This is a genomic window from Bacillus sp. X1(2014), from assembly GCF_007678255.1.
Genome location: NZ_VEED01000008.1, coordinates 57,672 through 115,342, shown reverse-complemented (window position 1 = coordinate 115,342; position 57,671 = coordinate 57,672). Strand labels below are relative to the sequence as shown.

The following is a 57,671-nucleotide window of genomic DNA, read 5'->3' as shown; positions in this document are numbered from 1 at the left end:
TAAATTGTTCACATTTGCCCAATTTGTATTATAATTACTTATAAAGATAATCAATATAAGGGCGGTGGAAACAATGGAATTATCCGAGTTCATGGCTCCAACATCATTATCAGGTATTATTACATTCTTAGTACTATTTTCCGCAGGTGTTTATTTTAATATAAAAGTATACGGCAGCAAGATGCAGTAAAGATGAAAATCTTTACTGTTTTTCATTTTTAGGCGTTCTCAAACTTAATTGGTAATAGTTTCTTTTTCTAATTAATAACGCTACAATATAGGAAGATTCAGAAAAAGGAGGCATACATATGAATGAATTTCAAACAACCCTTGAAAAATATGCTGAACTAGCTGTTAAGGTTGGTGTAAATGTTCAGAAAGGTCAAACCCTAGTCGTTAATGCTACTTTAGATGCGGCGAATTTTGTTCGTCTGATTGTTAAAAAAGCCTACGAAACTGGTGCTCAAAATGTCATCGTCAACTGGAACGACGATACTGTGACGAGAACAAAATATGACTTAGCTCCAGATGAGGCTTTCCTTGAGTATCCTTTTTGGCGTGCCAAAGAAATGGAAGACCTAGCAGCCAAGGGTGCAGCCTTTATGTCAGTTATTTCTACTAGCCCAGATTTATTAAAAGGTGTGAATCCAGAACGGATTTCTAACTTTAATAAAGCTGCCGGAACAGCATTGGCCAATTATCGGAAGGCCGTTCAATCAGATAAGGTGAGTTGGACGGTTATCGCCGCTGCGTCACCTGCATGGGCTGCAAAGGTATTCCCTGATGAGCCTGCTGAAAACCAAGTCAATAAGCTTTGGGATGCGATTTTTAAAGCCGTACGTGCAGACGTTGAAAATCCAGTAGAAGCTTGGAAGAAGCATGATGAAACCCTCCATGAAAAAGTTCATTATTTAAATGAAAAACGATACCAAAAGCTTCATTACACAGCGCCTGGTACAGACCTAACAATTGAACTTCCTGAAAAACATATCTGGGTAGGCGCAGGCAGTGTGAATGAGAATGGCTTTGAATTTATGGCAAACATGCCGACTGAAGAAGTATTCACTGTACCCTATCGAACAGGTGTGAATGGTACAGTTGCCAGTACAAAACCATTAAGCTATGGTGGAAATATTATTGACCGCTTTTCAATTACCTTTGAAAATGGAAAAATTGTTGGCGTGAAAGCAGAAGAAGGCGAAGAAATTCTTAAACGTCTTGTTGATACGGATGAAGGCTCCCATTATCTTGGTGAGGTTGCACTTGTACCATATAATTCACCAATTTCCCTATCAAATGTCCTATTCTTTAATACATTATTTGATGAGAATGCCTCAAACCATTTAGCAATTGGAAGTGCCTATGCTTTCTGTATTGAAGGCGGAAAGAAAATGTCTTCTGAAGAATTGAAAGAGAACGGTCTGAACGAAAGTATCACCCACGTCGACTTCATGATTGGTTCCACTGAAATGGACATCGATGGAATCACCGTTGATGGCAAAACAGAACCTGTGTTTAGAGGCGGGAATTGGGCTTTTTAAATGATTCAAGCACAAAAGAGCAGGGTCTCCTGCTCTTTTTCTATGTGAAAATAAGTTTGCTATTTTATTGAATTAAAGGATACAATGTACATTCAGAATATAGCTTGGAGGACGTTCTTATGTGGAGTGAATTTAAACAGTTTGCCATGAAAGGCAATGTTATTGATTTAGCTGTTGGTGTTATTATCGGTGGGGCGTTTGGAAAAATTGTCTCTTCTCTTGTCGCGGATATTATTATGCCATTAGTTGGGTTAATCATTGGAGTAGTTGATTTTTCTGATCTTGCCTATGGAAAGTTAGCGTATGGTAAATTTATTCAAACAGTGGTCGATTTTTTAATTATTTCTTTTTCAATCTTTTTATTTGTGAAGTTTATCAACCGCTTTAAAAAGAAGGAAGAACCAGCTGAAGTTGTTGTAAAAGCGGACCCAACAGTAGAATTATTAGCAGAGATTCGCGACCTTCTAAAAGAAGATAAAGATTTTTTCAGAAAAAATGAAACATCTTGACCCATTCATCGTATATCTTTAGTAACAAATAATTTTTGAGGTGAAAAAATTGTATACACAAACATCTACTGAATTCTTGCCCTCTGTTATTCGAACGTTTGCGCTTTCCCTTGCGATTGCTTTCTTGGGCACAATGGCAGGTGTATTTGTACCAGATAGTTTATTTATGCCGTTAGCAATTCTAGAATTTGTCATGCTCATGATCGCATTCTTTTTCAGACGTAAAAAGGCCATTTCTTATTCATTTCTATATCTCTTTACATTTATATCTGGAATAACGCTTTTCCCAATCGTAGCCTATTACACAGCTGCAGCAGGAGCAAACGTGGTTGTTATGGCATTTGCTAGTACCACCGTGGTTTTTACAGGCGTGGCTATCTATGCAACGAAATCAAAACAAAACTTTTCCTTTTTAGGTGGATTCCTGCTCGCTGCTTTGCTAGCCTTAGTGGTTATTTCCATTTATAATATTTTCTTTCCATTGGGCTCAACCGCAATGCTTGCTTTCTCCATAATTGGAGTAATCGTATTTAGCGGTTATGTTCTGTTTGATTTCAGCCGTATGAAGCATTACGGGGTTAGACCGGAAGAAGTACCATTGATGGCATTAAACTTATACTTGAATTTTATTAACCTATTTGTAAGCATCCTTCGCATTTTTGGAATTTTATCTAGTAAGGACTGATCAGAAAAGCGCTGGAGCTGGATAGCATAAGAAAGGAGCTTGGATTCCCCAAGCTCCTTTTCCTTTATCTATTATTAATTAAAGTGAATCCGCGTTGAATCACCTGATTAACTGATTTCCCCCAATTTTTGTTTCGTAATAGTTCGGAAATAATTTTCACATTGGGATGACTGTTATTTTGCAACTTATAGATTTCTAGAATTTCCAGTCTCAATAGCCACTCATTTGGATATTTCTGATCTAGGACCTCTGTTACTTTCTCCAATCTGGTCCAACTCTGTTCATTCCATGCCATTCCTTCCCGTAAGCTGCGGATTTCCGCATATAGGCTTTCAAGTTCATTGAGTTGCTGAACTTCTGCTTCCTCCATACTGTTTGTTTCATCTGTTGGCCAATCAAAAAAAGCGTCTGGATCTGCAGCGCCTGCAAAAACTGATGTAATTCTTGCACCAACAGCCATATCATACGTCCCCCATGATGGCTCAAATAGGACTTGCCCCTGATAGCTTACTTGGCAATCCTTAAAAGAGATTAAGATGGGCTTTCCTTCTGACATCAAAATTGACTTAACAATCCCCTTCACATTGACACCGCTTTCAAATTCCAACACGGTCTTGCTGCCCTCAATGATTCCTAAATCCTTTAATTGAGTGGGTGAGCATTTCTCTAATGCAATCTTTCCTTCCAGACCTCCTATTGGTGTTCCAAAGCCCTTGTGATGTGTATCTTTGCCATGACCATTTAATTGTTTCTGGTCAAAAGATAATGCGGTCTGCCCTTTGGTTCTGATATAAACAGCCTCTCCCTTATCATCCTTCCATATGGTTGCCAGTGTCCCTGTCACTTGCAAGCCAGACGAGAAAACAAATGTTGCAAGATTATCAGATTGTAAAGCTTTTTCAAGGCTTTCCGTGCCGCCTTTCTTAAATGCCATTGTCGAAGCAAATTGATCAATAGCACCTGCCAGTTCATTAAAATCTTTACAGACAAATAATTGCGGCTGTGGCTTGGTAACATCATAAGGTGTCTTAATACATTCCTCAACTGAAAATGGAATCTTCTTCACGTCATCGGCTAGACAGCTTTGACTTTCACCTACAGATGAAAGCAAACCAGCTCCATAGATCTTGGGATCACTAAGGTCACCAATCAAGCCATACTCAACCGTCCACCAGAAAAGCCTTGAAACCATATCGGCCTCAGATAGACCCTTCACCTTTTGTCTTGCTTCTGCCACAAGCCTTTCTGCCTCTTTCACCTGTTCAGGGGTTGAATTAGGATCTTCTGCAACAATGGTTAAATGGCGGACGGCTTTAAACACTTCTAATTTTTCTTTACTAGCGAGTGCTTTTGCCCCCATCTCACCAATTTTCCTTACAAATTCCCGATAAGATTGATCTAATAAAATCGGCGCATGTCCTGCTGCTTCATGAATCATATCCGGTGCAGGTGTATAGGCAATGTTTTGAATGTTTCTTATTTCTGTCGCAATCGGTAAAAGGCCATTTGCCAGAAAGCCATAAAATACGGAACCAGGAATAAGGCCATCAATCGTAACGGCCCCCCAGCCAACTTTTGCCAAGCTCTTATTCATATCGTCAACCTTTGGAATGGACTCAGTTTTAATACCCGAATCTCGTAAGCCATTTACATATGCGGGATGAGCGATATCCTTTAAAAAGTAATGGTTTTGCTTCATGACGAATCGCCACACCGCGTGATCGATAGGTGTATATTGATGGTAATACTGTTTTGAAATGTATGGCTGTAAGTGCGCCTGGCCTCTTTTTTCTCCTTTTCCAGTCATGGTGAACATTCTCCTTCACAAAGAATATTTTACTGGTATCATGCGAGTGACTGCATTTTTGGTCGGAGTCTTTCCTTTGCCCTTCTCATTCTTGTTTTGACTGTAGACATAGGAAGGTTACTTTTTTTCGCAATTTCGACGAGAGAAAAGTCTTGATAGTAATATAGATAAATAGGATATCTATAGATTTCCGGTAATAGGTTAATCTTTTCAGCCATTTGTGCCGCAGAAAATTTATGTAACACTTCCTCTTCTGGGATAACCGTTGGTTCGAAAGAGGCTGAATAGGAATAAACTTCTTCCCTCCAAAATTGCTTGGATTTATTTTCTTTCCGCCAATAGTCACGGCATTTATTGATGGCAATCGTATAAAACCATCCTTTATATTTCGATTGCTCCTTTATTGAAGGATATGCTAAATAAGCAGAGAGTAATACCTCCTGATAGATGTCCTCCGCAAGTTCTTTATGCCTGACCAATGATAAAATATATTTATAGATTGCTCTTCCGTATTCCATGACCACTTCTTCAAATGATGGGGTACGTTCATTTTTCATTTTCCTAAACCTCCATGTTGAAAAATACCTTTTCATATTAATAGACGGAGTGGAAAGTGTAACCCCTACAGTTTTGAAGTAATTTTCTCTAAATTTATCATTTAGTGGGATTTTGAATGAGCCGCTGCATAAATAAACTTATTCCGATTTTTTTGCAAATGGTTATATAATGCATAAGCGCCAACAAAACAGCACCTGTATTCATCCCAATAATAACCCCGTTCATTCTCCATTCTGGCATTGCTGCAAGCAGGAGAATGAGTGCAAAGGAGATGATGGTCGACCAAATGATATGAATAAATGTCTCTTTAAGTAAATTAAGTCCAAACAAAAAGGCCTGCATCGGCATGATAAAGAAGTGGAATAAGAAAAATGGCCAGAGTAATTGTAAAAATATAGCTGGTGTTTCTGATTTAAAGAAAAGCGATGTTAACTCCGGTGCAAAAAAGTAGAAAATTGCTACTGCTGCGACCCCATATACAAAGGTAAGCTTCATCACCTGTTGAAGCATTTTATGGAGCCTTTGATAATCACCCTGTGAGTAAGTCTTGGATACAGCTGGAATTAGAACGACCATAAGGGAATGGGCAATAAAGGCTGGGAAAAATCCTATTGACATGGCCACTCCCATCAGCAGCCCAAATTGCTCAGTCGCTACTGTTTCGCTCATTCCAGAACGAACCAACGCTGCCTTAATGATAAAGGGCTGTATGGCACCAGTGAATGCTGAAAACAACCGAAGACCCGTGGTTGGAATCGATACTGACATTAAATTCTTCTGGACTACCTTGCGTTTCATATTAGAAAATGGCTGTCGTTTCAATTGCTGAAACTGGATAATGAACATGTAGAATAAGTATAGGAACACAACAATCTCGCTTCCAATAAATGTACCAATTGCGATTAGCAATGACTCGGATGTGTCGAAGGCAAACAAACGAAAGAGGAGAAACAATCCAGCGAGTTGAATGGTTTTCCTTAAAAAATTAGAAACTGCTATTTTCCCCATTTGTTGCTTTCCCATAAAATATCCCCTCGCGACGGACGTAAAGGAAATGATTGGGATTAAGATTAAAACAAGCCATCTAACATATGGATGATATTTATCAAACACAGGAATAAACGGAATGATCACAGTAGCTGCTAAAAAAAGGACCGCCGAGAATACAATCGTAATCGTAATGGCATGATGAAGGATATTACGGTGATAACGGTCTTCCCTTTCTGCAATAAATTTTGAAATTGATACAGGCAGCTCAAAGCTTGCTAGCAAAACAATGAAGAATATTGATGGCAAAATGGACATATACAGTCCTAGCCCATGTGGTCCTAACTCTCGAGCAAGAATCATATTTACTAAAACTTCAATACCTTCCCCCAAAAAAGCAGCGGCAGCTAAAAAGAATATTCCCTTATAATATATCCTCAATTTTTTCTCCTCCATACTAATCTCACTTATATAAACTTATGAGACAAGTTCTTTGATTAGTAGGAGAAAATTTTAACAGAAACGAAAAAAGGACCTAAGGCCCTTTTAAATGTTAGTAATGACTGTTCTTTTTTTAATCATCCATGTCAACCCCAGAATGACGATAACTAATAATAACTGGGTAATCGTTGTTTCCAAAGTTGGATATAAACCAATCCAATCAATAAACGGAAGCTGATGCACGGTGCTTGTCGACAACACATCCGAAATCTGCAGCGCATGAATACTAATACCGAGAATTTTAAAGGCTAAAATATAAATAAGAATAGTTGCCGCTTTAAAGAAAAAGCGAATCGGTATTTTTACACTATAGTAAATAATAGCGAACCCAACAATGGCCAGGATTCCCACTGCCAGGATTACACCCAAAACCAATTGCTGCATACTAATGTATGGGGTGATTCCTGTATAGAATATGATGGTTTCTGCTCCTTCACGGAACACAGACAGAAAACTAATGAAAGCAAATGAAACTAAACTTCCTTTGGCAATGGCTTGTTCCATTTGTTGATTTATATATTTATTCCAGTTCCCAATACTGGATTTATTATGGAGCCATGCTCCAACTGTTAACATCATAATTACAGCAACAACTCCAGTAATTCCCTCTATATATTCTCGGCTGGAAGCTGCAACGATACGGGTAAATACAATATTAATAATAATGGCTAATACAGCACTTGCTAGAATACCTGCGCCAACACCCGCCCAGATCCATTTCTGTTTCGCACCCTGACCCATTTTCTTCAAAAAGGCAAGCAATGTAGCGACGATTAATAACCCTTCTAACCCTTCGCGCAGCAAAATTAATGCTGCATCCCATAAAGAATAATCAGTTTTACTAATTAGCGGTGCAAGACGTGAATTTATTTCTTTTACAATCTCCTCCGCCTTGGGACCATCGACTTTAGCAGAACTTAAGAGGCTAATAGCTGTAGGTATTTTGGTTTCAAGATCACTATACAGCTTACTATCCCTCGTCTGAACATCTCCTTCGACCATTGGCCAAACGTTTAAGACTTCATTTAACTGGTTTTCGGCACTATTATAGTTTTCTTGTGAAATCTGTGATTCTGCCTTACTCAATAATGCTGAAAGATCCGATAGTGAATAATCACCTTGAACCTGTTTAGAAACCTTCCCTGCTAAGAAATTTTCCACTTCACTTGATAGCTTCTCGATATTTGTTTTCGCCTTATCTAAATCGACCGGATTCTGGGTGATCGCGATTCGAATTAAAGCCATGTATTTTTCGACACTGCCGTAGGTGACAATGCTCTCGTCATGGACAATTTTTTCCGAAGCATTCCATTTATTTAGCAAGGATTGATATTGAGTTTTCAATACTGCCTGATTTTCGTCCTCAATCGATTTCTTGAATGTGGCAATGAGCGGCATCATCTGCTTTACTTGTTCTTTTCCCTTTTCTTTATCTTGTGGATTTTGTTCTTGGTCATAAAGAACCACCGCACTGGACAGAGACGAAAGACTTTCAGACAGAACATCTTTTTCTATTTTCCCTTTAGTTAGTAAACTTTGAACCTCTTGAAGCGCTTGTTCAACCTTTTTAGCCTGTTCACTATCCTTGTTCTTAATCGCTTTCCATTCTGTTGCAAACTGTTCCATATTAGTGGAAACGGTTGATTGGTCTCCATCCTTGGCTTTCATTAAACTATCACCAATTAGAACGAAAAGTTCATCATGATTCACTTCTGCTTTCGCTGGATGAACGGTTTGAAAAAAAACGAAAAACATCATTAGAATTAAAATAGATTTACTTTTTGTTTTAAATCGTAACATGTGTCTCTCTCCTCTATATTAGGAAAAACTCTAGTTAAAAAGGGTTTCTCCTATAAAACCGCCTGGTTTGGTTCCCGGTAAACAAGCAAAGATGGCACTTCCTCTATGGGAAATATATTCATTTAATTTATCCATTGTGGCCAATCTATTTTGTATCGGAATAAATTGTTTACTAGGAGCACGTTGGAAACATAAGAACAACAGGCCTGCATCAAAGCTGCCGGTCTTAAGGTCCATTCCATCTGAATAGGAATAGGCCCTGCGCAGAATTTGCTGTGAACCGTCCCCATGAGATAAACGAGTATGCGAGTCTGCAGGGATGCTATATTCGCCTTTTTCATTTTTTTGCTTCAAATCAAGTTTTTCAAATTCACTTTTTTGCCCAATTGGTGCACCGTTTTCACGATAGCGGCCAAAGGTATTTTCTTGATCTTTTAATGTGGTACGATCCCACACCTCAATAAACATTTGAATTCTTCGGACGACAAGATAACTTCCGTTCGCCAACCAATTTGGGCCATCACCAGGCTGAACCCAAACCTGTTTGTTCATCTGTTCTGCATTGTTTACATCAGGATTGGCTGTGCCATCTTTAAAGCCAAACAAGTTCCTAGGTGTTTCATTTTTTGGATCTGCTTGTTTCGTGCGTTGAAACCCTGTTTGCGCCCAACGTAAGATCGCCTTCCCTCTAGCAATTCGAATCAAATTCCTCACCGCGTGAAAAGCTACTTGCAAATCATCCGCACAGGCCTGAATACAAAGGTCCCCACCGGTCCATTCGTCTTCCAACGCATCCAGTGGAAATTTAGGCAAATCCACTAATTCTTTTGGCTGCTTATGTTTTAGACCGAATCTGTCGTGATTGTCTTTTACAAACAAACTAGGACCAACTCCGAATGTAACTGTTAAATTAGAAGCAGATAATCCAGCGGCCTCCCCAGTATCTTTTGGCGGGAGAAACTCATTACTCGAAAGATCTCCGACTGCTTTCCCTTCAGATAATAGCGCGGCTGCCTTTGTCCAATCCTTGAATAATTGAACCAGGTCTTCTTTTTTGGAGGTGGTTACATCCAAGGAAACAAAATACACATGGTTTTGTGTTTTTGTGGTGATCCCGCTTTGCTGTTTTCCATAGAAGGGAACAATATCATGGGCCTCTTTAGTAGTGGCTTTGCTTTCCGTAATCGAAAGCAACCCTCCTAATCCAGAAGCACCAAGAATCACTCCGACACCCCCAACACCGGCCGTTTTAAGAATATCTCTTCGCGAAATCTTTTTTCTGATTACCGAAGATTCATCGATGATGTTTGTATTCTTTTCCAATTAAGACGCCTCCGTAACAAGTCCTATTTGTGAGAGTGGTTCTGCTAGTGCATCAATCGCCTGACTTAGTTCTTTTACTTGGTCCTTTGTTAATTCAGTGTAGAGTTTGTAGCCATCTCCCTTTTTGTGCTGGTTCAATAAACGGTACACATCATCAAAACGGGCTTGAATTTCCTTTGAAACGGCCTCATCTTTTTTCGTTAATGCCGGATTAAGCAATTGATAAATCTTTTCTGCTCCCTCCACATTGGCAGCAAAATCATATAAATCAGTATGGGAATAACGGTCCTCTTCGCCTGTTACTTTTGAAGTGGACACCTCATTTAAAAGGTCAACAGCGCCAGTTATCAATAATTCTGGTGTCACTTCAACGGTATCTACCTTGGCACGTAGGAGATTAACATCTTTCATTAACTGCTCCGCGTACTGCTCATATCCTTTAGTGGTTTTTTCAATCCAAAGACCTTTTTCAATCCGATGGTACCCGCCCCATTCTGCTTCAGGAACATCGCCTTCTCGTGCATCAATCTTCGGATCTAGGTCACCGAACACTTCCGCAATTGGTTCGGCACGCTCATAGTGCATCCGCGCTGGTCCATAAAGGGCTTTGGCTTTTTCGATTTCTCCCTTTTTAACAGCAGCTGTAAAGGCGTCTGTTGCCTTAACAAATTCTTCAATTTCTCCTAAGGCATATGCCCTGTAATCATCTGTAACCCCAGTGAGCGAAGCCTGACTCGCAGCTGCTTTTTCTTTTACCTTTTCTTTTGTTGAAGTTTCCTCTGTATTATTTGAACATCCAAATAGTAGACTGCTAGATAAAATTAAGGTGCCTGACACTTTTAATAGTTTCATGTATGTAATCCTCCGGTATCTATATTAATGATAATCATTTTCAATAAAATCATCATACCAGTAAATGAGAACCTTTTTCAATTATATTTTTATAATTTTATAAAAAAGGCAAAAAAAAACTTTCCAGATTTGGAAAGCCTTCTAAATTTATTTTATTAATGAATGCTTAAATGCATAGATGACTGCTTGCGTTCGGTCTTGTACGTTGAGCTTACTCAAAATATTGCTGACATGGGTTTTGACGGTTTTGAGGGCAATAAATAACTCATCCGCAATGTCCTGATTGGTTTTTCCTTCAGCCATTAATAATAATATTTCAACTTCACGAGATGTAAGGTCTTCGTGTGGCAAGTGTGTATTTTTTTGACGCATTTTTACCATCATTTTACCGGTAACTTCCGGTTCAAGGACCGATTGCCCATGGTATGTAGCGCGGACCGCATTGGCTATTTCACCAGCTTTAGATGTCTTAAGCATATAGCTTGTAGCTCCAGCCTCAAGTGCAGGATATACTTTTTCATCATCCAAGAAACTGGTTACTATGATGATTTTTGCTTCAGGCCATTGTTCAATGATCCGTCTTGTGGCTTCAATTCCGTCCATTTCCTTCATAACTAAATCCATTAAAATAATATCAGGGCGAAGTTCGAGAGCAAGCTCCACACCTTTTTTTCCATCGTCTGCTTCCCCGACTACTTCAATATCTGGCTGTGCAGATAAATAAGAAGAAACCCCGATTCTTACCATTTCATGGTCATCAACAAATACTACTCTAATCATTGGCACCATCTCCATTAATCATCACCGGAACCTTTACTTCCAGCCTTGTTCCTTGATTTTTTACACTTACTACTTTTAACGTACCGCCTACTTCTACCGCACGCTCATGCATATTTTGCATTCCATAGGAACCCGCCTTCATCTCGGTTACATCAAAACCAATTCCATCATCAACAATCCTTAAGATGACCAAGTCGTCCCGTTTAACCATTAGAACTTCGAGCGAGCGTGCTTTCGAATGTCTTAAAGTATTTGAAATAGATTCCTGCAGAATTCGGAAAAGATGATCTTCCACACCTTTATCTAGGGGGAAGGCTTCCGTTTTCCATTTAATATCCATTTCAACCTTTTGAGATAATTCGATTAACAGCTCTTCAATTCCTTCTTGGAGTGTTTTATTTTTCAAGGCAACCGGCCGCAAATGTAAAAGGAGGGCACGCATTTCCAATTGGGATTGGTGAATCATTTCTTCGACAATTTTCAGTTGCTTCGCTTCGCGGTCATTTTCTACTGGTGATTGCTGCTTTGTTTCGTTAATGGCTGACATCATCATCGAAGCAGCAAATAATTGCTGACTGACAGAGTCGTGAAGCTCACGGGCCAGACGGTTCCGTTCTTGTTCAATTATTTCTTGAATTCTTCCTTCTAGGTCTTCTACCTTTTCGGTCGCTAAGCGTTGTGAGAGTTTAGCTTGCTCAGACATCTGCTTGCCGATTTTGTCAATTCGGTTGGCAATTAGTTGCATTTCCGAGATCACCGGTTTCTCCTTCACTTCTATCTGTTTCCCTTCCTCTAATAAATGCAAGGAATGTTCAACCGAGAGAAACTGTCTTCTCCAATACATCCCAGAGAACGCACCTAAAAGTATTCCGACAGCAATACTAAAGGCCGGGATAAAGATAACAAAGGGAATATTCATGAACTGTTTACTCCACAATTCGGCCCAACTGCCCAATGGGAAAACAAAGATAAAAATGGCACCGATAATGATCGCAATAAAAAAGGAAAAGCCGACACTCCAGAAAATTTGGCGCTGGGTTGTGCTCATATCCGGCTCACCTCTAAATTTCCGACTACGAGCGAAGTAAATATTTTGACTTTGTGCTCGGCTGCCTCATATCCAGGTGTCTTTACGTGTAATACCCGATTGAAAAGTTTCGAGTCATGATGCTCGAAAACACTTGTTGAACCTACTATGCAGGAGTGCTGAATACTTACTTCTATATCATAAGGAACAAGGATTTGAATATTCCCAACGAGATTTCGTATAAAGATAACGGTTTCCCCTTTTGGAAGCATCGTAAAACTAAGATCAATGATGGTATCGCCAATACCTGCCTGGATGTTTACATCATTCCATTTATAGGCACCAGCAGGAGTCTTCTGTTGACCAAGAACAATATTTTCAAATAATGGTTCTGTTTTAATCAGTGTTTCTTGTTCCACGGTTTCTTCTGCTAGGATGATCTCCGGTGATATCTTCTTTGGATGCTTTTTTGAATTAATAAACTGAATGAAAAAATGCAGTAAAATGGCGAGCAAAAAGAACCTAAACGTCATCATGTTGAGGACACTAATTACAAAGAAGATTATTCCGCCGATAAACAGTATCTTCCCTCTCTTTTTCCCCGTACGCTTGCGGCCGAGAAAAATCATGCCGCCAGATATGATAAGGGAAAAAATAAGCCCACTGTTGAAAAATAATATTTCCATGACTAGAATGATCGCACCAATAATGAACATCCAGCCTAAATAATCATATTTGGTATTTTTAAACATGGACCACCCTCCCTTACAAATGTCTGGCTCATCATTTATTTTAATGTATTACGAAAAGCGCAAGCGCCCTGGTCAGCGGCGTATGGCCTGGAGCGCTCCAACTGAGATAAAGGAAACACGAAGAGCCGGAGGCGCATTCGTGCTTGACTTATCGTAGGGCGGAGAGCGAAGGACACTAGCCGCTAGGGCGCTGGAGCTAGACAGTAATCTAAGTTCAAAAACTTATATTTTCTTTTCATTGGACAAAAGGCGCAGAAAGCCTACGCCTTTTATACATGCGCGCCATGTGCATGGCGCCTTCGCTTTTCTTTTAGCATACCATATTTGTAATTAAATGGACTTGCTTTCTTCTAATTTCATTTCTTTTTCTAACTGGGCGATCCGAGCATCGATGGTATTGCGATAAAACGAACTATTCACTTGATGCTCTAAACGGTCAAGATAGTTTTCAATCTCTTTAAACTTTGAGTAGGATTTATCTGAATAAGTATTTGCATCTAGCACTTGGTTGATTTGATGGTTTGCACGGGTCACATTTTCACGTCCCATTAATTCCATCCTTCTTAGGTGCATATCCTTGATTTTGTGCTTCATTTCTTCATATTTTCTTTCTAAGTCTGATAGTTGACTTTTTACCTGTTCAAGTGATCCACTTAAGCGGGTTGCACGATCTGCATATTGCTCATACTCTGAAGAGGCAAACTGATAAAGTTCTGTTTCGCCAGCCTTAGAAGCAACATCCGCCTGGTATTTTCTTTTTTCTGCTAACTGAGCTGCCTGCTGGTATTCTCTTGTAAACTCATCCTTCAATGTATATTGACGTTCTAACAACTTTCTAACTTTCTCCGTTTCTTGCTCACATTGACGCAGGTATTGATTCAATAAGGCGATTGGATTTTTTTTATCTTTTTGATCAAGTGCCTCGTGTAAATCGGCTGTAATCGTATTTTTAATTCTTGTAAATAAGTTTGTCATGTGAATTCTCTCCTTTTAATCCTAATAATTTTTCATTTCTTTCCATTGTTTTTCAAAATTAGCAAATGGGTCTGATCCTTCATTCACGGCAGTATCCTTATTTTGGTTCCACTTTTTATAAACGAGGTATAAAACATAAGCTGCTGCCACTCCAATGATGGCTGGGGCATTATGAATAGAGGCCATCAGGACGATGAAGCCAATAATCCCAAGCCCGATTTTTCCTCCTATAGTTTTAGCTTTTAAGAACTGTTTGAATATGAAGTATAGGAGTACTAAGCTAACCAGTAACCCCACCATTGGACCAATGGTTGAAAGCAAGATCACTGCTGCAATTCCACCTGCTAACAATAAACCGAATTTTTTCATTTTGTTTTTCTCCTTTCGTTATCTTGATATCATCTTACCTCTTTTCTTTGGCTGTCATAATTGCGCTTTAGCTTGATTTTTATATCAGTCCTAAGACGTAGAAAAGGTCAGTCCCTAAGCGAAATGCTTAAGATACTGACCTTTTTTTACTATTTAGAAATAAACATCTGTACCCAATAGTGTCTGGATGAGCCGCCCTGTGCGTAGCCAACACCGATATAGGTAGATCTCGTGCTTAAAATATTTGCTCGGTGACCAGAGCTATTCATCCAAGCTTGCACAACTGATGCTGGTGTTGTTTGCCCTGCTGCAATGTTTTCAGCAGCTGAACGATAGGAAATCCCAAAGTTTTTCATCATATCAAATGGACTGCCATACGTTGGACTCGTATGACTAAAATAGTTTTTATCTCTCATATCATTTGCCTTATAACGAGCCACTCTTGACAGTTCCCAATCCGGTGTTAATGCCTTCAATCCATTTTTCGCACGTTCCTGATTGGTTAATCGAATGACCTGACTTTCAATGTTTTTGACTGCATCGTAACTTGGAATAGTCACTTTTTGACCTGGATAAATCAAATTTGGGTTTGTAAATTGCCTATTTGCAGAAATAATCTCGGAAATTCCAACCTGATACCTGACAGCGATCTTCCAAAGTGTGTCTCCCGGCTGAACGGTGTATATTTGCTGGGCAAAAGACACGCTTGGAATACAAAGTAGTGATAATAAAAACAGAAAACTAAACCAAAAAGATTTTTTCATTTTTTCGCCTCCTCCGAATATATAATCCTGAATTCAGGCTCAAAATATACAATGGATTAAAAAATTTTATCAGCTTGATTAGTTAAAAATTTTGTCTACATAACGGAGGAATAAAAAGTGAATGAGATTTCATGGATGACATATATAATGTTAATTTTAGCGAGTTATCGTTTAACCCATTTAATTGTTTTTGATAAGATTACTGAATTTATCCGTAAACCTTTTGTTAAAAAAATTAAGGTGGAAACAAAAGCTGGCATTGAAACAAAGGAAGTTCCGACATCGATGTTCGGTTATTTACTGAAATGTTATTGGTGTGCAGGTGTTTGGAGTGCGATTTTGCTTGGGGGTACCTATTTACTCTTTCCACGGGTTACCTTTGTGGTCATCTTAATTTTATCGATTGCCGGCGGCCAGTCGATTATTGAAACCTTTGTCGGTGTTAATATCAAAAAAGTGGACTATTATGCCTCACTTAAGAAAAAAGACTAATAGAAATTCGTTGGAAAAATCCTCCCCTCTTTTGCATATATTTTTAGAAAAGCTTAAGACGTTCGTCTCTTAAGCTTTACAAAGGGGGAATACAATGGCTGCAATTTGGTGGGTCACAACGATTGGTTTATTTATATTTCTTGTTTGTATTGGCGGAACATTCTACTACTTCCTTAGAAGTTCCTTAAATACCGAAGACTCGACCCGAATTGATCCATTGGAAATTGACAAAGAGGAGTAGGAACCCTGCAAACGCTGGGTTCTTTTTATGTTAAGAAAATCCTTCCTTGATTACATTTATTTTAACTCCTTTGGGAAAATTAATTTTGATGTCATTTTTTTAGGCTGGAGGAGTATATATGAGTTCATCTGAAAAAATTCCACAATTTCCAAAAACGTATTGGCGTGAAATAGAATTACCATCTTTTAAGAAATTAACTGAAGATATATCTGTCGATGTTGCCATTGTTGGAGCGGGGATTACAGGGATTACAGCTGCATATTTACTTTCGAAGCAGGGGGTAAAGGTTGCCATTCTAGAGGCTGGTAGTGTTTTGAATGGTACCACTGGACATACCACTGCGAAGGTAACCGCACAACACGGGTTAATTTATGATGAATTTATTAACCATTTTGGAGAGGAAAAGGCTAGACTGTATTTTGAATCACATATGAATGCCATGCAATTTGTGGAAAGTAATGTAAACGAAAAAGGAATCGATTGTGATTTTAGCAAACAAGATGCCTATATTTATGCGGTCACCGATGAATATAAAGAAAAGCTGGTAACAGAGTGGGAAGCTTATAAACGACTTAATATTGATGGAGCATTAAAAGATACGATTCCATTCAATATCGAAGTGAAAGCGGCCTTAATGATGCGAAATCAGGCTCAGTTTCATCCCCTTAAATATTTGAAAGCTCTGTTGGATGAAGCAGTGCAAGCCGGATGTATGGTGTTTGAAAATACTACTGCTACCGACATTCAAGATGATGATCAGCAGTCAAAAGTTGTTACAAAATCCGGCTTCAACGTCACTTGTACTAAAGTGATTATTGCCTCTCATTTCCCATTTTATGATTTGCCAGGTCTTTATTTTGCCCGTATGTATGCAGATCGCTCATATGCAATCGGAATTAAAACCGACAAAGAGTACCCTGGCGGAATGTATATTAGTGCGGACAGTCCAACCCGTTCGATTCGTTATACACCAGTGAATGGCGAAAACTTGATTATTATTGGCGGTGAAAACCATAAAACAGGTCAAGGGATTGATACTATTGCCCATTTTGAAAATCTTGAGACATTTGCCGAAGAAGTTTTTGGGATTAAGGAATATGATTACCGCTGGTCTGCACAGGATTTAGTTACACTGGACAAGCTTCCATATATCGGTCCGATTACTTCTGAGCGGGAACATATTTTAGTGGCTACAGGATTTAAAAAATGGGGGATGACAACAGGAACCATGGCTGGCCATTTATTAGCCGATTATGCGTTAAACAACGAAAATCCGTACAAACAGCTTTATTCACCGTCCCGTTTCCAAGCTGACCCGGATTTAAAAAGCATTGTCAGCACCAATGTGGATGTCGCTAAACACCTCATCAAAGGCAAGCTTGAAATTGTTCCGGGAGATCCGGACGATCTGTCGGATGGCGAAGGATCTGTTGTGATGTATAACGGGAAAAGGGCGGGGGCCTATAAAGACGAGAACGGTAAGCTCTATATCGTTGATACCACTTGCACCCATCTTGGCTGTGAATGCGAATGGAACCATGCAGAAAAAACATGGGATTGTCCTTGTCACGGCTCACGGTATGCTTATTCAGGCGATGTAATCGAAGGACCTGCTAAAAAAGCATTAAAATTACTTGCTGAAGAATAAGTCTGGGTTATTACAAGTTACAAAAAGCGCCTCCTTGCTCAGAAGGAGGCGCGCTTTATTATTTACTATTTGGACGATTGTGTTTTATCCCTTCACCAGTTGTGAATTCAACCAGTTCTTCACTATCTCTCATTTGCTTTTTGCGATTATTATTTCGCTGAGCATTTTGATTTCCTAGCTTCTGTCTTCCCATACGTACCAGCTCCTTTTTGAGAAATACATTGATAGTATGAGTGAAAATAATTAGTCTTATTCTTTTTCAAGGACCGGCGCTTTTCTAAATTTTGTCATTTGCTCAAATGCATAAGCCACTTCGATTAAAGATGGCTCACTATATGCCGTTCCTGCAAAAGTAATCCCAACTGGCTCCCCTTCTGCCGTATAACCAGCTGGAACAGCAATGGATGGATAACCAGCTTTTGCACTTATATGAGAGCCTTCCTCACTTGGAAAAACAATCACATCCAGGCTAAATGTTTCCAAAGCAAAATCAATTCCCAGTTTTTTCGAATGATAATGGTCGAACTCCAATGCGTTTACATAAGCTGCTTCTGTTAACGATCCACTTGTTTCCTCAGACTCGATTAGGACCGCCTGACCGTATTTGAGCATTTTCTCTTCATTGTTCTTATTAAAATCAATGAGGTCGGATAAATTTCTAATAGGTATCGATGGATGGAGGCTGTTTAAATATGCATTAAGATCTGGTTTAAATTCATAGGTCAAAACATCATACTTCCAATCTGCTTTGGCAGATGGAATCTCAATGGTATCGATCACGATTGCACCAGAGGTTTTTAATTTATCAACTGCTGCAAGAATCACCCTTTGTTTCTCTTCACTTAATAACTCGATAAAACCTTCTAGGGCTAAGCCAATTCTTTTCCCGTTTAGTCCATGCGTCAATAGATGATCGGAAAAGTCTTTTTGAGCAAAAGGATTTGTTTTGGTAATAGGATCTTTATCGTCGCTTCCACAAAGTGCTGTTAGAAGAATTGCTGCATCTTCCACCGTTCTAGCCATCGGGCCCGCTGTGTCCTGGGTATGAGCAATTGGTATAATCCCTCTTCTACTAATCAGTCCTACTGTTGGCTTGATTCCCACCAAGGAGTTTTGACAAGCAGGATTTAAAATCGATCCCGATGTTTCAGTTCCTACTGCCGCTGGTGCGAAGTTAGCTGCAACGGCTGCCCCTGAACCTGAGCTAGACCCGCCCACATCAAACTCACCTGGGGCATATGGGTTCAATACCTGCCCGCCACGTGAACTATAACCGCTTTTCATCCCGATTGCCATGAAATTGGCCCACTCAGTCATATTTGTCTTTCCAAGAATGACTGCTCCTAATGACCGTAATTGTTCTGCCACAAATGAATCATGGAGGGCAATCGAATCTTTTAAGGCAAGGGACCCAGCGCTTGTATGCATTTTATCGTGTGTATCAATGTTATCTTTTATTAAGATGGGAATTCCGTGCAATCGACTGCGCGGACCTTTTTCTTTTCGTTCGGCATCAAGCGCTTCTGCTATCTGTACTGCATCTGGATTTACTTCGAGGATGGAATGCAGGTACTTATCATACTTAGCGATTCTATGTAGGTACATTAATACAAGCTCTTTTGATGTAAGCTCACCTTGTGTAAATTTTTCTTGGATCTGTGTGATCGTAGCTTCTTCAAACCACTCTACATCCATTTCTTTTAATTTTGGGTCTTCCATGTTTGTTCCCCTCCCCTTTCTCCTTAACTATTCAAGAAAAGGAATGAAATTGCTTTGCACATTAAAAGAAGACAGCGGATTTTCCTCCACTGTCACTGCTGTCCATTATTTTCTTAGTTTTTGGTCTCTTTGTCCTTCTTCAGCGATAAGTCCTTTGTAAAATACTCTCTTTTTAACTGGTACCTTTAACTCACGGCAATACTGTTTCAATTCACGCTCTTCTCTCTCGGTAACGAGTGAAATCACAATCCCATTCGCACCCATTCTTCCTGTTCTTCCAGCTCTATGCACATACTGTGAGATATCCTTCGGAGAATCGATATTAACCACGTGGGTAACTCCTTGGATATCAAGTCCTCTTGCCGCTACATCAGTAGCAATTAGCATCGTCATTTTTCCATCACGGAACGACTTTAATGCAGCCTGTCGTTCGAGCTTTTTCATGTCGCTATGCAAGATTCCAATGGATAGCTCTTTAAAATGTAGTTTTTCCTTAAATACTTCAATTTCGCCGATATCATTAATAAACGCAAGCGATTTACTATTTTCTAAGCGAGTGATTTTTTCAAGCATCTTGATTTTATCCCTGGGCTCACAAGAAAAATATATATGTTCCACTTCTCCAGAAGAAGCAAGTTCATCCTTTTCGATCCGAAGAATTTCTGGGTCCTTGGTCATTTCCTTGGCTAATTTCTCTGTTGCTGGTTTCATTGTTGCAGAAAACAATACCACTTGGCGATCGCTCATGGTTGATTTCACAATATTTTGGACTGTATTAAGATGTTCGTGAATTAGTAGTTGATCTCCCTCATCGAGAACTACCAGTTTTACTTCATGCATTTTCACTTTTTTCTGTTTAATCAATTCAAGTAAACGACCGGGTGTAGCAAATATTACATGCGGGCGTTTCTTTAACTTCTCAAGTTGCCGTTTCATATTGGCTCCCCCAATAATGGAAGTGCCCCTGATTCCGCTGCCCTCAGACCACTTTTGAAATTCTTGGTAAACCTGCATCACTAGCTCTTGCGAAGAAGCCAACACAATTGCTTGGAGGGATTGTAAACTAGGGTCCATTTTATCTAATAATGGAAGTAGATAAGCTAGCGTTTTACCAGTACCTGTCGGTGACTCGGCAATTAAATCCTTGCCTTCAAGAATCATCGGAATGGCCGCTGCTTGAATGGAAGTCGGCTGTTGAAACCCAGACTTTTCCCAGGCTGCCTGCAAGTATGGTTTTAAAGTTTTTAACATAATGTACTCCTTTATTTAAAAATCATTTTTCTTATTATTTGTCTTTCCATATCGTATTGATACTAACGTAATAAGCTCAGAGTGTCTAGTTAGCAATAGTGTCAAGTCATGCTGCAGAATTAAAATAGAGGGCAATCCAAACCATATGATAAATCAGGACAGAGAAGTAAAGAACGCAAGTGGAAACCAAGAGCATCCGAATCCAGCCTTTTAATGGATGTAAGTAAAACAACCCAAGCAAGGTTAGGGGCAAAAAGATTTTGATCATGTAGAAATAAGACCAGCTTTTCTCAATGACAAGTTTCATCATCGGATTCCCTTCAGAAACGATACCTGAAGCAATCCCAACATGCGTCAGGACAGCATCTAATAGTCCGGCAATTAGCAGGAATAAACAGAGTCTCATCACTACCACCTCAGGAAGAATTAGTTTATTAGTTTCCATTATTTCTAGTAATACTTATGCTGATACCTATAAATCCTTGCACCTGTTCTCAAAAACGAACATGTCAATCATACAAAAGAGCTGCATGCGTAGGCAGCCCTTTTTTTCAGGATATTTAATTCACATATTTTCCACTCTTGGGACGGCCAATCTCTTCAAAATGCTCCACCAAATACTGAAGACTTACTGCTAGTTCTTCACCGTCCAATGGAAGCCCGTGACCAGTCACCACTACTTGCGGCTTAAGCGCCTCTAGTTTTTTCACCGATTCAAATGCCGCATCCCAATCAGTCGTGTAATATTTAGGAGGACCGCTAATCTCTTGTGTTTGCATCATTACTTTATAGAGTGATTCTTGTTTTACGGTTACAAACGCATCTCCGGCAATCAGCGCCTGGTCTTGTTCACGGAATAAACTGATATGGCCTGGTGTATGTCCTGGTGTATGTACCCATTTCCAATTAGGCATATGGGGAACAGTTCCATCACTAGGAAGCACTTGAACATGGGCACTTATATTAATTCCATGGTTTGGGAACATCGGCGACAATTTCGCAACAAGTCCGCTATCGACATTTGGGTCACCGGGTGGATAGTCACGTTGCCCTGTTAGAAAGGGGAGCTCAAGTTCATGTGCATAAACCGGGATCTTCCACTCCTCCAACAATTCAGCAACTGAACCGACATGGTCAAAATGTCCATGCGTTAAAACGATTGCTTTCGGAATGGCCCCCTCACCAAAATGTTCTTCAATCATTTCAATTATTTTTTCTGCAGACTTTGGCATTCCTGTGTCTACTAGTACAAATTCCCCCGATTTATTCGGTTCACCAACAAGTACGAGGTTCACGATTTTGTCGGTATAACAATATATATCTGGTAAAACAGCCATCCCTACACCATTGCCAATCGAGGTCATCGGAAGAAAAGTTTCTTCAAATTTACTATCCTGATTACGCTCCAAAAAAATCCCTCCCTTTTTGCTTATTATTTAACTGGAAGGGAAATTTATTACTGTCGCTCATTCAAGTTCAGTTGTAACACCTATAATATTATAACGAATTATACGTTCTTAATAAAGTGATTATATTCATAAAAAAACTGCCCACTTTGAGCAGCCATTTAATCAAATGTTCGCAATGCCATTTTATAGAGGTTTCGATTTATTTCCTCGGAGTGAATCAGGCTTTCATTAAAGTTTATTTGAAGTTTCCCACTGCCTGTTAAGATTTTAACTTTTTCAATCCCATGGGTTCTTTGTATTTCTCTTTTTATTTTTCCGATACATCCTGAGCAAGCGACTTCGTTTAATGCTAATTCCATGATACTCAGTAGAATGGACCCCCTTCACCTCTTGGTTATCTTTATTGTAATGGGAATGATTCTCATTAACATTGATCTAAATCAAGAAAACCGGAATTGATGTAAATCACTACAAAGATGAATCAAAACAGCTACTATGAAGTTATTAGAAAGTTGGAGGAGTGATTTAGAATGTGTTGTGACCATTGCAGCTCTCATGAATCATCATGCATTACATCGGTACAGGTTTTTAAAGGGATGAACGAAGCGGATCTTCAACCGCTGCAAAAGGTAACCAGGAGCAAACGGTATGGTAAGGGAGAATATATTTTTCGAGATGGCGAACGTTCGGAGACATTATTCGTGGTTAATGAAGGACTGATTAAGCTAACAAAAATGTCCCCTGATGGGAAAGAACAAATTATCAGATTGCTGTTTCCAGGGGATTTCTTCGGCTTATTTTCATTATTAAGAAATGAAAATCATTATTTGAATGCAGAAGCCGTAGGAGCCTCAACGATTATTTGTTATATCGAGAAAAAGGATTTCCTTAACACAATGGAAAAAAACACAGAGTTGTCCTACCGGTTCTTACTAACTGTCAACGACCGCCTATATGAATCTGATGATTCCATTGGTTTTCTCAGTTTTATGGAAGTAGAACAACGCCTGGCAAGAGCACTCATTCTATTCCATGATAAAATGAATGCAAAAAATGGTACTTTTACCCTGCCAATTACTAAAAAGGATTTAGCCAGCTATATTGGTACAACCCCAGAATCGGTAAGCCGGAAGCTGGTCTCGTTCATGTCGCAAAAACTGATTTGCATGGATGGGCGAAGGCAAATACAGATTCTAGAGTTGGACCAACTAAAACAAGTATCAGGTAGGTATTAGTTAATTTCGTCAAGCTTGATGGCCATTAGTCTAAAATGCATGGATTCTACTTCATTAACAATTACATTCATGCCTAACGATTGTAAACTGGCAATTAGCGGTTCCCCTCGATGTGGCAAATGAATTTCAAAAATAGTGCCTATTGGTGCTTCTCTAACAAAATTCAATATTTCGCGGCGTGGATGTTCACCCTTTGCAATTCGTTCCCGAATATCCATTACTGCCTTTTTATCAACTATTTCAAACATATTCTCTCTCCCCTTTGTTAAGAGTTTAAGTTTATGCTTCAGTTTATCACCCTTCTCTTCAATTGAAATTGATTTATATCAAGTTTAGATTTGGAAGATTGAAGGTGAATAATAGCCCCCAATGCGTTGAGTTTCCTATGTTTAGGAAAGACATTTGGTTGGTTTTAAGAGGATTTAATTTTCGAAAGCTTTGTGAACTTTGCCGCTAAAGTGATATTTCCTGATGCAAACGATGATAGAATAAACAACAGAAAGATTACAATATAGCGGAGTTGAATATGATGTTTAATAAGATTGCTCTTATCACATCACTGTTGTTTTTCCTATTAGGAACGATTGTCTTTGCCGATTCTCGATTAGAAGTTTCTTCTCCTCAAAATAATCCAGTAGTTAGCCAAACAACTCAAATAGCTGCTATAACCTCAGATAATAATAAAATTGTATCAGCCAGTAAAAGCACAGCAATAGAAAACGAACAGGCCTCATTGCCTCCAAATCAAGTGGAGAATGCCCAGCCAACATTAAAAGATTATGTTGTTCCCGGTTTGGTAGGTTTATTTATTATCATTGGCTTTGGAAGTTATTGGCTAATTTTCCGCAAAAAATTTACCAGTCAGACCAAGGAACAGTGATATTCCCCCTAGTGGGACAGAAAAAAGCGTGAGTCCAATGGATTCACGCTTTTTTGGTGCCTGACACCAATTCTTTTACTTCTACTTTCTCAGGACTGCGCGAACCGGACTCCCATCTCCTTCAACTAGTGGTAATGGAAGGGCAATCAGTTCGTAATCGCCAGGTTCGATTTCATCAAGCATTAGTGATTCTAGGATATGAATACCATGCTCATTCAAGCTATGATGGGCAGGCAGCTCTTTACTGTCAATTGGATCGACGGATGGAATATCCAAGCCGATCAGTTGAACTCCCTTACTTCCTAAAAAAGGAGCTAAGTTCGGCTCAATATGTGGTATCTTTTCAGGGAAAACATCAGGTTTTTCCCAGGCAAGGGTTCGAAATAACACCCGTTTGCACCCATCTAGATTAATCTTTTCTAAATCAGCGGCACCAATGCTTTCCTTACCATGCATATCAATAACTCTCGCAGGACCAATGTATAGGTCAAGGTTTAACTCGATGATTCGCTTTCCTTCATTATCAAAATGGAAGGGAGCGTCCACATGTGTTCCTGTATGGGTACTCAATTCAAGTTTGCCTACATTAACGGAGCCGCTTTCCTCCATTGGCCATGCGACCTCATATTGAAAATCCGTATCACCTGGCCAAACAGGCATCCCATTTATTAGTTTTCTAGAAATATCATAAATCTTCATACCCACCATGCACTCCTTCAAAAATAATCTTTCGTTTATCACCATTATTTCATATTTCCGCAGGGTTTTTCATTAGTTTACATAAAAAAAGACAGGATTGATTCCTGCCTTCCTCAATGAAACGATTTCCAAAATTCGCTGTTCCTATTAATGAGCTCTTTTAGGTCATCAAACGGAATGGTAAAGGTCGGAAAACCGGCTGCAAATGCGGCAATTTCATAGGGTTGAAAGTAGATATTCAGCCCAGCCTCACTAATAAAAAAGGGCTGATCATCCTTTATGCCATGGTACTCATCAGGAAATAGGTAAGACGAATATTGGTTATTACTTTTTATTTGTTCAAGAATCAAATCGCTAATTACCTTTACATAAGAACTCCCAGGCTTAAAAAGGTCTTTTAATTGATACATCGAGCCAGTTTTCAGGTTAATATGGGCATATTTTTCTACAGGCATTCCGTGGGCTGCACAAAACGGGTAGTCGTAGCCAGTAATCTTAATGACGAGTAAATTTTTCTTAAAATAAGTTATTTCATAATTACCCGTATAATTCGATTCCAGCTGGGTATGTGCGGGTACGGGTTTTACGCCTGCCATCTCCTTTAGAGTGCGATTTACGCTTTCTTGATTCTCCATTCCTTCGATTTGTGGAAAGTAGACTAAATAATCCTTATTGGGTTTGTATTTATACTCAATCACCGAATATTGGTTATCTAGCGGAAGAATGGCAGCTTGCTTCCAGACTAATTCTCCCGTTTGATTATAATATATGAGATGGTCGTCGATATGACCTTTAATTAGTGATTTCTCAAAGCTTAGCCAGCCTGAGCCACTAACCATTGGCAGATGTTCCTTTCGCCTTCCATGTTTGTCGATAAAATAAGTATGCTGTTCATCAGTGACAGACGTAAGGCCGTCCTCAAATTTGGTCATCACTGTAAAATGAAATCCTGTGAGTATATGACCATCCGAATCAGCTAGGGCATAAATGGATCTCATACAAGGCTGCTTCGGGTCAAGATCTTTTCCAATCGCAAAGCGCCCTTCACCTAAATCTAAGATTTGATTATAGTTTGGCTTAATCACAAAATGACCTTGCCGATCAATAACGCCAAATTTTTCTCTATTATTCTCTGACAAACTGACAATAGCCCGGCCCTCAATAAATGATTCTCCATTCGAAAATTGCGGCTCGATGATTGTTTTCCCCAGCTCATTAATATAACCCAGCTTCCCATCGTTACTCTTCCTAAATGCAAGCAAACCTTGACCATATTTAGCGACGTAAGCATATGGATAGTATTGTAGTACCTTTCCGGTAAGATCGATCAGTTGAAAACTATCTTCTTTTGTTTTTACAATTGCTTTCCCCTGTTCAAAATCACTGGCCGTTTTATAGATTAATGGAATTACTTCTTTCCCCCGTTTATTAAGATATCCATATAAATACTCCCCGTTTGCATCTATTTCCACTGCACGAACGCGTCCCTCTTTATACTCTCCAACAATGATAGAATACGCCTTTTCCGTGATTTCTTTGCCATTCTCATTAATCACCTTGAATCCCTGGGCATCATTGACAACGGCCCTGCCTTCAGAAAATGAGTTAATCGTGTCGTATTTAGGCTGTACGATAAAATAGCCTCTAGAATTAATGACACCCGATTTGTCCATTAAACCAACAATGGCCAAACCATTCTCCTGAAAATCCTCGGCATGATCGTAGTTTGCCGGAAGAATCCAATTCCCTTTTGCATCCATATATCCCCACTTATTTCCGCCAATTTCCTTTCTCACAACAGGAAAAAGGTAAACGGCCCTTGACTCTCTGGAAATGGATAGCGCTCGGATTGCTTTTTGCTCCAACTCAGAGGGAAGAGGATAATAATATCTAAATTGACCAAAGTACTGTTTAAGAACAAATAAATAGGGCTGCCGGTAAAGACGGTATACCCCAAAGATTTCCTGGATTCCATCCCCATCGATATCCATAGATTGAAGGATTGCTTGTTGATCTTGGTATTCCAACTCTGCACCCATTGGGAGATATGGCAATATCCAACTTATTAATTCTCTGTTATTACCAGCCATCATAACTCACCCATTTTAGTTTTTTATATTTATATGATGAAAAGTGGGCTATGTGTTTAACAATATAAATGTAAAAACACCGCTAATTGAAATCAACCAGTTAGCAGTGCTTTATTTTTTACATCAAATTCAGCACAAAAATAGCAGCCGATATGGGCTGCTATTAAACCATTATTTTATGTTTGCTGCTTCCGGGATTAGCTGTTTCCATTCCTCATAGGAAATGATTGTATCCCAGTGCCCGGTTATTTTTGCAATCGTAATAACCAAGAAGAATAGCACGAAGAAGGTAACTGGAATAAACCATTTACTAACCTTCTTTCGGGCAATCGTCATGTTAAGCGTATCTTTCACGGGACATGCCTCTACACAGGACATACAGGCTGAACAATTAAGGGAATTTACGGTCTCAACTTTGTGTACTTTTAATCTTTGCGGACAAACCTTTGTACACATTTCGCAGTTTGTACACGTAACTTCATTTCTCTCAATCTTCGTAATTCTAAAGATACTGCCTAGTCCAATCAGTGCACCGTAAGGACACAAGAAGCGGCACCAAAAGTTTCTAAAAAATAAGGACAGGATGAAGATGACAATGATAAACTTCAAGGCAAAGCCGCCAAGATTGATAAATAAAAGGAGCATTTTTACATCGGATACCTTATTATACGGTTCCTCAAGAAAACTTTTTGCCGTAAACACGGGCATTTGTACAACCATAAGAACAAAAAATAACATCAAAAAGTATTTTATTGGTGTTAGGATCCAGGTCAGCCACTGCGGGATTTCAAAATTCCTCTTAAATATTTTCCTGCCCAGCCACCCAATCAACTCACCAACTGTTCCTACTGGACAAATCCAACTGCAGAACGATTTACGCAAAATGATACCCGCACCTACAAAAAATGCAAGTAAAACGAGACCGGCTGGATGAATGACATCAAATTCGCCACTCGTAAGCCATACTTTTAAGGCGACCAAGCCGCTGATGGGCAAGAATCCTTCAACCGCAGAAGGCCGGTCAACAAAAGGAGTTTTTCCGAGTGTTTCAAAATGCAAATAAAATTGATAAAACTGCAGACCAACATATAGTAAAAACAACAGAAACAAGCCCTGAACGGTATATCTTGTAATTTGGACAGGTTTACGTTTCAACTGTTTCTGGTACCAAGCTTTTGATTTCATAAGGTTTCCTCCCATCTTACTCCCTCAACTATAATGAACTTACAAAACATGGCATGTGATAAAAGTCATTGAGAATATTGAATTCATAAAGAATTCACATAAGCATTCATAAAATGTTAATTAAGCTTTTTAGGAGGAAGATAACCTCATGAAATAAAGCCAGGAGAACGTATCCTCCTGGCCTTGTATTATTTTTCTGCTGCAAATAAGATATTATTTTGTTTCCTAGCTTCTTCGGTAATTTGGATTACGATTTCGCTCCAGACCTTCAATTGCTTATATTCTTGGTCATTTTTCGTCTCAATAATTTTAGCAATGTTAACACATTCATATACCATGTTTTGTTCTTCTAGAGTGACACTAATGGTTTCTCTCTCTTTTCCTCGGTTGTCCACGAAGGTTATAGCTGAAATCGGGGCCGCATCTTTAAGGATAAAGGTTCCCTTTTCCCCGTGAATCTCACACGGTAATTCGGAATGAGATATTTTTGAACAAAGGATCGTACAAATAAAATCATCATACGTTAACACCAAGGTTCCACTTCCATCCACACCGCTGCGAAGAACAACAGGATGATAGTTGACCTGCTTAGGTGCACCAAACAATCCGACTGCTAAATAGAGCGGATAGACACCTAAATCAACAAGCGCGCCGCCAGAATATTGAGCCGAGAAAATATTGGGCTCCTCCCCCTGTAAAAATAAATCATAGCGAGAGGAATATTGGATATAAGGCAATATGGTACTACGAAGCTTCCCAGCCCGTTGTAGGTTATCTTTTAGTATTTTAAAATTTGGGGTATGGATATTACGAATCGCTTCAAATAGATATACGCCATTTTCCTCCGCTGTCTGATAGGCTGTATGTAACTCAGCAGTCGTTGAAAAAATCGGCTTTTCACAGATAACATGTTTCTTATTTTTCAAAAATGTAAGTGTTTGTTCAAAATGGAGAGAATTCGGTGATGCAATATATACCGCTTGTATTTCTGAGCTCTTTGCCATCTCCTCTAGATCTGTAAAAAAATAGGGAGCGTTATATGTATTGGCTAATTGTTTCGCTTTATCCTCTGCTCTTGAATAGACACTTGTTAATTGCAATTGACCGCTGAGCTCGGCTGCTTTGATAAAGGATTCTGTAATCCATCCTGTTCCGACTGTTCCAAAGGTAATCATGGTAGTTCCCCTTCCTATATATACTAGAAACCATTGTAGTCTTTTTCGACTTCACTTGCCAATTCTAGAATTCTAAAAAAATAAACAAATATTCAATTTCACGCGTGTTTTATACATGAATTGTTGGGAACAATGGAAAAATATCCGTATTTATGTTATTTATAATGTAGAGTTAAGAATGAAAGAGGTTGAAAAGGGTGGACAAAAACACATCTAATTTTATTAAAGATATTATGATTAAAGATCTTGAATCTGGAAAGCATCCTAAAATCGTCACTCGGTTCCCGCCAGAGCCTAACGGTTATTTACATATTGGACATGCAAAATCGATTGTCATCAACTTCGGCTTAGCGGATGAGTTTAATGGGCTGACTAATTTACGCTTTGACGATACCAATCCGTTAAAAGAAGATATCGAATATGTAAACTCAATCAAAGAAGATGTAAAGTGGTTAGGGTTTGAATGGGATAACTTATTATTTGCTTCTAATTATTTTGAAGAAATGTATAAACGTGCGGTTTTATTGATTAAAAAAGGATTAGCCTATGTTGATGACTTATCAGCTGACGAGATCCGCCAATACCGCGGGACACTGACGGAACCTGGAAAGGATAGCCCTTACCGGACCCGTTCGATTGAGGAGAACCTTGATTTATTTGGAAAGATGCGGGAAGGTGTCTATGAAAACGGCCAAAAGGTCCTTCGAGCGAAAATTGATATGTCATCACCGAATATAAACTTACGTGACCCTGTTATCTACCGGATTGCCCATGCAACCCATCATAATACCGGCGACAAATGGTGCATTTATCCAATGTATGCTTTTGCTCATCCACTTGAAGATGCCATTGAAGGTGTAACCCATTCCATTTGTACGATAGAATTTGAAGACCAACGTCCCCTCTATAATTGGGTTGTCGAACAATGTGAAATGGAGAGCACTCCACAGCAAATAGAATTTGGCCGCTTAAATGTAACGAATACCGTCATGAGTAAACGGAAGCTGAAGCAATTAGTAGACGAAGGATTTGTGGATGGCTGGGATGATCCTCGTATGCCCACCATTTCTGGGATGAGAAGAAAAGGATTCACGCCAGAATCGATTGTTTCGTTTGTCCGAGAAACTGGCATTCACAAAGGTTCTGGAGCAGTCGATTCACAAATGCTCGAACACTTCGTCCGTGAGGATCTAAAATTAAAAGCACCACGAACAATGGGTGTCATCGATCCATTGAAGATAGTTATTACGAATTATCCAGAAGGACAAATTGAATTGCTAGATGCTGAAATCAATCCAGAGAATCCAGAAATGGGCACGAGAAAAATTCCATTCTCGCGGGAAATATATATTGAACATGACGACTTTATGGAAGAGCCGCCTAAAAAGTATTTCCGTCTGTTCCCCGGTAATGAGGTCCGTCTAAAAAATGCCTATTTCATTAAATGTGAAGAAGTGGTTAAGGATTCAAATGGTAAAGTTGTCGAACTGCGCTGCACTTACGACCCAGAGACAAAAAGCGGCACAGGGTTTACGGGTAGAAAAGTGAAGGGAACGATTCATTGGGTGGAAGCGGCCCATGCCGTTCCTGCTGAATTTCGTCTTTACGAACCACTAATTTTGGACGAAACAGACGATAACAGCAGTACAGAAAAGACATTCTTAGACAATGTTAATCCAAATTCTATGCAGGTGTTACAAGGCTTTGTCGAGCCTAACATGAAGGAAAGCAGACCGCAAGAGAAATTCCAATTCTTTAGACATGGATACTTTAACGTCGACCCTAAACATACAACAGTAGATAAATTAGTATTTAATCGAATCGTATCTTTAAAAAGTTCATTTAAAATTTAAAAGGAAAGAACCAGGCATAAACACCGCCTGGTTCTTTGCTATTCGACGATAGAATTAGGGACTTCTAAGATCATTTTAGTCCCCTTCCCAGGTGAAGAGCTGATTAATAACTCACCACCCACCGAACGTGCACGCTCATCCATACTAAACAAACCAACACCAAAGGTTTGATTCTTCACATCAAACCCCTTTCCTTTATCCTCAATCATTACACGAACGACATCCTCTATTTCTCTTACAGTGACCGTCGCTTCATTAACTTCGGCATATTTTCGAATATTCGTGAGTGCCTCTTGAATAATCCGGTAAATTGTTAGTTCAATGCTGATGTCTAAGCGCCTATTTAACACGCATTCAAAATACACATCAATATTGTAATGGTCTGAGTAACGGGATAAAAACGATCGAATAGCTGGCACTAATCCTAAATCATCAAGTACGGAGGGGCGAAGTTCCCATGAGATCTCGCGGATTTCTTCAATCAATTCAGTTGCTTCGGTTTGCATTTGTTGCAAAAGAGGATGGTCCATTTCGGCTAAGAGACGATTAATAGTAATCAAATGACTATAAAGGTTTTGTCCAATCCCATCGTGTAAATTACGTGACAAGCGTCTTCGTTCCTCTTCTTGAACATTAATGATATTAGTCATCATTTTTTGAAGCTCTCGTTCGACTCGTTTTCGCTCGGTAATTTCATAACGAATCGCTAAGTATTGATACGGTTTTCCCTTTTCATTTAAAAAAGGAACAATCGTTGTATCCATCCAATAAAAGGTACCATCTTTTGCCCTATTGCAGATTTCACCTTTCCAAACCTCACCGGAACCGATGGTTTTCCACATTTTTTGAAAAAATTCTTTTGAATGGTACTGGGAATTGATAATTCGATGATCTTGCCCTAGGAGTTCCTCTCTGGAGTATTTCGAGATATGGCAAAATTGATCATTCACATATGTAATCGTGCCCCGAGAATCGGTGATGGCTACTATCGAAGATTCATCAAGCGCAAACTTTATATCTACTAATTCCTGCATTGACTTTTTTAATTCTAACTCAAGATTCACGAATTTTGCAGGCTGGTCCATTTCCTTGTCCATTAGCTCCTCCCTGCATCTATCAAAGTATCTGCTCCGTCAATATTTTTTCTAAGTCTTTAGCTGCTTCCTTTACATACTGCTGATCAGTTTCTGTATACGTTTTGATTTTCCGATTACCAATAAGTAATACCCCTTTAGGTACACTATGAAAAAATAAAGGGACAGCAAAAGTCGAAACAAGTTTTTCAGCAAGCATAATGGGATGGTCCGTAACTTTTCCGATAATTCCGTTTGGAAAATCTGTAAGCATCATTGAACTTCCGCTTGAGATAATTTTTCCTGCGATGCCTTTTCCGAAACGGACAGTTATTCTTTTGTATTTGTCATTTAAATTGCCAGCAGCATAATGCCACTTAACATCCGGGCCTACTTCATTTTGCAGAGCCAAGGCAACAAATTCGCAATCAACTACAGTCAACAGACTGTCACAAACCTCCATTACTGCAGGACATTCCTTAATCTCTTTCATTCAAGAATTTCTCCTTAAATACCATAACCCAATAACCCTTTCCTTACGGCATATTCCACCAACTCAGGTCTGGTTTTCATCTGTAGTTTCTCCATCAACTTACCTTTATGGGTTTCGACGGTTTTAACACTAAGGACAAGTTGTTCAGCGATTTCCTTATTGGAATATCCTTTAGCAATAAGTGTTAGCACTTCTTTTTCCCGGTCGGATAAAAGATTGTACGTATCATTCCCATCTTGTTTAACGCTGCTCAAATATTCTTCCATCAATCGCTTCTGTGCAGAGGGATGTAAATAGGCATCTCCGACAGCAACTGATTCGATCGCAGACATTAATTCAGCATGTGGAGCACTTTTTAAGATACAGCCAGATGCTCCCCCTTGAATGGCACGAAAAAGGTACTCCTCATCATCATGCATCGTTAGGATTAAGATATTCACTTGAGGCATTATCTTTTTCAATTCCATCGTAGCGGATAAACCGTCTTTTCCATGCGGCATGCTTAAATCCATGACCACTACATCAGGTTTTAACTTTAACGCTTGTTTAATTCCTTCATTTCCTTCCGATGCTTCACCAATTACCTCCATTTCTGGATTTGTGTTTAACAGCATCTTAAGCCCCATTCTAACCACAGCATGGTCATCAACCAAAAGGATTTTTATCACTATTAACTCTCCTTTAATCCCGGTTTAACGGAAGAGATATTTCAATGGACGTTCCTTCCCCTATTTTAGAGGAAATCTTGCACTGACCGCCAGTCAGAAGCATTCTTTCTTTCATTGCGGAAAGCCCTGATAATGGATATAGGTCATTGTATTCCTCTGGTTGAAATCCTTTGCCAAAATCATAAATGGTAATGGTCAATTCTTCCTCCGTCCAAATAAAATGAATGGTTATGTTAGAAGTATCCGCATACTTTGCAATATTGGCAAGTGCCTCCTGGCAGACACGAAATACGGTAATACTATTTTTTTCAGGTATCCATTTTTCGTCACCCGTTGTTTCCAAATCTACTAGGATCCCAAACGTTGATGTATATAAGTTAATATAACTCCTCATGGCTGGAAGTAAACCAAGGGTTGTCAGTGTAGGCGGATGTAATTCAACAGATAGGTGCCTAATTTCTTGAATGGTCTTTTCAATCAACTCCGACATTTCGCGGACATAATGTGTCATGTGTGGTTCTTTGGCGCCTGATTCAATAAACTGTAAGCCTGTTAATATACTATAAAGATTTTGTCCGACACCTTCATGAAGTTCTAGGGCAATCCGTTTGATCTCTTCTTCTTGGGAATGAATTATATAAGAGGTAATCTGCTGTTTTGAATTTAATTCATCCATATTGCCCCTCCAATATATAAAAATTCATATAAAAAAGGCAGGTTCTTCTTAGAAAACCTGGACCTTTTTTATAGTATATGTTAAGCCGCTTTCTGAATCAAAAGCCCGCCATTGCCCTTCTGACTCTTTTACTTGTGAAGAAATCGGTACGGCAAGAAAATAAAAATCATCAAAATAAAAACGAATATGCGTCACATCTGGACAAAACTGTACTTTTTTTACTACTTTCTTTACTGCAGGTGCTCGGTCTCCACCCTCAGCATCTTGTATGGCTACCTCCACTGGCACACCAACAAACTGGCTCACATCTTCTAACTTAATGGGTTCCACAGCTGTTACATCCTCTCTTCACAGGATAGATGAACATCTTATATCCTTGCAGATACTCCCAAAACTTCTCCTCGGCATGTTCTTCGATAAATTGAATCGTTTCATATTCAGAACCCCAGTCACTCATTCCTTTTATTTCTGCAATAACCATCTCAGCCCCATCAAGGCTTTTTTCTTCAAGAAACCAATTTAGACGTTTTTTCGCAAACGTATTCTTTAACAACTTGTCAATTTCAGCTGTAAAATCACCTGCTAACGGACGGACAAAACAAAAATCAATATACGTCTCACTAGTCATTGACATTCACACCTTTTTTATAGATAAGGAATGCGATTGGGAACAAAATCACGTTAATCACCGCGGCTACGATTGTATTGGTATAATTTTCGTAAAAATATTGATGGACCATATATTGAGTAAAGATAATATTTAACATCAAAACTGCTAAAAGAAGGGCGACATGCAGGTAACTACGCTTCATAACGTTTCACCCCCACGGCATAAACTGCACCGTTTTCTACTTTTACATAAATTTCAGGAAGCGGACGTCGCGGCGGCCCTGCGATTGGCGCACCCGTTTCCACATCAAATTTTCCGTGATGGCAAGGACAAAGCATTTCTCCTTCATCTTTTTTCCAAAATACCGGACATCTTAAGTGGGTACACGCATTTTGGTAGGCTACATATTTATTTTCAGATAATCGAATTAAGATTGCACTGTCATGTTCACCAGGAAAGGCAAAATCAACTGCATCTCCTACAGGCAAAGAATTAACATTAGTAATTTTTTGCTTTGGATATTTTTTATCTCCCAATCCGGTTAATTCTTTTGCAGCTAATGCTCCCCAAGGAAGAGAGGAAACAGCAAATACTCCTGCAGCTCCAACTAATGTTTTCATAAAGCCGCGCCGATCAAGTTTTCTTTCATTGTTGCGGTTAATATTATGGGTATAATTATCTTCATTGAACGGGATTTTATTATTTTTTTCTGTCATGTTCATCCCTCCTAAAACAGTTTCGTGACGCCCTGCAGAATACCAGGCAGGTTCACTTTTACATTTGTTTCGCCTTCTAAATAAGGCATACTTGTAACCCATTTTCCGTTATCCAAGTTAAATTGCTTTTGTTTCGCTTCTATCTCTTCATCTGTCAGCCATTGTAATGTATTCGATGGACATACGCTCGCACACATTGGCGGAATACCGTCCTTTGTCCGGTCAATACAAAGATCACACTTGTACATTAAATTTTGCTCTGTATCAAACTTTGGTATTCCATATGGACACGCAATTGTACAGTTTTGGCAGCCAATACACTTCTCCACAAGAGCCGATAGCACGGCACCTGTTTCATGGATTTGAATGGCTTGGGCTGGACAACTTCTAGCACAAGCCGGATTTACGCAGTGCAGGCACATAAGAGGCATGGTTTGACGGTTAACAAGCGGGTTCACATCGTAAACATAGTTACGGTTACGTTCTTCATGACCACCACACTGTGTACAAGCCGCCAAACATGAACGGCACCCTATACAGTTTTCAAGTTCAAGATATAGCCTCTTTTTCATTTACTGCACCTTCTTCATTTCTAGTTTTTCAATCTGAGCGGCACACGCTTTAAATTCCGGCATCCGTGACATCGGGTCAAGCGCTGGAATGGTTAATAGATTAATAGATTTCTCGTGTCCAAAATGGTACGGAACAAATACGGTATCTTTTCGAATCGCTTCTGTGATTTTCACTTTATATTCCGCCTCTCCTCTACGTGTAAAGAGGCGTACAAATTCCTCATGATCAATATTGTATTTTGCAGCTGTTTCTGGATGTACTTCTACATAAGGCTCTGGGCACATATCCCGTAAAAACTGAATGCGGCGAGTTTGATTCCCAGAAAGATAATGGTAGACGACACGTCCGGTTGTTAAGCGTAATGGATATTCCGCGCTCGGCTCTTCAGCTGGCGGACGGTATGGTAAGGCGCAAATTTTTGCTTTTCCATCTGGATGGTAGAATTTTTTATCTAAGAACATGTGCGGTGTTCCTGGATCATTTTCATCTTTACATGGCCAGAACACACCATCTTGCTTGTCGATTTTATCCCAAGTAGCTCCATAATAGTCGGCATAGCCGCCCTTAGATGCTAAACGGAATTCATCAGCCACATCTCTCGCCGTTTTCAAGTGGGAGAAATACTTGCCTCGGCCAAGATACTCTGCTAACTCTGCTTGAATCTGCCAATCCGGCTTTGATTCACCAACTGGTTCTTGAGCTTTATTAATTTTAATAATCCGGCCTTCTAAATTAGTTACCGTTCCTTCATCCTCTGACCATGTTACGGTTGGAAGGATGACATCCGCAAATTCTGCAGATTCGGAAAGAAAGAAGTCTGCACAAACCATAAAGTCTAAGCCTTTTAAAGCCTTGCGGACAAAGTTTAAGTTTGGTGCGGATACTGCTGGGTTGGAGCAGAGTAAATACAAACCTCTGATTGTTTTTTCCTCCATTAGTTCGAACATCTCATAAGCAGAAACACCAGGCTCCGGCATTTCTTCAGGTGTAATTCCCCAAACCTTACATACTTCTTCTACATGCTTCGGATTGGTAATTTTACGATAACCTGGAAGCAAATCAGATTTTTGACCATGCTCACGTCCGCCTTGACCATTACCCTGCCCTGTAAATGTTGCTACTCCCGCTTTAGGACGGCCAATTTTCCCCGTAACTAATGCCATATTCGTGTAGGCTGATACATTATCAACACCTTTATGCTGCTGTTCAATACCACGCGCAAACATGACAATGGCATTTGGTGCTTTTCCGTAAATTTCAGCGGCACGAATAATCTTTTCTGGAGCCACTCCAGTCAGTTCACTTGTATATTCTGGTGTAAATTCTTTCACCAATTCTCTTGTTTCTTCAAAGCCATTCGTATGATTATTAACGAATTCTTCATCTGCATATCCGTTTTGAATAAGTAAGTTTAAAATACCATTTGCTAAGGCGAGGTCTGTCCCTGGACGTAAATCCAAGTGAACATCCGCTCTTCTTGCAATCGGGGTTTCACGAGGGTCAGCTACAATTAAGTAACCTCCTCTTTCCTGGACTGCCCACACTCTAAACATTGAAGTTGGGTGGCACTCAGCCGTATTGCTTCCAGCAATGAACAAGCAATCTGTTTCATGGAGATCTGTCCACGGTAAAGTTGAACCGCGGTCAACTCCAAAAGAGCGAAGGAATCCACCAGCTGCACTTGACATACAGAAGCGGCCGTTATAATCAATGTAGCGTGTTTGCAGGCCAACCCTGGCGAATTTGCCTGTCAAATAACACTTTTCATTCGTCATCGACACACCACTGAATACTGACAATGTATCTTTTCCGTAATTACTTTGAAGTTCTGCAAACTTCTTAGCAATTAAGCTGTAGGCTTCATCCCAACTGGCTTCACGAAAGCCTTCTTTTGTACCCTTAAGTGATGCATCATCGCGGATTAATGGTTTTAAAATCCGATCATCATGGTTGGTTTGCTGGTAAGCTGTAACCCCTTTAGGGCACATTTTTCCGACGTTTACCGGCCAGTCGTACCGTGGTTCAACCCCGATGATTTTATTTGTTTTTGTATTTACACGCAGGTTCATTCCACATTGCATCCCACAGTAACTGCAGTGAGTTTTTACGAGCGTTTCATTTGGATGACGAAGATTTTCTATTTCTTTAAAAAATTTATCCCTTTGCATTCTGGTTTGCCTCCTTGACCTTAATTTGATGTGTTGCGAAGCCTGAGAATCTTGAGATTCTATATTTTCTGCGACAAGGCAGACATAGTTCTGCAAGATTAAAACCATCCTGCATATTAAATTCCATTTCATTGACACCTAAAACTTGAATGACATCATTCGATTGTTCCACTGATACAAAATGATCGCCGCATACTTTACATTCCTTCATATGCTGTTCTCCATAATGCTCACGGTAATTTCTTGCAAATACACTCATTGGACGGAATGGAATATGAGCAAGTTTTCCGAATGGAAGGTATATGAGTGTCACAATAACTGAAAATTGATGAATCAGTGACATTTGCGGCTGCATCCAGCCATGTAGGAATACGTTTTGGACCGTTAATAATAGTCCAGTAACGGAAATAAACAATAATAGATACAGCGGTAAGAAATCGTACATAAACTTTTGTTCTGCTCTGGCTTGCATGTTTTTTAAGCGGCGGTTTAGTGCCATACATACTCCAGCTGTAACCATAATCGCAGCAATATTAAGTGCGTTATAGGATAACCAAGCAATGATTCCATCTGCTTTCACGTTCATTACATTCATTCCAAATAACACGATTGTATAGTAGCCATTGTCTTCCATCGTAAAATACATCCAGCTGAACACGAGCGGGAAGGTTACCAAGCACGCAAGGACACAGCCCCAACCGATTAAAATGTGCTGTACCCAGCGGTACATCCCACGATTCCGGATGAAATCATAAATAGCTAAATGATTTACAGCAGTTTTAGGTGTACTTTTTCGAAATAATAGTTTTAAGCCTTTTTTGATAAAAATTTTGGTTGGCGGTCTTTCTCCCCATGCAATAAAGCGGTAGAAAAATCCCCCGATAAATACAATGGTTCCTACCATATATCCATATAGATTTAAGTCAACATGTGTAAACATTCTTGTACCGATAAACGTTAAAATCGCAAGTCCAACAACCGTCAGAAACATTGATTTAGCAAAATGAGATGCAAACGCATCATTGACCGATCTCTCTTGTTTTTTAGTTATTGAAATATTGGATTCCATTGGAGTTCCTCCTAAATAAAAATAACACTACCGTTTTTTCATACTCTAATTGTAAGAAAAACGGCAGTGTTATAAATATCAGGGAGTTCCCCCATTATTGGGGGGAAAAAACCCCTAGAAATGTTATTTTAGACAAATGTCTGTCACATTTAGTTACTGAGCTTATTTTGAGTGTATTTTTTTCGCCAAGAATACAAAAGTAATAGCAGGAAGATTCCAACTTGAAGTGAGAAAAGTACTGCATCCCAAAAAGCTAAACTTGTTGGCAAACGTCCAAACCCTGGAAGTAATTGCTTTCCAGCAAGGATGATTTCTGGAATATAATATTTGAAAAATAAAAATATCGTAATTGCTACTCCAAGAAAATAAAAGATTGAATAAAGAAACACAATCTTTTTCTCATCTAAAAAAACAACTTCTTCACTCTTTTTAGATTTTAGAAATGAAATATGATTTCTAATTTTCTGTTGGGCATTCTCCATTAAATTATAACATCCAGACACATTTTCAAAGACGTAGTATAAATCAGTCTTCATATAAAAACAGAATTGAAATATGATTCTAATAACAATATCAAAAATAGCTAAATTCATTAAACCATCGGTAATACCTGTAATATTCGGAAACATCAATTGACTAATAAGAGCAATAAATAGAAGGACTGTATCGAAACAAAGACCCGAAAGAAATAGAATATTTCGGTCCTTAGGTGCTAGCTTCCAGACGGATGACATATCGGTTTCTAGGACAACAAAAAATAAACGATGGCTAACTTCCACTTTTGTCGGCAGGTTATGTGCTCTCATGGCCAAAACATGACCTAGCTCGTGAACCAGAACTAAAATAAATGTAAACGCCATCCAAAGTATTACGTTTAGTACCATAATATCAAAAACAAATATGTCTTTATGATGAGGGAATAAAGAAGGATGAATTGCAAAAAGTATTGGATTTATAACAAATAAACATACATATATAGGGTAAGTAAACTTATTAAAAAACAATTGTCCCAACTTAGGTGGAATCCTTAATATTCCGAAACCTTCCTTGGGTGGTTGCCTTTTTTCAAGCTTCACCCCATCAATTTCATCAACAAGTTCCAGTTCTAAAAGCTGTTCAGCAAAATCAAGGAGGTCAATTACTTCTGTGGGATAGTTCTTCTTAAGTGTCCGTTCAACCTCTCCAATTTGTTCACCTTGATTAATTAAATTGATAGCCTCAACACAAACTATGGGCATTTCGTAAAAATCACCAGAGAGTGTATCCTCGATGATGTAATTTTTTTTATCCTTACGAATGATAATTGGAACCAACAATAGACGTGAATCGAGCGTAATTCCCATTTCAACACCCTTTTACTTGTATTTGACCTATTAAAGAAGGATGCTAGCATTTGCTAACATCCATCCTCCTTAAGGTTTAATTCCTACATATGGACACCACCAGCAAGTCGTCTTTACTTTCTTTAGCTTACGGATTTTCATTGGTCCACCTCCTTAAGTTATTCTCACTTTTTAGCCCATGGATATCTATTATGGAATTCAACCCAAGCTGGGAATACTTTTTTAAAGACTTCCACAAGCGTCGGATCAAATTGAGAACCATTTCCTTCAATAATACGTTGATAGGCCTCTTCTACCGGCATTGCCGCTCGATAGGATCTTGATGATGTCATGGCATCAAACGCATCTGCAACCGAGGCTACTCTCGCCAGTATTGGAATTTCATTCCCCTTTAATTGATCAGGATATCCTTTACCATCCCAACGTTCATGATGAGAACGAATTACACAAATACTTTCCTTAATTCCCTCAACATTTTGAACTGCTTCGGCCCCTACACCTGGATGTGATTTAATAATCTCAAACTCTTCATTTGTTAATTTTTCAGGTTTCATTAGGATTTGATCTGGAATATGAACTTTACCTATATCGTGGAGCAGGCATGCATAATAAAAGGATTTTTGTTCTTCTTTTGAAAGTCCCCCTAATTCTTGAGCTAATAAAAGGGCATAACTAGCAACACGTTCACTATGTCCCCTTGTGTAGGGGTCCTTCAGTTCAAGGGTAGCTATTACCCCTTTAACAATCCCCTGCAGTTGATTATCATACGATGTACTTATTGCTTTGACATAACCTTGGAAGCGGACTAATAAAAGGAAAGACACAATAGATAAAATAACGATAAGTACAATTGGAACGATAAGAAAAGAATTATCTAAAATAATACTAGTAAGAGTATATTTTATGATCATCCCAAAACTCACTAACCAGAAGTATCTTTTACTAAGGAAAAGAGGTAATGTTAACAGCAAAAATATCTCTACAACATTACCGCTGGAGTATTTATCGCCTCTATTGTAATAGCTTAAAATATCAACAGTGAAAGCAGTTACTAGATAGCAGGTAATGAAGACAAATTTAATCATGGATTGCTTATTCATCTTACTTAAGTAGTACATGATAGGTATCAATATTAATAATACTACATAGTTAAAATACCAAAAAAAACTGGGTACACCAACTTCATTAGGCTTATCTTTTACAAACTCGGGTAAAAGATAATAGTAAAAAAAATCATAGCCTATTAAAATAATATAGAAACATATCAGAAACCATTTTATGGTTCGTTGCTCTTGATTCGGTATCATATAATCCTCCAGGTGTATAACACACAAGAGCCCTACTAATTTAGTTAATTCTATAAGAATAGGTGTTGACTATCTTATTAGCAAGGCATTTAACGACAAAATCTTTTAACTTTCTGTATTCCTCTACATTATATATCATTCATATTACCCTTGTAACATGTTATTTTGAGGAATTTTGTATAATTGTAGAACTATTTAACTATTTGTAGGATCGGCAAAGATACAATTACTCGAGTCCCTTTATTGATCTTACTATCTATATTCAGTTCACCATTGTGATCCTTAATGATTTGATTCGTAACCATTAAACCTAAACCAGTTCCATCTGCTTTTGTCGTGAAAAATGGTTCACCAAGATTTAAGATGTTCTCATCTTTAATTCCACTACCCTCATCTTGAATAGAAACAACCATTTTCTGTTTTTCTATTACTTGAACACGGATTTCTATCCTGCCGCCATCTGGCATGGCTTCAATTGCATTTTTTATCAAATTGATAAACACTTGCTTTAGTTGCTTTTCATCACATTCGACAGGTGGTAATGGCCCTGCCATAATTGTCTCTACAGTGACTCCTTGTCTCTCCGCTTGCTGTTGCGTAATCGATAATGTATAGGCAACTACTTCTTCAATACTTGCTTTTTCAAAATTAATAACTCTTGGTTTACCAAGATACATCAGATCATGAACAATTGTATTGATCCGGTCAATTTCCTGAATCATAATTGGATAATAATCATTGGTGTTTGGGTATCGTTCTTGCTGCAATTGTGTAAACCCCCGTAATGAAGATAAGGGATTTCGAATTTCATGACCAATAGCAGCAGCCATTTGACCAACTACAGCTAATTTTTCTTTATGTCGTAGTTCTTCATAGACTTTCGTCAAGGTTTGAATATATGAATGAAACCGAACTAATAAAATATAGGCGATCAAAGATAAGATAATATATATAACAGTTGGAACTAAAACGTTTAAATCCCGCAGAATTACTCCCAACAAAATTTCTTTCCCAATCATCCCAAGTGAAACAACCCAGAAATAATTTTTATTTACAAAAATTGGGCAGAATAGGAGAAATAATACCTCAACAATATTCCCCGAACCGAATGAGGCTGTTGATCCTAAATAGGTCATTAGGCTATCAACCATATTAATACCAATATATCCTATAATATAGATGTATTTTACTACGTAAGGATTCCCCTTTTTAATAAAATAGATAGAAAGTGGCAGCATACAGAAAATTAAAATGTATAGCCATACACCCAAACCAACTTCATCTGTATCAAAAATACTTGCTTGCTTATTTATTTTCGGCCTTATCCAATAATAAAAAATATCAAACGAATAATACAATAAATTAAACAACCATAAAAATAGAATACTTGCCTTCTTTTCTTCAAAAATGAGCTTAGTAGTCTGGAAGCCTTCTTTCATGTAGTTTCTCCTTATATATGTTCACGTGAAAAGTTGTTATAAAAATCATGCTCTTATTTTATCATCTTTCTTTCACTTAAAAGACATCATTTTTGTAAAACCGATGAATTTCGACATATTTCGATATAATCCACAAAAAAAAAGGACTTACTCGTGGTAAGCCCTTCTACTATTTATCTCTAGCTAACTTTTTTCATTTGTTCTACAGTATTATTTAGGATTGAATGTTTTCGCCCATATCCAAAATAGACCAATAATCCAATCACAAGCCACACTCCAAAACTAATCCACGTTGTTTTTGGTAATTGAAGCGCTAAGTATCCACAGAATACAAAAGCTAGAATCGGAATATATGGTACAAATGGAACACGGAATCCAGTTTTTGGTGCTTGCTTGTTTTTACGGAGAAATAGAATTCCAACTGCCACCGTCATAAAGGCAAATAACGTACCGATGTTTGTTAACTCTGCCAGTTTATTCAACGGAATGAATCCAGCAAAAATCGAAACTAGTAAACAAGTAATCCATGAATTCGCCATTGGTGTCTGCTTCTTCTTATCAACCTTAGAAAATACTTTTGGTAAGAGCCCATCACGGCTGATTGCATAAAATAAACGAGATTGTCCATAGAGCATAACCAATAATACAGTGGTGATACCTGCAATCGCACCTAATGAAATAAAACCTGCTACCCAATCCTGATGAATATAATTAAGTGCAAATGCAACAGGATTTTTCACACCTAATTCTTGATAAGGAACAATACCAGTTAAAATTCCAGAAACAATAATATATAACACGGTACAAACTAGTAAGGATGCAATAATACCTATTGGCATATTCTTTTGCGGATTTTTTACTTCTTCAGCTGCAGTCGCTACAGCATCAAAACCAATATAAGCAAAAAATACGGTTGCTGCACCAGCTGTAACACCTGAGAAACCAAATGGCATAAATGGTGTCCAGTTTGCAGGCTTTACATACCAAGCACCTACACCAATAAACAATAACACTACTGCCAGTTTAATAATTACCATAATCGTATTAAATCGAGCGGATTTCTTTACACCTTGTGTAAGTAGTAATGTAAGAATTAGTACGATTAGGATGGCCGGAACATCGATAAATGTTCCGTTTGCCGGATCATACGCACTAGTTAATGCTTTAGGAAAATGAATACCAAACCCTTCGAGCAATCCTTGTAAATAGCCGGACCATCCACTTGCAACCGCAGAGCAAGCTAATCCATATTCTAAGATTAAATCCCATCCCAATATCCAGGCAATGATCTCACCAAATGTTGCGTAACTATAGGTATACGCACTTCCCGATACTGGAACCGCAGAAGCAAATTCCGCATAACAAAGGGCGGCAAAAACACAAGCTAGTCCAGATAGGATAAAAGATAAAATAAGTGCTGGCCCTGCATGTTCTGCGGCAGCGACCCCTGTTAGTACAAATATTCCTGTTCCTATAATAGCCCCAATTCCAAGCATGGATAAATCAAATGCCCCTAAATCTTTCTTTAAGACTACATCTTTTTTTCCAGCTTCTTGAATGAGGTCCTGAATTAATTTTTTTCTAAATAAATTCATTAGCTAAACCTCCATTATTTATGTCGGAATGTTCTGAAAAAATATACCGCATAAAATTGTATATCGAAATAAAAAATTATATATCGAAATAATATAATTAATTTCGTAAAAAAGCAATATTTTTAGAAAAATATAATTATTTGAAAATAATACCATGGAAAATACAGTGCTTTCTTTCCGATTTTATATACTAAGGTTAAAAGCTTCTACTATACAAGTATAATAAAGTAACTTTTAATTTCAGACCGTTCTGTTTTATTTACACAAAAAAACCGATGACTTCGTAATCTTACGAAATCATCGGTTTCATTTTGTTTAAGCAATCTTACTTTCCAGCTTGACTCGAGGTGAATTCCACATACTAATCCATTTCTTAATAGCTGTGATCATAATAATCATACCCAGTAATAACATAATGATCGACAATACCCCGTTTAAAACACTATAACCTGCGGCTGCCTGATTGAGATAAACATTTTTCACCATCCAGTAACCAGCATAGTTTACAGTAACAAAGAGATACGCTAGCGGGATCAAGCAGGTTAGCATGTAACGGCGTTTGTCTGCAATACTCAGAATCACTGTCGCACCGACAATTAAGCCAATCGATGCCATTAGTTGATTGGAAACACCAAACAATGCCCAAACAGAACCAATATCCCCAGAGAAGAGCAGGTATCCCCACATAAAACATGCTAATGCACTTGCAAAAATAGATCCTGGAAGCCAATCTGTCTTCTTCAACGGCTTATAGAATTCCCCGAAAAAGTCTTGGATTAAATAACGAGCAACACGAGTTCCTGAGTCGATGGCAGTTAGAATAAATACCGCTTCGAACATAATAACAAACTGGAAGAAGTATGATGATAGCTTTGCAAACCATGGAATGCCAGTGAAGATATAGGTCATACCTACCGCTAATGTTACGGCACCACCTGTTCTGCCTTCAAGATTAATCCCAATTTCATCAGCAAGTTTTGGAAGCTCCTGCACCTGCATACCAAGTGTCTTAAATACTTCAGGTGTCGAGTTAATGGCAAAGTAATCCGCAGGCTGAAGGGCTGTTGCCGCAATCAATGCCATAATACCAACCACACACTCTACTAGCATCGCGCCAAAACCTACAACCTTAATATCAGACCAACGATCAAGCATTTTTGGAGTAGTTCCCGAACCTACGAAAGCATGGAAACCAGAGATCGCCCCACAAGCAATTGTGATAGAGATAAATGGCCAAACAGGTCCGCCTAATACTGGCCCGCCGCCAGATGTGAATTTTGTGAAAGCAGGCATCTCAATCGCAGGATTGATGATGAATACCCCGATGATCAGGGCAATAAATACGCCAATTTTCATAAAGCTGCTTAAATAATCACGTGGCGCAAGTAAAAGCCATACTGGTAAGGCCGCTGCAAAAAACGCATAAATCGGTAGAATAATAGCTAATGTTTTTGTATCTAATGTCAGCCAATCACCTAATACCGTACCTTGAATGGACGGACCAACAAAAACGCCAACCATTACGAGAATAAATCCGACTGTGGATGTTAATTTTAAGTTGCCAGTTTTTTTATAAGCAATTCCTACCAACATCGCAATTGGAATGGTAATTCCCACTGAGAAAGTTCCCCATGGATTGTGTTCAAGTGCATGAAGAACAACCATAGAAAGACCTGCCATTGTGATGGTAATAATGAAAAGCATCGCAAGACCCGTACAAAAACCCGCAACAGGCCCCAGCTCGTCTTTCGCAACTTCTGATAAGGATTTTCCTTTTTTCCTCATTGATGCAAATAGGACAACTGCATCATGGACTGCTCCGCCAATCACTGCCCCAATTAAGAGCCATAATAAACCAGGCAAGTATCCAAATTGCGCTGCAAGGATGGGACCGACAAGTGGTCCTGCTGCAGCGATGGCGGCAAAGTGATGACCAAATGTTACCCATTTATTGGTTGGAACATAGTCCTTTCCATCGTTTAATTCATGTGCCGGCGTCGGCTTTGAATCATCTAATTTTAATACCTTTGCTGCCATGAATGTCCCGTATAAGCGATAAGCAATCATTAAAATACAAATTGAGCCGATTACAATTGAAACCGCATTCATTTAACTTCATCCTCCTACATCCTTTTTCTCTTATCACTATCATACCGAAAGAAAACGTTAACATAAGGTTTTCATCCTAAAATGCAAGTTTTAAAGGATGAAAAACAAGAATAATAGAATGAAATGCAAAAAACAGCTTCTTAAAAACCAAGAAGCTGCTTTAACTCTTTTGTATAGGTTCTGCTTACTGGAACCTTTTCTCCATCCTTCATAATTAAGTTGTAGGTAGAATTAAACCACGGCTCAATCTCGACGATAGCATCGACATTAACTAAATAGGCGCGGTGGACACGAATAATGGATGAATGCTGCAACTTTCTTTCGAAAGTGACAAGCGAATCACTGACAGAGTATTTTGTATTCTCTATTGCAATGACTGTTTTCCCCTCATTTGTACCAATATAGTGTATGTCACTAATGTTTACGATTACAATTTTTTCATCAATTGTGATAGCGAGCTTTTCTGGCCTCTCGTTTCCAAAATTATGTCTCTGATTAAAAAAAGGAATCGCTTGTTTGTGATTTTCTATTAGCTTATACAACTTCTCAATCGTTTGTAAGACTCTCTTTTCTTCAAAAGGTTTTAAGATATAGTCAACAGCATTTAATTCAAAAGCTTGAAGGGCATATTCATCAAATGCCGTCGCAAAGACAATGAATGGAGGATGATCAAGTCTATTTATATGTGCAGCAATTTCGATACCACTTTCATCAGCGAGCTGGATATCTAAAAAAATCACATCCAGGTCGAGGTTACTTATTTTTTCTAACGCGCTTTCAACACCATCCGATTCCCCTACGATCTCAATCTGTTTGCTTCGTTTGAGAAGATAGGCCAATTCATCTCTTGCTAACGGTTCATCATCCACAACAAAGGCTTTTAACAACATCCTCACCCCACTTTTTGTTGTTGTGTTAACGGTAGTGTAATTGATACTTTCGTTCCTTTATTCAAGTTGCTTTCTATTTGAAATGAAGCAGTTTGACCATAAATTTCTTCGATTCGCTTTTTGATATTCCAAAGTGCTGTTCCTGTTCCAGCAGAAGAATCTACTGTTTGGTTCCCCAGGGTACCAAGCAGCTCTGGTGAGATTCCTTTTCCATTATCTTCAGTAAGAAGGACCATGTTCTCCCCTTCCTGAATGGCACGGACTAATACTGTCCCACTCTTTGCTTTTGGAAATGCATAACGAATCGCATTTTCAACTAATGGCTGCAGGGTAAATGGTGGAACGAGCACCCTTTTTAACGCTGGTGCAATATCCAATTCAACATGATAACGGTCTGGAAAGCGTGCTTGTTCAATGGTTAGGTAAGCCTCAACATGTTCAAGTTCTTTTTCAAGCGGTATCAGCATTTGCCTAGCCCCCTGAAGATTACTTCGGAAGAATGTACTAAGTTTGATTAATAAACCCCTGGCTTTATCCGCATCTGTTCGAATTAGGCTTGAAATGGTATTAATGGCGTTAAATAAGAAATGTGGATGGACTTGTGCTTGCAAAGCCTTGATCTCCGCATCTTTTAATAATCTTCTCTGTATTTCCAATTCAGCCATTTCTAATTGGACTGAAAATAGGTTGCTCAAACCTTCTGCCAACTCTTGTTCAACCCTGTCAAGTTTACTAGAATCAGTGAAATACAACTTTAATGTCCCTACCGTTTTAGTATGAATCTTTAGTGGTAATACAATGGCCGCCTGCAAAGGGCATTGTGGATCAAAACATTGAATTTCGTGCGCAGACTTTGCAATCGTGATTCTCCCTTGTTCCAGCACCGTTTTAGTTAATTCCGTTGCCATGTTTCCTGAAGGAATATGATGATCTGAGCCTGTACCAACATGTGCAAGGACATGGGTCTGATCTGTAATTGAAATGGCATCGGCATTGGTCCAATTAAGAATAATCTCGGCTGCTTTTGTACACGAATCCACATTTAACCCCTGTCTGAAGAAGGGAAGTGTTTGATTGGCAATATACAAAGCTTTATGTGTTTGAAGTGCCCTCATTCGCTCTTGCTCTTGCAGAATCTCCTGTATAATTAACACAAAAAGCAGGGTTCCGAAGCCATTAATAGCAATCATTGGGAGGGCAATGACCTCAACTAGATTCATAGCCTCGTTATATGGTCGTGCTATTAAAAGAATAATCCCCATCTGTGCACATTCCATGAATATTCCCATGATTACGGCCTTCCATGGAGAATTTCCTTCTTGAATCTTAAACCTTTTGCTTAAAAAACCCGTGACAACCCCCGCCATAAGCGTGGATAAGGCACACGCCTCAGCTGTAAACCCTCCTAAGGTCAAGCGATGGATGCCAGCAATTAAGCCGACCCCAATACCAACAATAGGTCCGCCAAGTAAACCACCAATTGTTACTCCCATAATCCTAGTATTAGCAATGGCACTTTCATTGTCCATATTTGTCAGCCAGTCCTGGGAAGTAATCGTCCCATGTCCTATCTCTACACCCGTGTAGTTGCTGATGACTCCGAAGGCACCGAAAATTGCAATCATCGCTGCTTTAGCGGTAATTCCGTGTTCATTATTTATAATTTGACGGAATGATTTCATCCGTGAGAGAAGAAACGCTACAATGATAAGAATACCAACACGTTCAAGCATGAGTGGCAATAATTCGATCATGGTACCTCACCTTTCGTCTATACTTCCCTACTACTATACCAAAAAAATAAACCAACCGACTCTACCGTGTTTTCCCTGTAAAACTCCCATAATAAATATAACATTTTCGATCTTCATCAATCTCTCTTGAATCTAGGTTGAATTCCAACCAACTACCATCCCTTTGGATGTAAATAATATCGGAGTGAAGAAGAGTCAGCACTTCTTCATGATTCCACACTTCCTTTTGCTCGATAAGAACAGACCCGTTTCTTTGAAGCTCTCTTACCTCAAAACCTATATGTGAATAATTTCGCTCCGTGACATCCGTGTAGGAATTTTCTTTTTTTACATAAAGGACATTCGTTCCATCAGGATCGATGGCAGTGGCCGTTACCACATACGTTTCTCCTTCTTTTACGAAATATTCACACGACATTCTTGCTACAATCTCACTTACCGTTAAGTGTTGATAGTTCCAAAGGGCAGGAAACTTTTGGTACTCGTCATCCTTTCGATATTCCAACCTCAAATGTCATCACTCTTTCATTTTCTTTTCATTTTACCATTGTTTTCCTAAGGTTTGCTTTTATAATTAGATTATCAAATAAAAAAAGGAGCGTGAAATGGTGAAGAAAACCCAATGGTTAGTGACTGGCGTCATCACTTCCCTCATAGCTGGCACCCTTTCTGGCTGTTCAAGCGATCGCCCGCCCAAGCCAGACGACAGCAGCTGCCGCGACTGGGACTGGGACGATGATCAAGGAGTTTGGCAATGTGATGATACCCATTCGTCCCATTACGGTCATTATTTTTATGGAGGAAGTTATTATCGCAATAAATCTTCACTCTTGAAATCCTCGGCATATAAGTCATACAAATCCTCATCGAGCTTTAAAAGTGGATTCGGCAGTGGCTCTAAGGGTGGATTTGGAGGATAAATATGTCACAATATGCCGAGAAGCGAAAAAGGTTTTATTCAAAATTTCCAGCCTTTTGGTCTGATTTATATGAGGGCGAGTACAGCCTATATCATGTTTATTCTATCTCTGAACAAACCTCTAAGCTTTTACATGAAGCAACGGAACGAATGGGAACCGTTTTTTTCAAAACTGCCCGCCTATTACGGAGTCTTACAGATGACCAACTCCTTGAATTTGGGTTTCCACCGGTGAGTCTCCCATTTTTGAGATTGAAAAATCTCTACCCCGAAACGATTATTGGCAGGTTCGATTTTGTATTGACCGATAATAGTTTTAAATTGCTGGAATTCAACAGTGATACACCGACATTTATTGTCGAGTGTTTTCATATGAACGGTCAGGTTTGTGAGGAATTGGGTTACCTGGATCCAAATAGAGGAGGGGAACGTCTGCTTTCTTCCGGAATCACACGTGCAGTGCTCGAAGCAGCGAAAGGAAAACGAGACCCTAACGTTGTGTTCACAGCCCATTCTGACCATATTGAAGACTGGAATACCATTCAATATTTAAGTAAGTTGTGTCAGGTAAACAATCGGACCATACCATTATCCGCACTTCGAATGATAGACGGTGTCCTTGTTGATGAGGAGGATTACCCAATTGATGTATTATATCGCCAAACCTATCCACTTGAACATCTTGTTAACGATCGGGACCCAATAACAGGAGATTCGGTTGGAATCGAATTATTACACCTGATAAAGGCAGAGAAACTGTCAATGTTAAATCCTGTCTCTGCCTTTTTACTGCAGCCAAAGTCAATCCAATGCTTAATTTGGGGGTTAGCGGAACAGGGTGCCTATTTTACAACGGAAGAGCAGGCATGGATTAAGGAGTATATGCTTCCTACGTATTTTGAAGCGGATCAATTTTTCGGGAAGAGCACCTATGTTCAAAAACCAACCTTCGGAAGAGAAGGAGACACGGTAACGATTTGGGACCAACAATCCAAGGTATCTGCTCAAAATACCTTCCAAACTTATAAGGAAGAAATATCAGTATTTCAACAATATGTCCATCTCCCAACTGTTTCACTGGAAACGGAAAAGGGAATCGAAGAACTTTCATTAGTGTTTGGATCATTTCTTATTGCAGGTAAAGCTAGTTGTATCGGCATTCGTGCCGGCGGAAGAATTACAGGGAATGAATCTTATTTTTTACCAGTAGGTATTCAAAAACAGGGGGGAATGTAGATGACAAATTTCTTATTATATTTAGCCATTTCAATTGGGCTTTTATTCGTAGGACTGATTCTTATGGAAGTAACCACTAAGGTCAAGGAGTTTTCCTTAATGGCGAAAGGAAATAAAGCAGCGAGTTATGTCCTGGGCGGAAGACTTCTTGGGCTTGCTATTGTCTTGTATTCTACTGCTGCTAATTCCATTTCACTTATGGATATGGCGGTATGGGGAGGAATCGGAATTGTTGCTCAGATTGTAGTCTTTTACCTGGCTGAATGGCTGACACCTCGATTTAATGTCAGTCAAAGCATCGAGGAAGATAATCAGGCAGTTGGGCTTTTTCTTATGTTACTTTCTGTTTCGATCGGTATCGTTATTGCCGGCTGTCTAACCTACTAAAAAACGCATCTCGAGGATGCGTTTTTTTGCTTGGCTGTATTAAACTTGTCTGTTGATTTCCGTTCCAGGCACTTCGCTTTCCGCGGGCGTGCCGGGGAGCCTCCTCGTCGCTTTGCTCCTGCGGGGTCACCCCTGCCCCGTACTCCCGCAGGAGTCTTCGTGCCTGAAACGAAGGTCAACAGTGTGCCAAATTCAACATAACCTTTTAAACAGCCTTTTGTTTTAAAGTGAATGATATGTATTCTTATCGCAGATTACAAACAACCGTGCTTCTTTAGGTATGGGTTCGCTCCATTTTTTTAAAATATTTAAATCACTTCGATCAGCAATCAACTGGGCACCTTTTTTCTTGAGGGACTCATAAGCATCTCCGTACGTCTTCCAGTCAGAGTTTATTTCCACTTCCCATAAATCACTTCCTCCATCCCCATCTTTACGACTTAATAATTGTGTAAACAAATGGCTGGCCCCTTTAGTCTGAGCAGATTTTGCCATCAGGTTAGACACCGATTCATGGGAAAGAATAAATTCATCAATCTTGACATGTTTGAAGTTTCCGACATGCTTTTCATTTAGTATCTCTGCAATCGTATAAATATTCTTTTCCGTCCCTTCATCATAGAGCTCAATGGAGGAGGCGATTAAAAGCGTTTTTCCATCTGCTAAATCGGGGTTTTCTATACCATCCGGAGCAAAAAGCAGTACCGCTTTCGAACTTTCAATTTTGGCCCTTTTTAAGGTATCCTCATCCGTTGGACTCCCCTGAATATAGAGAAACCTTTCATGTTCATATGGTGTCTTCTCTAATTCATCAATTAACACGACTTCTGTTTTGGTATCACCAATAAATAGCTCCTTAATTGTGTTTTTACTTTTGGCGGTCCAGCCGATCACGACATAATGATCTTCTCCCCTAAAAGTCATTCTTCCTTCCTCCTTCATCCGTTTGTACTGTGATACAGCATCAACGATCATCCCAATAACAACACCGAAAAGCCCAATTCCCGCTGTATAGACGATGACCATCGCCCAAATTCTACCTAATTGTGTCGCAGGGTACACGTCTCCGTAGCCTACTGTGGTCATTGTTGTTAGTATCCACCAAACGGCATGGAAGGTGCTTTCAAATGTTTCTGGTTCAAGTACTTTCATAACTACAGCATTTATAAAAATATAAAACGTTGTTACTAACAACACCGTCCGGTACCGATACTTTGCTGCCGTAAGAAACAATCGCCGAAAAAATATCATCGCTAACCCCCCGTTCCACTTGTTATAGAATACTATTTCTACTATTTCGCTCGATATTCCTTTAAACAAAAACAGTTGACAACAACACCATATTACTGTATTATAATTATTTGTGCTTCACATTTATGTAACTTGTAATATATTAGATAACGCAAAGTAAGAATTTTTTCTGGCATTCTGCTTATGTTTTAAAATAAAAACTTATTCACACTGGATCGGCTTCGGAGCCGTTAGGATGTAAGAGAGGTAGGGCTTACGTCGTTTAGGTATAAAACCTTCAGGTGGAAAAATAACCGCGGCAAACTTGTTTTTACAAACAATGATTATTATATAAGTTTTTACTTGCGATGTTGACAACAAGAAATGCAACCACTCACAAGTTACGATAAGAATTCTTTATGAATTCAACAAAGAAGGCAGAGGGATATTCATTCCTCTGCCTTCGCCCATTTTAGAGACCAAGAAATCTCCAGAATGAAAGGCCTGATTCAACATCAGGCCTTTTTCTTACTTCTTAATAACAATCGCTTGTTTACCCATTTGCTCCCAAGCTTTAATAAAACTAGCACGATTTAATTTCTGATTTTTTTCCCCATAAGGATTGTTAATATAAATATACTTTTCATCGTATCCCGTAATTACAACACTATGCTCACTAAAGGTAATATCGATTTTCCCCTGCGGAGTATCCCATGTCTGAAAAACAGATACAGGTGCGAAGCTTGATGTAGTGATAATCCAGACTGGTAATCCTTGACCTACTTCTTCTAAAACTTCATCAAATGAATGATTAGTTAAATTAACTGCCCGATCACCAACGTATTTTTGTGCGAGTTCGAATATGGGACCATTATAAACCCCTAGTCCTGGACCATTCGCCATATCGCCGACAAACCCTGCATTAGGATTTCCCTTTTTCCCGTTACTATAAGTTAATGGGACAGTTTTCACCTTGTTAGCTAACTCATTTTTGGTCGCTTCAATTCCGTGATAGTTAAGAATCATCGCCAGGCTGGTTATCTCACAGCCATTATAGAGTCTTGGTGCGTCCATTTGATTGATTAACGGCACATCCAGTTTGATACTATCAGGCACCTTTGGAGCCTCTTTGGAAAAGAGTGCAAGTGTCCGTATTTTTAATGATGCAGCCTCTGTGACTTGTGCTGTTGCTGGACGGTCAAACTTTACCTTAAATACCGTTATACCACTGATAACTAATATGAAGACAACAATAATAGCAATTAATATTTTTTTCATAAATGATTGTACCATTCCTTGTATTAGTCTTTGCTAAAGATCCTAGTAATATACTACTATATTACCTACTAAAATAGTTCAAGGCAATAAAGGAAAACATTTTCCAATTGATGATACCAATTGAATCTTAATTTTTTCTTAAATAAAATCCCCTTTAGTTATTACTAAAAGGGAATTTTATTAGGCCTTCATCTTATGTTGTCTAAATTTTTTCGTTATTTGATTAATTACCTCAGAGAAAACTAGTCCGAAGGCAATTGACCCCGCAAGCATGAAAACTTTTGCAGCCAAAGTAATTGCTGAATAATAATCGTTCTCTACAAAATTCCGCATCGCATCATAGGCCAGGCCTCCCGGTACGAGCGGAATAATCCCAGCTACACTAAAAATGATCACTGGAGTTTTATAAAACTTTGCTAGTTCCTGACTGAGTACGGCTATAAAAATAGTCGCGGCCAATGTTGCTAAAATGGCATTATCCGTGTAGTCTTCCAGGAGGAAATAAATTAACCATCCACCCATTCCGATCAACCCGCACTTGATAAGTGATTCCTTCGGTGCATTAAAAAGAATTCCAAAGGCACCTGTTGCAATAAAACTGGTGATTGCTTGTGCAAGAACAGCCATGGTAAATCCACCTCATTTCATAAAAAAGATAATACGACGGCAATCCCTGCTCCAATCGCGAACGCAGTCAGAAATGCTTCTGCACCCTTAGATAATCCCGAAACTAGATGACCCGCCATTAAGTCTCTGATCGCATTGGTCACTAGTAAACCTGGAACTAACGTCATCACGGAGCCGATAATGATTTTATCCAATTGTTGACCAATCCCCATTTGGACAAACAAAAAAGAAAGTAAGCCAATCACAAATGATGCTAAAAACTCCGAGAAGAACTTGATCGGGACAAATCGATGAAAATAGACGAAACTAAGATATCCCATTCCTCCTGAAATCATCGACGGAATAAAATCATTCCACCCGCCTTCAAACATGATCATAAAACAACCGCTAGCTAATGAGGCGGCAGCCACTTGGATCATAAAGGGAAAGGTTACATTGAGAGAATCAATTTCTTTTAAGTGCTCCCAGGCCTCTTTCAGATTGATTTCACCACTGCTAATTCTTCTAGAAATGCTATTAACCATCGAAACTTTTTTCAAGTCTGTTGATCGTTCTGAGATTCTAATCAGCTTGGTCTTTGTCGGTTCTGACCCCTCTGCTGAAAAAATGATTCCAGTTGGGGTCACATAACTATGCGTATGATCAATACCAAAGGCAGCCGCCATCCGCATCATTGTATCCTCGACACGATAAGTCTCGGCTCCGCTTTGGAGCATGATTTTCCCCGCCAGTAAACAGACCTCCATTATTTCATATGTTTGTTCTACTTGATTTCCCATTTATTCCACCACACACACTTCTACATTTGTTACTTAGTTTAAATGAAAATAATCGTTTAATCAAAGTTAACTGAACCAAATCTCTACGTTATGAAAAAGGAAATTATCCAAAATCTTATAAATATGATAACTTGCAATTCTCCACTATACACTGAACGCGTATTCATTATACAATATTATATAATGACCTATTTCCTTGAAAGGAACTTTACAAAATGAAATTAAACAACTCTAGTTCAACACCTTTATATGACCAGTTAAAACAAATTCTGAAGGAAGCCATTGATCAAGGGGAATATAAATCTGGAGATAGACTGCCTAATGAATCGGAATTATGCGATTTGTATGGTGTCAGCCGAATTACCGTAAGAAGAGCGATTCAAGATTTAGCTGATGAAGGTTTTTTAGAGCGAAAGCAAGGGAAGGGAACTTTTGTAACAAGAACCAGAATCACAAGGGAATTGGTTTCTATTGATGGATTTACAGATTTCAGTAAGCAAATTGGAAAAAATCCATCCAAGCGAATTCTTGCTTGTGAAGAGATGAAAGCAACTCCGGAAATTGCTGATGCACTGCAAATCAGCATTGATTCCCCTGTCCTAAAGTTGGTCAGAATTATGTCGATTGATCAACAGCCATATGTACTTGATATAGCCCATTACTCCTTAGAGCGCTTTCCAAATTTAATGACACACTTCACTGAACATGAATCAACGTATGAGGTTTTGAAAGATATCTACCACATCAATATTAAGTCTGGTTCCAGTAAAAAAATCATTACGGTCATACCAGCTTCTGTATTGGAGGCAGAATATTTGGACTGTGAAATCGGAGAGACATTATTCAATATTGATAAGACTGTTTTCGATGAAACTGGAGTCCCGATACATACTTCAAATTTCAAGACTCCAACAAATATGATAGCACTCACAATCACTACCTAAAAAATTGGCACTGTTAAACTTGCCTATTGATTTCCGCTCCAGGCACATCGCTCCAATCAACAGGGTGCCAAAATAAACAATAAGCTTTAACATATCCAAAAAATTAAAAGGAATGCTCGGGCTTTAACCAAACCCCAAACATTCCTTTTTCAACTAAAAAGTTAACTGTTTTCCATGCCCAAATGCTCCATTTACTTCACATGTTCTTGCAGCAATTTGTGCAGCCGTCTTTAATGATTCTTCAATGGAAACCCCATTAAAGTAATTAGTTAAATACCCAGCAATGAAAGAATCCCCTGCACCTAATGTATCAATGACATTTGCTTCTTCAATCCCCTGTTTGTAACGTTTGTTATTATGGGACATGACTACGCCTTTTGAACCTCTGGTGATAATGATAGACGGGGTTCCAAGTTCATGTATTTTAAGAAATAACTCTTCTAGTTCTACTTCTGTAAAATCACTTCCTGAAATAAATGCAAATTGGATATGTGGGCAAACCTTTTCTAATAGTTCATTTGTAAAATGGTTAGAGAAATCATAAGAAATAGGTAAATATTGTTTAAGAAGAGGCAATTCCTCATCTAAATGACTATATAGACTTGTATGTACTAAATCAAACGATTTAATATATTCATAGTCATCCGCCGCTAAATTCAGCTTGAGTTTAGCTTGTACACC

61 protein-coding genes (1 of these 61 only partly in view) are annotated in these 57,671 nt (G+C 38.9%); 13 read left to right on the top strand and 48 right to left on the bottom strand.

The annotated features are described in order from the left end of the window. Window positions 1-308 precede the first annotated feature (308 nt). The 3 genes from FS608_RS16265 (at window position 309) to FS608_RS16255 (ending at window position 2,735) form a co-directional block, all read left to right on the top strand. The gene (locus FS608_RS16265) at window positions 309-1,541 is read left to right on the top strand and encodes an aminopeptidase (protein WP_144552837.1); all 1,233 of its coding nucleotides are present in this window, start codon (window positions 309-311) and stop codon (window positions 1,539-1,541) included. A gap of 119 nt (window positions 1,542-1,660) precedes the next feature. Next, complete coding sequence (gene mscL, locus FS608_RS16260; protein WP_144552835.1) at window positions 1,661-2,050, top strand: large-conductance mechanosensitive channel protein MscL; 390 nt, start codon at window positions 1,661-1,663, stop codon at window positions 2,048-2,050. Window positions 2,051-2,099: 49 nt separating this feature from the next. Further along, window positions 2,100-2,735, top strand: coding sequence for a Bax inhibitor-1/YccA family protein (locus FS608_RS16255; protein ID WP_144552833.1), 636 nt, complete (start codon window positions 2,100-2,102; stop codon window positions 2,733-2,735). Between the two features lie 64 nt (window positions 2,736-2,799). Here FS608_RS16255 and FS608_RS16250 read toward each other — a convergent pair whose 3' ends face one another. From FS608_RS16250 to safA, 12 genes are all read right to left on the bottom strand, one after another. Beyond that, window positions 2,800-4,542 carry an aromatic amino acid hydroxylase gene (locus FS608_RS16250; RefSeq protein WP_144552831.1) on the bottom strand — a complete coding sequence of 581 codons (1,743 nt, stop codon included), beginning with the start codon at window positions 4,540-4,542 and terminating at the stop codon, window positions 2,800-2,802. A 38-nt stretch (window positions 4,543-4,580) separates the two neighbouring features. Then, a complete protein-coding gene (locus tag FS608_RS16245; protein WP_260871712.1) occupies window positions 4,581-5,099 on the bottom strand; it encodes an RNA polymerase sigma factor in 519 nt (172 codons plus the stop codon). Window positions 5,100-5,196: 97 nt separating this feature from the next. Continuing rightward, on the bottom strand, window positions 5,197-6,528 hold the full coding sequence (locus FS608_RS16240) for a polysaccharide biosynthesis protein (RefSeq protein ID WP_144552827.1): 1,332 nt from the start codon (window positions 6,526-6,528) through the stop codon (window positions 5,197-5,199). A 105-nt stretch (window positions 6,529-6,633) separates the two neighbouring features. Further along, window positions 6,634-8,388, bottom strand: a complete 1,755-nt coding sequence (locus tag FS608_RS16235) for an FTR1 family iron permease (protein WP_144552825.1) — start codon at window positions 8,386-8,388, stop codon at window positions 6,634-6,636. A gap of 30 nt (window positions 8,389-8,418) precedes the next feature. Further along, the gene (efeB, locus tag FS608_RS16230) at window positions 8,419-9,711 is read right to left on the bottom strand and encodes an iron uptake transporter deferrochelatase/peroxidase subunit (RefSeq protein ID WP_144552823.1); all 1,293 of its coding nucleotides are present in this window, start codon (window positions 9,709-9,711) and stop codon (window positions 8,419-8,421) included. Further along, complete coding sequence (efeO, locus tag FS608_RS16225; RefSeq protein ID WP_144552821.1) at window positions 9,712-10,563, bottom strand: iron uptake system protein EfeO; 852 nt, start codon at window positions 10,561-10,563, stop codon at window positions 9,712-9,714. 147 nt (window positions 10,564-10,710) lie between these two features. Beyond that, window positions 10,711-11,343, bottom strand: a complete 633-nt coding sequence (locus tag FS608_RS16220) for a response regulator transcription factor (protein WP_144552819.1) — start codon at window positions 11,341-11,343, stop codon at window positions 10,711-10,713. Next, window positions 11,336-12,391 (bottom strand): sensor histidine kinase, encoded by a 1,056-nt coding sequence (locus FS608_RS16215; RefSeq protein WP_144552817.1) that lies wholly within the window; start codon window positions 12,389-12,391, stop codon window positions 11,336-11,338. Before FS608_RS16215 ends, FS608_RS16220 begins: the two co-directional genes overlap by 8 nt. Next, window positions 12,388-13,122, bottom strand: coding sequence for a cell wall-active antibiotics response protein LiaF (liaF, locus tag FS608_RS16210; protein WP_144552815.1), 735 nt, complete (start codon window positions 13,120-13,122; stop codon window positions 12,388-12,390). The genes FS608_RS16215 and liaF overlap by 4 nt, the downstream gene beginning before the upstream one ends. A gap of 330 nt (window positions 13,123-13,452) precedes the next feature. Then, a complete protein-coding gene (locus tag FS608_RS16205; protein WP_144552813.1) occupies window positions 13,453-14,097 on the bottom strand; it encodes a PspA/IM30 family protein in 645 nt (214 codons plus the stop codon). A 21-nt stretch (window positions 14,098-14,118) separates the two neighbouring features. Beyond that, the gene (locus FS608_RS16200) at window positions 14,119-14,466 is read right to left on the bottom strand and encodes a lmo0954 family membrane protein (protein ID WP_144552811.1); all 348 of its coding nucleotides are present in this window, start codon (window positions 14,464-14,466) and stop codon (window positions 14,119-14,121) included. 149 nt (window positions 14,467-14,615) lie between these two features. Continuing rightward, window positions 14,616-15,230, bottom strand: coding sequence for a SafA/ExsA family spore coat assembly protein (safA, locus tag FS608_RS16195; RefSeq protein WP_144552808.1), 615 nt, complete (start codon window positions 15,228-15,230; stop codon window positions 14,616-14,618). Window positions 15,231-15,347: 117 nt separating this feature from the next. On the opposite strand from safA, the gene FS608_RS16190 reads away from it, so the two are divergent. The 3 genes from FS608_RS16190 (at window position 15,348) to FS608_RS16185 (ending at window position 17,611) form a co-directional block, all read left to right on the top strand. After that, window positions 15,348-15,722, top strand: coding sequence for a DUF1360 domain-containing protein (locus tag FS608_RS16190; protein WP_144552806.1), 375 nt, complete (start codon window positions 15,348-15,350; stop codon window positions 15,720-15,722). A 94-nt stretch (window positions 15,723-15,816) separates the two neighbouring features. After that, window positions 15,817-15,963 carry a hypothetical protein gene (locus tag FS608_RS30355; RefSeq protein ID WP_186328766.1) on the top strand — a complete coding sequence of 49 codons (147 nt, stop codon included), beginning with the start codon at window positions 15,817-15,819 and terminating at the stop codon, window positions 15,961-15,963. A 118-nt stretch (window positions 15,964-16,081) separates the two neighbouring features. Further along, window positions 16,082-17,611, top strand: a complete 1,530-nt coding sequence (locus tag FS608_RS16185) for an FAD-dependent oxidoreductase (protein WP_144552804.1) — start codon at window positions 16,082-16,084, stop codon at window positions 17,609-17,611. A 58-nt stretch (window positions 17,612-17,669) separates the two neighbouring features. On the opposite strand, the gene FS608_RS31320 is transcribed toward FS608_RS16185, so the two are convergent. The 6 genes from FS608_RS31320 to FS608_RS16160 form a co-directional block, all read right to left on the bottom strand. After that, on the bottom strand, window positions 17,670-17,804 hold the full coding sequence (locus FS608_RS31320; protein ID WP_260871711.1) for a hypothetical protein: 135 nt from the start codon (window positions 17,802-17,804) through the stop codon (window positions 17,670-17,672). 56 nt (window positions 17,805-17,860) lie between these two features. Next, window positions 17,861-19,330 carry an amidase family protein gene (locus tag FS608_RS16180; protein ID WP_144552802.1) on the bottom strand — a complete coding sequence of 490 codons (1,470 nt, stop codon included), beginning with the start codon at window positions 19,328-19,330 and terminating at the stop codon, window positions 17,861-17,863. Between the two features lie 105 nt (window positions 19,331-19,435). After that, a complete protein-coding gene (locus FS608_RS16175; RefSeq protein WP_144552800.1) occupies window positions 19,436-20,581 on the bottom strand; it encodes a DEAD/DEAH box helicase in 1,146 nt (381 codons plus the stop codon). A gap of 106 nt (window positions 20,582-20,687) precedes the next feature. Continuing rightward, complete coding sequence (locus FS608_RS16170; protein WP_144552798.1) at window positions 20,688-20,987, bottom strand: DUF5658 family protein; 300 nt, start codon at window positions 20,985-20,987, stop codon at window positions 20,688-20,690. Window positions 20,988-21,141: 154 nt separating this feature from the next. Further along, entirely contained in the window at window positions 21,142-21,990 is an 849-nt protein-coding gene (locus tag FS608_RS16165) for an MBL fold metallo-hydrolase (RefSeq protein ID WP_144552796.1), read from the bottom strand. A gap of 158 nt (window positions 21,991-22,148) precedes the next feature. Beyond that, a complete protein-coding gene (locus FS608_RS16160) occupies window positions 22,149-22,349 on the bottom strand; it encodes a heavy-metal-associated domain-containing protein (RefSeq protein ID WP_144552794.1) in 201 nt (66 codons plus the stop codon). 171 nt (window positions 22,350-22,520) lie between these two features. On the opposite strand from FS608_RS16160, the gene FS608_RS16155 reads away from it, so the two are divergent. Next, the gene (locus FS608_RS16155) at window positions 22,521-23,225 is read left to right on the top strand and encodes a Crp/Fnr family transcriptional regulator (protein WP_144552792.1); all 705 of its coding nucleotides are present in this window, start codon (window positions 22,521-22,523) and stop codon (window positions 23,223-23,225) included. On the opposite strand, the gene FS608_RS16150 is transcribed toward FS608_RS16155, so the two are convergent. Further along, window positions 23,222-23,473 (bottom strand): amino acid decarboxylase, encoded by a 252-nt coding sequence (locus FS608_RS16150; RefSeq protein ID WP_144552790.1) that lies wholly within the window; start codon window positions 23,471-23,473, stop codon window positions 23,222-23,224. The genes FS608_RS16155 and FS608_RS16150 overlap by 4 nt on opposite strands. A gap of 281 nt (window positions 23,474-23,754) precedes the next feature. On the opposite strand from FS608_RS16150, the gene FS608_RS16145 reads away from it, so the two are divergent. Then, on the top strand, window positions 23,755-24,105 hold the full coding sequence (locus FS608_RS16145) for a hypothetical protein (protein ID WP_144552788.1): 351 nt from the start codon (window positions 23,755-23,757) through the stop codon (window positions 24,103-24,105). An 81-nt stretch (window positions 24,106-24,186) separates the two neighbouring features. Here the strand turns inward: FS608_RS16145 and kynB are convergent, their stop codons facing one another. The 4 genes from kynB to FS608_RS16125 all read right to left on the bottom strand — a co-directional run bounded on the left by kynB (window position 24,187) and on the right by FS608_RS16125 (window position 29,251). Then, on the bottom strand, window positions 24,187-24,804 hold the full coding sequence (gene kynB / locus FS608_RS16140) for an arylformamidase (protein ID WP_144552786.1): 618 nt from the start codon (window positions 24,802-24,804) through the stop codon (window positions 24,187-24,189). Between the two features lie 113 nt (window positions 24,805-24,917). Further along, the gene (locus FS608_RS16135; RefSeq protein ID WP_260871710.1) at window positions 24,918-26,894 is read right to left on the bottom strand and encodes a WG repeat-containing protein; all 1,977 of its coding nucleotides are present in this window, start codon (window positions 26,892-26,894) and stop codon (window positions 24,918-24,920) included. A gap of 171 nt (window positions 26,895-27,065) precedes the next feature. Then, window positions 27,066-28,079, bottom strand: a complete 1,014-nt coding sequence (locus FS608_RS16130) for a 4Fe-4S binding protein (RefSeq protein WP_144552784.1) — start codon at window positions 28,077-28,079, stop codon at window positions 27,066-27,068. 188 nt (window positions 28,080-28,267) lie between these two features. Continuing rightward, the gene (locus FS608_RS16125) at window positions 28,268-29,251 is read right to left on the bottom strand and encodes a Gfo/Idh/MocA family protein (RefSeq protein ID WP_186328771.1); all 984 of its coding nucleotides are present in this window, start codon (window positions 29,249-29,251) and stop codon (window positions 28,268-28,270) included. Window positions 29,252-29,451: 200 nt separating this feature from the next. Between FS608_RS16125 and FS608_RS16120 the strand changes: the two genes are divergently transcribed. Continuing rightward, window positions 29,452-31,107 (top strand): glutamine--tRNA ligase/YqeY domain fusion protein, encoded by a 1,656-nt coding sequence (locus FS608_RS16120; RefSeq protein ID WP_144552780.1) that lies wholly within the window; start codon window positions 29,452-29,454, stop codon window positions 31,105-31,107. Between the two features lie 38 nt (window positions 31,108-31,145). On the opposite strand, the gene FS608_RS16115 is transcribed toward FS608_RS16120, so the two are convergent. The 19 genes from FS608_RS16115 to FS608_RS16025 all read right to left on the bottom strand — a co-directional run bounded on the left by FS608_RS16115 (window position 31,146) and on the right by FS608_RS16025 (window position 50,101). Continuing rightward, window positions 31,146-32,204 carry a PAS domain-containing sensor histidine kinase gene (locus FS608_RS16115; protein ID WP_144552778.1) on the bottom strand — a complete coding sequence of 353 codons (1,059 nt, stop codon included), beginning with the start codon at window positions 32,202-32,204 and terminating at the stop codon, window positions 31,146-31,148. Window positions 32,205-32,223: 19 nt separating this feature from the next. Beyond that, window positions 32,224-32,673 (bottom strand): GAF domain-containing protein, encoded by a 450-nt coding sequence (locus FS608_RS16110; protein ID WP_144552776.1) that lies wholly within the window; start codon window positions 32,671-32,673, stop codon window positions 32,224-32,226. A gap of 14 nt (window positions 32,674-32,687) precedes the next feature. Continuing rightward, window positions 32,688-33,341 (bottom strand): response regulator, encoded by a 654-nt coding sequence (locus tag FS608_RS16105; RefSeq protein WP_144552774.1) that lies wholly within the window; start codon window positions 33,339-33,341, stop codon window positions 32,688-32,690. A 13-nt stretch (window positions 33,342-33,354) separates the two neighbouring features. Continuing rightward, window positions 33,355-34,017 carry a sensor histidine kinase gene (locus tag FS608_RS16100; RefSeq protein WP_144552772.1) on the bottom strand — a complete coding sequence of 221 codons (663 nt, stop codon included), beginning with the start codon at window positions 34,015-34,017 and terminating at the stop codon, window positions 33,355-33,357. A 48-nt stretch (window positions 34,018-34,065) separates the two neighbouring features. Beyond that, window positions 34,066-34,347 (bottom strand): hypothetical protein, encoded by a 282-nt coding sequence (locus tag FS608_RS16095; protein ID WP_144552770.1) that lies wholly within the window; start codon window positions 34,345-34,347, stop codon window positions 34,066-34,068. Beyond that, the gene (locus tag FS608_RS16090) at window positions 34,334-34,645 is read right to left on the bottom strand and encodes a hypothetical protein (RefSeq protein ID WP_144552768.1); all 312 of its coding nucleotides are present in this window, start codon (window positions 34,643-34,645) and stop codon (window positions 34,334-34,336) included. The genes FS608_RS16095 and FS608_RS16090 overlap by 14 nt, the downstream gene beginning before the upstream one ends. After that, the gene (locus tag FS608_RS16085; RefSeq protein WP_144552766.1) at window positions 34,638-34,829 is read right to left on the bottom strand and encodes a hypothetical protein; all 192 of its coding nucleotides are present in this window, start codon (window positions 34,827-34,829) and stop codon (window positions 34,638-34,640) included. The genes FS608_RS16090 and FS608_RS16085 overlap by 8 nt, the downstream gene beginning before the upstream one ends. Beyond that, a complete protein-coding gene (locus FS608_RS16080; RefSeq protein WP_144552763.1) occupies window positions 34,819-35,343 on the bottom strand; it encodes a Rieske 2Fe-2S domain-containing protein in 525 nt (174 codons plus the stop codon). Before FS608_RS16080 ends, FS608_RS16085 begins: the two co-directional genes overlap by 11 nt. A gap of 11 nt (window positions 35,344-35,354) precedes the next feature. Continuing rightward, entirely contained in the window at window positions 35,355-35,915 is a 561-nt protein-coding gene (locus tag FS608_RS16075; protein WP_007086371.1) for a 4Fe-4S dicluster domain-containing protein, read from the bottom strand. Next, the gene (locus tag FS608_RS16070; protein WP_144552761.1) at window positions 35,916-38,084 is read right to left on the bottom strand and encodes a molybdopterin oxidoreductase family protein; all 2,169 of its coding nucleotides are present in this window, start codon (window positions 38,082-38,084) and stop codon (window positions 35,916-35,918) included. Then, window positions 38,071-39,153 (bottom strand): respiratory nitrate reductase subunit gamma, encoded by a 1,083-nt coding sequence (locus FS608_RS16065; RefSeq protein WP_144552759.1) that lies wholly within the window; start codon window positions 39,151-39,153, stop codon window positions 38,071-38,073. Before FS608_RS16065 ends, FS608_RS16070 begins: the two co-directional genes overlap by 14 nt. 149 nt (window positions 39,154-39,302) lie before the next feature. Continuing rightward, complete coding sequence (locus tag FS608_RS16060; protein WP_260871709.1) at window positions 39,303-40,466, bottom strand: hypothetical protein; 1,164 nt, start codon at window positions 40,464-40,466, stop codon at window positions 39,303-39,305. A 194-nt stretch (window positions 40,467-40,660) separates the two neighbouring features. Continuing rightward, the gene (locus FS608_RS16055; RefSeq protein WP_144552755.1) at window positions 40,661-41,803 is read right to left on the bottom strand and encodes an HD-GYP domain-containing protein; all 1,143 of its coding nucleotides are present in this window, start codon (window positions 41,801-41,803) and stop codon (window positions 40,661-40,663) included. Between the two features lie 191 nt (window positions 41,804-41,994). Next, window positions 41,995-43,242, bottom strand: a complete 1,248-nt coding sequence (locus FS608_RS16050) for an ATP-binding protein (RefSeq protein ID WP_144552753.1) — start codon at window positions 43,240-43,242, stop codon at window positions 41,995-41,997. Between the two features lie 179 nt (window positions 43,243-43,421). Then, window positions 43,422-44,837 (bottom strand): branched-chain amino acid transporter BcaP, encoded by a 1,416-nt coding sequence (gene bcaP, locus FS608_RS16045; protein WP_144552751.1) that lies wholly within the window; start codon window positions 44,835-44,837, stop codon window positions 43,422-43,424. 315 nt (window positions 44,838-45,152) lie between these two features. Then, window positions 45,153-46,946, bottom strand: a complete 1,794-nt coding sequence (cstA, locus tag FS608_RS16040; protein ID WP_144552749.1) for a carbon starvation protein CstA — start codon at window positions 46,944-46,946, stop codon at window positions 45,153-45,155. A 140-nt stretch (window positions 46,947-47,086) separates the two neighbouring features. Next, window positions 47,087-47,833 carry a LytR/AlgR family response regulator transcription factor gene (locus tag FS608_RS16035; RefSeq protein WP_144553080.1) on the bottom strand — a complete coding sequence of 249 codons (747 nt, stop codon included), beginning with the start codon at window positions 47,831-47,833 and terminating at the stop codon, window positions 47,087-47,089. Between the two features lie 5 nt (window positions 47,834-47,838). Further along, window positions 47,839-49,590 (bottom strand): sensor histidine kinase, encoded by a 1,752-nt coding sequence (locus FS608_RS16030; RefSeq protein ID WP_144552747.1) that lies wholly within the window; start codon window positions 49,588-49,590, stop codon window positions 47,839-47,841. Between the two features lie 61 nt (window positions 49,591-49,651). Next, entirely contained in the window at window positions 49,652-50,101 is a 450-nt protein-coding gene (locus tag FS608_RS16025) for a hypothetical protein (protein ID WP_144552745.1), read from the bottom strand. A gap of 94 nt (window positions 50,102-50,195) precedes the next feature. On the opposite strand from FS608_RS16025, the gene FS608_RS16020 reads away from it, so the two are divergent. The 3 genes from FS608_RS16020 to FS608_RS16010 are packed head-to-tail and all read left to right on the top strand — an operon-like array spanning window position 50,196 to window position 52,132. Further along, window positions 50,196-50,510, top strand: a complete 315-nt coding sequence (locus FS608_RS16020) for a hypothetical protein (protein WP_395947783.1) — start codon at window positions 50,196-50,198, stop codon at window positions 50,508-50,510. A 2-nt stretch (window positions 50,511-50,512) separates the two neighbouring features. After that, window positions 50,513-51,745: a glutathionylspermidine synthase family protein gene (locus tag FS608_RS16015; RefSeq protein ID WP_144552743.1), complete on the top strand. Its 1,233-nt coding sequence runs from the start codon at window positions 50,513-50,515 to the stop codon at window positions 51,743-51,745. Next, on the top strand, window positions 51,746-52,132 hold the full coding sequence (locus FS608_RS16010) for a DUF350 domain-containing protein (protein WP_144552741.1): 387 nt from the start codon (window positions 51,746-51,748) through the stop codon (window positions 52,130-52,132). Here the strand turns inward: FS608_RS16010 and FS608_RS30830 are convergent. The 5 genes from FS608_RS30830 to FS608_RS15985 form a co-directional block, all read right to left on the bottom strand. Then, entirely contained in the window at window positions 52,129-52,311 is a 183-nt protein-coding gene (locus FS608_RS30830) for a hypothetical protein (protein ID WP_144552739.1), read from the bottom strand. The two genes, FS608_RS16010 and FS608_RS30830, sit on opposite strands and share 4 nt — an antisense overlap. 43 nt (window positions 52,312-52,354) lie before the next feature. Then, window positions 52,355-53,383 carry an ion channel gene (locus FS608_RS16000; protein ID WP_144552737.1) on the bottom strand — a complete coding sequence of 343 codons (1,029 nt, stop codon included), beginning with the start codon at window positions 53,381-53,383 and terminating at the stop codon, window positions 52,355-52,357. 507 nt (window positions 53,384-53,890) lie between these two features. Beyond that, window positions 53,891-54,640, bottom strand: a complete 750-nt coding sequence (locus tag FS608_RS15995) for a C39 family peptidase (protein WP_144552735.1) — start codon at window positions 54,638-54,640, stop codon at window positions 53,891-53,893. Window positions 54,641-54,820: 180 nt separating this feature from the next. After that, window positions 54,821-55,267, bottom strand: a complete 447-nt coding sequence (locus FS608_RS15990; protein ID WP_144552733.1) for a threonine/serine exporter family protein — start codon at window positions 55,265-55,267, stop codon at window positions 54,821-54,823. Between the two features lie 17 nt (window positions 55,268-55,284). Then, a complete protein-coding gene (locus FS608_RS15985) occupies window positions 55,285-56,046 on the bottom strand; it encodes a threonine/serine exporter family protein (protein ID WP_144552731.1) in 762 nt (253 codons plus the stop codon). Window positions 56,047-56,261: 215 nt separating this feature from the next. Between FS608_RS15985 and FS608_RS15980 the strand changes: the two genes are divergently transcribed. Beyond that, complete coding sequence (locus tag FS608_RS15980; RefSeq protein ID WP_144552729.1) at window positions 56,262-56,990, top strand: UTRA domain-containing protein; 729 nt, start codon at window positions 56,262-56,264, stop codon at window positions 56,988-56,990. Window positions 56,991-57,143: 153 nt separating this feature from the next. Here the strand turns inward: FS608_RS15980 and FS608_RS15975 are convergent, their stop codons facing one another. Continuing rightward, a protein-coding gene (locus FS608_RS15975) for a PfkB family carbohydrate kinase (RefSeq protein ID WP_144552727.1) crosses the window boundary here: on the bottom strand, window positions 57,144-57,671 show its 3' portion. The gene runs 294 nt beyond the window's last position; the window shows 528 of its 822 coding nt (coding positions 295-822); its start codon lies off the right edge, out of view — the gene reads right to left on this strand; its stop codon occupies window positions 57,144-57,146.

Coding starts and splice junctions, on each gene's coding strand:
- bcaP (WP_144552751.1), bottom strand. CDS start 44,837: ATGAATTTATTTAGAAAAAAATTAATTCAGGACCTCATTCAAGAAGCT.
- FS608_RS16075 (WP_007086371.1), bottom strand. CDS start 35,915: ATGAAAAAGAGGCTATATCTTGAACTTGAAAACTGTATAGGGTGCCGT.
- FS608_RS16130 (WP_144552784.1), bottom strand. CDS start 28,079: ATGAAATCAAAAGCTTGGTACCAGAAACAGTTGAAACGTAAACCTGTC.
- FS608_RS16145 (WP_144552788.1), top strand. CDS start 23,755: ATGTTTAATAAGATTGCTCTTATCACATCACTGTTGTTTTTCCTATTA.
- FS608_RS16050 (WP_144552753.1), bottom strand. CDS start 43,242: ATGAAAGAAGGCTTCCAGACTACTAAGCTCATTTTTGAAGAAAAGAAG.
- FS608_RS16065 (WP_144552759.1), bottom strand. CDS start 39,153: ATGGAATCCAATATTTCAATAACTAAAAAACAAGAGAGATCGGTCAAT.
- FS608_RS16205 (WP_144552813.1), bottom strand. CDS start 14,097: ATGACAAACTTATTTACAAGAATTAAAAATACGATTACAGCCGATTTA.
- FS608_RS16000 (WP_144552737.1), bottom strand. CDS start 53,383: ATGATATTTTTTCGGCGATTGTTTCTTACGGCAGCAAAGTATCGGTAC.
- FS608_RS16010 (WP_144552741.1), top strand. CDS start 51,746: ATGACAAATTTCTTATTATATTTAGCCATTTCAATTGGGCTTTTATTC.
- FS608_RS15995 (WP_144552735.1), bottom strand. CDS start 54,640: ATGAAAAAAATATTAATTGCTATTATTGTTGTCTTCATATTAGTTATC.
- FS608_RS16180 (WP_144552802.1), bottom strand. CDS start 19,330: ATGGAAGACCCAAAATTAAAAGAAATGGATGTAGAGTGGTTTGAAGAA.
- FS608_RS16080 (WP_144552763.1), bottom strand. CDS start 35,343: ATGACAGAAAAAAATAATAAAATCCCGTTCAATGAAGATAATTATACC.
- FS608_RS16155 (WP_144552792.1), top strand. CDS start 22,521: ATGTGTTGTGACCATTGCAGCTCTCATGAATCATCATGCATTACATCG.
- cstA (WP_144552749.1), bottom strand. CDS start 46,946: ATGAATGCGGTTTCAATTGTAATCGGCTCAATTTGTATTTTAATGATT.
- FS608_RS16185 (WP_144552804.1), top strand. CDS start 16,082: ATGAGTTCATCTGAAAAAATTCCACAATTTCCAAAAACGTATTGGCGT.
- FS608_RS16215 (WP_144552817.1), bottom strand. CDS start 12,391: ATGAGCACAACCCAGCGCCAAATTTTCTGGAGTGTCGGCTTTTCCTTT.
- FS608_RS16085 (WP_144552766.1), bottom strand. CDS start 34,829: ATGAAGCGTAGTTACCTGCATGTCGCCCTTCTTTTAGCAGTTTTGATG.
- efeO (WP_144552821.1), bottom strand. CDS start 10,563: ATGAAACTATTAAAAGTGTCAGGCACCTTAATTTTATCTAGCAGTCTA.
- FS608_RS16090 (WP_144552768.1), bottom strand. CDS start 34,645: ATGACTAGTGAGACGTATATTGATTTTTGTTTTGTCCGTCCGTTAGCA.
- FS608_RS16135 (WP_260871710.1), bottom strand. CDS start 26,894: ATGGCTGGTAATAACAGAGAATTAATAAGTTGGATATTGCCATATCTC.
- FS608_RS16115 (WP_144552778.1), bottom strand. CDS start 32,204: ATGGACAAGGAAATGGACCAGCCTGCAAAATTCGTGAATCTTGAGTTA.
- FS608_RS30355 (WP_186328766.1), top strand. CDS start 15,817: ATGGCTGCAATTTGGTGGGTCACAACGATTGGTTTATTTATATTTCTT.
- FS608_RS16245 (WP_260871712.1), bottom strand. CDS start 5,099: ATGAAAAATGAACGTACCCCATCATTTGAAGAAGTGGTCATGGAATAC.
- safA (WP_144552808.1), bottom strand. CDS start 15,230: ATGAAAAAATCTTTTTGGTTTAGTTTTCTGTTTTTATTATCACTACTT.
- FS608_RS16020 (WP_395947783.1), top strand. CDS start 50,196: ATGGTGAAGAAAACCCAATGGTTAGTGACTGGCGTCATCACTTCCCTC.
- FS608_RS16150 (WP_144552790.1), bottom strand. CDS start 23,473: ATGTTTGAAATAGTTGATAAAAAGGCAGTAATGGATATTCGGGAACGA.
- FS608_RS16100 (WP_144552772.1), bottom strand. CDS start 34,017: ATGGATGAATTAAATTCAAAACAGCAGATTACCTCTTATATAATTCAT.
- liaF (WP_144552815.1), bottom strand. CDS start 13,122: ATGTTTAAAAATACCAAATATGATTATTTAGGCTGGATGTTCATTATT.
- FS608_RS16030 (WP_144552747.1), bottom strand. CDS start 49,590: ATGATCGAATTATTGCCACTCATGCTTGAACGTGTTGGTATTCTTATC.
- FS608_RS15990 (WP_144552733.1), bottom strand. CDS start 55,267: ATGGCTGTTCTTGCACAAGCAATCACCAGTTTTATTGCAACAGGTGCC.
- FS608_RS15985 (WP_144552731.1), bottom strand. CDS start 56,046: ATGGGAAATCAAGTAGAACAAACATATGAAATAATGGAGGTCTGTTTA.
- FS608_RS16220 (WP_144552819.1), bottom strand. CDS start 11,343: ATGATTAGAGTAGTATTTGTTGATGACCATGAAATGGTAAGAATCGGG.
- FS608_RS16055 (WP_144552755.1), bottom strand. CDS start 41,803: ATGATACCGAATCAAGAGCAACGAACCATAAAATGGTTTCTGATATGT.
- FS608_RS16250 (WP_144552831.1), bottom strand. CDS start 4,542: ATGACTGGAAAAGGAGAAAAAAGAGGCCAGGCGCACTTACAGCCATAC.
- FS608_RS16175 (WP_144552800.1), bottom strand. CDS start 20,581: ATGTTAAAAACTTTAAAACCATACTTGCAGGCAGCCTGGGAAAAGTCT.
- FS608_RS15980 (WP_144552729.1), top strand. CDS start 56,262: ATGAAATTAAACAACTCTAGTTCAACACCTTTATATGACCAGTTAAAA.
- FS608_RS16235 (WP_144552825.1), bottom strand. CDS start 8,388: ATGTTACGATTTAAAACAAAAAGTAAATCTATTTTAATTCTAATGATG.
- FS608_RS31320 (WP_260871711.1), bottom strand. CDS start 17,804: ATGGGAAGACAGAAGCTAGGAAATCAAAATGCTCAGCGAAATAATAAT.
- FS608_RS16110 (WP_144552776.1), bottom strand. CDS start 32,673: ATGAAAGAGATTAAGGAATGTCCTGCAGTAATGGAGGTTTGTGACAGT.
- mscL (WP_144552835.1), top strand. CDS start 1,661: ATGTGGAGTGAATTTAAACAGTTTGCCATGAAAGGCAATGTTATTGAT.
- kynB (WP_144552786.1), bottom strand. CDS start 24,804: ATGAAGATTTATGATATTTCTAGAAAACTAATAAATGGGATGCCTGTT.
- FS608_RS16160 (WP_144552794.1), bottom strand. CDS start 22,349: ATGGAATTAGCATTAAACGAAGTCGCTTGCTCAGGATGTATCGGAAAA.
- FS608_RS16070 (WP_144552761.1), bottom strand. CDS start 38,084: ATGCAAAGGGATAAATTTTTTAAAGAAATAGAAAATCTTCGTCATCCA.
- FS608_RS16015 (WP_144552743.1), top strand. CDS start 50,513: ATGTCACAATATGCCGAGAAGCGAAAAAGGTTTTATTCAAAATTTCCA.
- FS608_RS16170 (WP_144552798.1), bottom strand. CDS start 20,987: ATGAGACTCTGTTTATTCCTGCTAATTGCCGGACTATTAGATGCTGTC.
- FS608_RS16265 (WP_144552837.1), top strand. CDS start 309: ATGAATGAATTTCAAACAACCCTTGAAAAATATGCTGAACTAGCTGTT.
- FS608_RS16200 (WP_144552811.1), bottom strand. CDS start 14,466: ATGAAAAAATTCGGTTTATTGTTAGCAGGTGGAATTGCAGCAGTGATC.